A 57,671-nucleotide genomic window follows, 5' to 3' on the forward strand; every position below is an offset into this window, starting at 1 on the left:
GGCTGCGTGGACCAGGTGAACTCTTTGGGATTGCCCAAAGTGGAGAGTTTGTATTTGGGATTGCAGACATATACAGTGACGCAGCAGAACTTGCAATGGCACAGCAGGCCTGTGCCATGATTTTTGAAGGGTGTGTTGACTGTACACAAAAAGAGCTGTATAGTCTAAAGGAGCAGATGGAAAAGTATAAAAAAAATTATTACAATCGGTTGAGTTTGTAGGGTGAGGAAAGGAAGAAATGGCAGAAGTAGAGAACAATGTGGCACAAACACAGGATGTCGTACTGACAAGAGTGCCCGTAGCGGATACGAAGGCAAAGAAAAAGACAACAGGAAGCAAGTGGTTAAAAGGGATAGGTTGTGGTATATTGGTGATTGCAGGTGCAATCAGCATTGGTTATGTCATCAAGGCACAGACCTTTAATAAAAAGTTTTTCCCAAACACCTATATCAATGGAATCAATGTCTCTTATATGACACCGGAGCAGGTGCAGGATATTATTAAGGGACAGATTGCAAATTATCAAATTGTCATCAAGTCAAGAGGCAATGGCGAGGAAATTTTTAAGGGCTCAAGTGTTGGTCTACACTATGTGCCAGATGAAACTTTAAAGAAAATGGTGGATGATCAAAAGATTTTACAGTGGCTTCCACATATGAAGAAAAAGGATGATTTGACAGTTGAAACCAATGTTGAACTCGATGAAGGTCTCTTTGATGGTTCTGTGGTCAAGTTAAAGGCACTGGATGAGGCGACATTTGTTGCTCCAGAAGATGCAAAAGTTTCTAGTTATGTCAGTGGAAAAGGATTTAGTATTGTTCCAGAAGTGGATGGAAATCAATTGGATGTGGCAAAGGCCAAGGAGGTCATTAAGCAATCTATGCTTACGATGCAGCCAGAGATTGATTTAGATGCAAATGGCAACAGTCTCTATGCCAATCCAAAGGTTCGTGCAAATGATACCCAATTGATTGAGGCAAAGGATGAGATGAATAAGTACGCTTCGGCAAAGATTACCTATTCTGTGGGTGAGACCTTGTCTGGTGAGACCATTAGCAAGTGGTTGAGCGTGGGTGGGGATGGAAAAGCAGTCATTAGTGATAGTAAGATTGCAGACTATGTCAAGTCTATGGCAAAGAAGTATGATACCTATAATAAGGCAAAGACTCTCCAGATGACAGGTGGCGGAACAGTGACCATCTCTGGCGGAAGTTATGGTTGGAAGATTAATCAAAGTGCAGAGGCAGCACAGATTAAAAAGATTATTACTGAGGGAAAACAAGTTTCAAGGGATTTTGTCTACTCGAGAAAGGCAGCTTCTCACGGAAGCAATGACTATGGCAATTCCTATGTCGAAGTCAATCTCTCCGCACAGAAGGTGTATTTTTACAAAAATGGAGGACTGGTGATTTCTTCAGATTTTGTATCTGGAAATCTTTCCAAGGGAATGGCGACACCAGGGGGAGCTTACAGCGTTGCTTATAAGCAAAAAGATGCGATCTTAAAGGGTCAAGGCTATGCCTCACCGGTAAGTTTTTGGATGCCATTTAATAATGGCATTGGCTTCCATGATGCCCCTTGGAGATCTTCATTTGGTGGATCCATTTATAAGACCAGTGGTTCCCATGGTTGTATTAATTTGCCACCATCTGTAGCCAAGGTATTTTATGAAAATATTAGCGAGGGATATCCAGTTCTTTGTTTCTATACCAATAGTGCGACAACGGCACCAGCTGCTGCACCAGTAGCACAGCCTTCACAGGCTCCAGAGGAAACAAAGGCTCCGACATCAGAGACAGTGGCCAATTCGGCACCAACAAAGTCTTCTGAGGCCGCTGCAGTGGAGGCACCAAAGGCCAATTAAGTAAGATAGTGGGGAAATGTGATGAGAGTAATTGCAGGAAAGGCAAGAAGACTCCAATTAAAGACAATCCCTGGCGATGCGACAAGACCAACGACAGATAAAATCAAGGAAACGATTTTTAATATGTTGATGCCGATTTTGCCTGAGTCAAGATTTTTAGATATCTTTTCAGGCAGTGGAGGCATAGCGATAGAAGCGCTCAGTAGGGGCGCTTCTTATGCTGTTTTGATTGAAAAAAATCCAAGAGCAGTGGAAATGATTCGGGAGAATTTAAAGACCACCCATCTAGCAGAGGATGCACGCATTATGCCGGGGGATTTTCGATATGGACTAAAAAAGTTAGAGCAGACAGAAAAGGAGCCATTTGACATTATATTCATGGATCCACCGTATAATCATCAAATGGAAAATGAGGTACTTGATATTTTAGAGAATTCTTCATTCATTGATGAGCATACCTTGATTATTGTGGAAATGTCTAAGGAGACGGATATTTCTACCATCTCTGACCAGATATGGGAGCTTACAAAAGTCAAAGAATATAAAACAAATAAGCATATATTTTTGCGAAGGAGATAAATATGAAGATTGCAGTATATCCAGGCAGTTTTGATCCTGTCACCCATGGACATATGGACATTATTCGCAGATCAGCTTCTGTATTTGACAAATTGATTGTTGGTGTCTTGCGCAATAAGTCAAAAAATCCATTGTTTACAGTGCAAGAGCGTGTTAAAATGATACAAGAAGTAACTTCAGATATAGAAAATGTTGAGGTTGTCGATTTTGACGGGTTATTAATTGACTTTGTTCACAAAGTAGGTGCAAAAGCCATTGTTCGAGGTCTACGTGCTGTGACAGACTTTGAATACGAGTTGCAGATGTCCTTGACGAATAAGGTCATTGCACCAGATGTAGAGACTGTATTTTTGACAACAAATTTACAATATTCATATCTAAGTTCTAGCATTGTCAAGGAGATTGCTTCCTACAATGGAGATATCAGCCACTTTGTGGACAAAAGAGTGGAAAAGGCTATACAGGATAAGATGAAATAACAAGGAGTGTCCATATGAGTAGAATTGAACAGATTATTGACGATATAGAGACATTTATCAATGGCTGCAAGATGGTTCCGCTTTCTTCGTCAAAAATCGCAGTAAACAAAGAAGAGATGAAGGAATATTTAGCTGATTTGCGGGAAGAAATTCCAGTGGAGATTAAACAATATCAGAGAGTATTGAGCAATCAGGAGGCGATTATTGCTGATGCGAAGTTACAAGCCAGCAGTATTGTGGCCAATGCCAATCGAATGACAGAGGAACTGACCAATGAACATGAGATTATGCAAAAGGCCTATGCTAGGGCAGAAGAGATGATACAAGAAGCACAATTACGAGCAGAGGATATTGTCAACAATGCAACAGCAGAGGCAAACGATGTCAAGACAGCAGCGATTCAGTATACAGATGAACTCTTGAGCAATGTACAGAGTATGTTACAAAGTTCACTTGGGGGAGCACAATCCAAGTTTGATCAATTTACTTCGGATTTGAGATTGACCATTCGCACGATTGACCAAAATCGCAATGATTTGGCAAGAAGTTATAACGAGGTTGTGCCACCAGAGCAAAACGAGCAAAATGACGAGCTGGAAAGCTATGATGATGGGCAGCAGATGGGCTACTACAGCAATCAAGAATAAAAGAGTTTGTAAGGGCGTGCCGAGGATTTTGGGCACGCTTTTTGATTACTTTGGAGGAAGAAGATGATACAAGAAAAGGATTTGCCAAAAAGTTATGTTGAGGCAATGAAAGAACTTTTGGGTGAGGAATATCCCGAGTATATTGCAACTTTACATCAAAGGGCGTTTGGTGGTGTGCGAGCCAATACATTAAAGGTCAGCCCAGAAAAGATGTGTGAGCTTTTAAAGAGTGATTTAAGAAAGGTACCTTGGGTGGAGACGGGATTTTATACAGATGAAAACCGGGGACTTTCAAGAAGCCCTTATTACTATGCAGGGCTTTATTATATTCAAGAACCTTCGGCGATGACACCAGCTTCGGTTAGCCAAGTTCGCCCAGGCGATCGAGTGCTCGATTTATGTGCAGCCCCTGGGGGAAAAAGCACGCAAATTGCAGCAAAGCTACAGGGAGAAGGTGTGCTAGTCACCAATGACTTGAGTAATTCAAGAGCGAAGGCCTTGCTAAAAAATATTGAGGTTTCTGGCGTTGGCAATGCGTTGATTACTTGTGAGGAGCCAGCAAAACTTGCGAAGGTCTATCCAGAATTTTTTGATGTCATTTTAGTGGATGCTCCGTGTTCGGGAGAGGGAATGTTTCGAAGAGACAATGCGGTATTTCAAGCCTATTTGAAGCGAGGACCAGAATTTTTTGCACCGATTCAGAGAGAAATTCTTGAAGAGGCAGCAAAGATGTTAAGACCTGGGGGACATTTGGTGTATTCGACCTGCACCTATGCAAAGATGGAGGACGAAGATACACTATGTGCATTTTTGGAAAAGCATCCAGAATTTTCAATTGATCCACTCCAGATGGAAAAAGGATTTACGGAGTCAAAAATTTTGCCAGGGACGATACGACTTTTCCCACATAAAATTGACGGAGAGGGTCATTTTGTGGCAAGATTAAAAAAAGAAGGAGCTATAGAGCACACGACGCACCATATCAATCAAAAAAAGGTGAAATTACCAAAGGAAGTGGAAGAATTTTTGCATCATATCAAGAGGAATTGGGAGAGTGAACGCTTTTATATCAACAGAGAATATGTTTATTATCTTCCAAGAGAGGCAAAGCTAGATCGCTCTCTTCGCTATTTACGCACAGGACTTTTGCTTGGGCGAATCAACAATAAGCGATTTGAACCATCTCAGGCTTTGGCAATGAATTTAAAGATGCAGGAGTGGGACAATCCTGTGAATCTTTCCATTGATGACCCTCGGGTTCTTCGCTATCTAAAAGGGGAGACATTGGAGGCACAAGATGAGGGAAGTGGCTATCGTTTAGTGTGTGTAGAAGGATATCCCCTCGGTTTTGTCAAGCAAGATCGCATGCGATTAAAGAATAAGTATTACCCAGGTTGGAGGATGATGTAAGTGATACTACGACTGGACAAGTATTTGGCCAATCAAGGTATTGGCACAAGGAGTGAGGTAAAGAAATGGATTGGCACTGGAAAAGTCTGTGTCAATGGGGAAGTCGTCAAAAAGCCAGAAGTGAAGGTAAACAGTGAAAAAGATGAGATTGTGGTTTCTGGCAAAGTACTAGTCTATGAAGAGTTTGAATATTATCTACTCAATAAGCCAGCAGGGGTGATTACAGCGACATCAGATCAAAGGCATAAGACGGTGATGGATTTATTGGATGTTACAAGAAAGGGATTGGTTCCTGTTGGGCGGTTGGATATTGACACGGAGGGGCTGCTGTTGATTACCAATGATGGTCAGCTTGCTCACCAGTTGCTCTCTCCAACTCACCATGTGGAAAAAGTATATTTTGCACATATCGAAGGAAAATTGCCAGATAATGCCAAGGAGCAGTTTTTGGCGGGGCTAGACATTGGGGAAAAGAAAAAGACATTGCCAGCAAAGCTTGAAGTTCTTGGAAAAAAAGAAGAATACACCTTAGTCAATGTGACTTTGTGTGAGGGAAAGTTTCATCAAGTAAAGCGAATGTTTCAAGCTCTTAATTGTGAGGTAGTCTATTTAAAGCGAGTAAAAATGGGAGGGCTAAGTCTGAGTGATGATTTAGCTCCTGGTGAATATAAAAAATTATCAGAGGAAGAAATCAATGTTATCAAATGTGGAAGCAGTACTATTTGACCTCGATGGGACGCTGGTGGATTCGATGTGGATGTGGAAGGCCATTGATGTTGCTTATTTGCAGCAATTTGGCATGGAATGTCCGAAGGATTTGTCCGATACCATTGAGGGAATGGGTTTTACGGAGACGGCACAATACTTTAAGAAAAGATTTGGTTTGCCCAGAGAAGTCGAGGAGATCAAGAGGGATTGGGTGGAAATGACACTGGATAAATATAAGAATGAAGTGCCATTAAAAGCGGGAGCCAAGGAATTTTTGGATGAATTGAAAAAAAGGGAAGTAAAAATGGGCATTGCCACAAGCAATAGCAGAGAAATTGTCCATGCAGTGCTTTCTTCTCTAGGTGTGGAAGATTATTTTCATCAAGTGCTTACATCCTGTGATGTGAAGAGGGGAAAGCCTTCACCAGATATTTATTTGACCTGTGCAGAGAAATTAGAGGTTGAGCCAAAAAATTGTTTAGTCTTTGAAGATGTGGTGGCAGGAATTTTGGCAGGAAAGCGTGCCAATATGCAGGTCTGTGCGATTGAAGATGCCCATTCTGCCGATATGAGAGAGGAAAAAAAGGCATTGGCCGATTATTACATAAAAGATTACAAAAACTGTCAACAGTGGTTTGTGGGAGGAAAGAATGAGAATTGCAATTATTAGTGGTGCTTCTTCTGGGCTTGGAATGGAAATGACCGAGCAAATTGCAAAGAAGTTTAAAAATTTAGATGAGATTTGGGTGATTGCTAGGAGAAGGGAAAAGCTCTATGAACTAAAGAAGAAGGTAGAAAAAGAACAAAAGGTCAATATTCGACCATTTGTTGGTTCAGTGGAGGACGAGCGATTTTTAGAGCACTTTGAAAGGTTCTTAGAGAAAGAAAGACCAAAAGTAAAGATTTTAGTCAATGCGGCGGGATTTGGCTTATTGGAAGAGATTGGAGAGTGCACAAGAAAAGAAGAGACGGACATGATTCGGGTCAATTGTGTGGCATTGACAGAGTTAACCAATATTGTGCTTTCGCATATGCGTGGACGAGCATTGATCCTTAACTTTGCTTCGGCGGCAGCGTTTATGCCACAGCCACAATTTGGCATTTATGCGGCAACCAAGGCCTATGTCTATTCCTATTCTAGGTCATTGCAGATGGAATTAAAAAAGAGAAAAATCAATGTCTGTGCAGTCTGCCCAGGACCTGTGGCCACAGAATTTTTTGACATTGCTCAAAAGTACAAGAGTGTGGCTTTTTACAAGCACCTTGTGATGGCGGACAAAAAGAAGGTAGTAAAAAGAGCACTAAAGGATGTGGTGGCAGGAAAATCCACTTCTGTATATGGACTGAGCATCAATGTATTTCGCATTTTGGCAAAGCTTTGTCCGTGGAGTTTTATTTTAAAAATCATGCAAAGAATGTAGGAGAAGATGATTGAAGGTAGAAAAGGGAAGTTATGGATACCGAAAGGTATATAAAAAAAGGCAGGGGGCAATGATCTTTATCTTTTTGGTGGCGATTTTGGCACAGGTCATTGCATCAAAATTAGTGGTCAGTCAAAATTTTAGTAGAATTTTGATTGTGATGTCCATTTTGACTGTTCTACCTATGGCAAATTTGGCATCACCGTTTTTGGCTACATTTCGCTATCAAACGCCCAGTCAAGAAGAAATGAAAAAGATTCTTGCGTTTTCAGATAGAGGGGAAATCCTTTTTGATTTAGTCGTGACCATGAGAGAACAAATTATGCCTTTGGATTATGTGATGATTGTGCCAGGATATGCCCTTTGTTATATGCCAAATACCAAGGCCAAGGTCGATGTGGGCAGGGAGTTTTTAGAAAAAAATTTTAAGGACAATGGGGCAAGTTGTAAGATTAGTATCTATAAGGACTGGAAAGATTATCTTCGAGTACTGGACAAATTATCAATTTCCAAGGAGCAAGGAAGCGATAGAAAGATCGAAAAGATTAAGGAATTGTTTCTCAGCCTTTCGGTGTAGGAGGAAGAATGCAAGAGATTGTCGTGGGAAAAAATGAGAGCGGACAGAGAATAGACAAATTACTTGGAAAGTATTTGAGTGAGGCGAGCAAGGGATTTTTGTATAAGATGATGAGAAAGAAAAACATTACACTCAACGACAAAAAATGCGTTGGAAATGAAATGCTTTCTCAGGGAGATTGCATTCGGCTGTGGCTGGCAGAGGAGACCATTGAAAAATTTAAATCAAAGCCAAAGAAGGAGTTTGCAAAAACCTTGCTCAAACTAGAAGAGATTGTGTATGAGGATGAAGATATTTTGGTGATGAACAAGCCGGCAGGGCTTCTTTCTCAAAAGGCCGAGCCAAATGACATTTCGGCCAATGAAATTTTTATTCAATATTTATTGGAGAGTGGGCAAATTTCTACCAAGGATTTGTCCACCTTCTGCCCTTCGATTTGCAATCGCCTCGATCGAAATACCAGTGGACTTTTGATCTGTGGAAAGACATTAAAGGGAAGTCAAAGAATGAATGCATTGATTAAACAAAGAGGTGTAAAGAAGGAATATCTGGCTATTGTTGAGGGGAAAATCGCTAGGGGGGAAAGAATTGTCGGATGGCTTGAAAAGGATGAAAAAAAGAACAAAGTTTCACTAGTAGAAGAGGAAAAAGTAGGAGCAAAGCCCATTGAAACAGAATATCTTCCTTTGTACTATGAGAATGGGATGACACTTTTATTGGTGCATTTGATTACAGGGCGAACCCATCAAATTCGTGCTCATCTTTCTTCCATTGCTCATCCGATTGTGGGTGATAGAAAATATGGAAGTGGAAGAGGAACAACACAGCAATTACATGCGTATCGCCTACAGTTTCCACCCATTGCGGATATGGAAGTTGGAGGAAAGACCTTGGTGGCCAAGGTGCCAAAAAGTTTTAAAAAATGGATGAAGGGGTATTCATGGGAACTTGGAAATCGAGAGGTCTAAGGGGATCAAATCTGGAGGAAATGATCAATCATTCCAATCAGGTTTATCAGGAGATGGGACTTGCTCTTATTCAAAAGATTCCAACGCCCATTACACCGATTCAAATTGATCAATCCTCTAGACAGATTACATTGGCCTATTTTAATCAAAAGTCAACGGTGGACTATATTGGCGTGGTGCAGGGGGTCGCTGTGTGCTTTGATGCCAAGGAATGCCACAGTGATACTTTTCGATTGGCCAATGTCCATCCCCATCAGATGGTCTTTATGAAAAATTTTGAGGCACAACAGGGCGTTGCCTTTTTAATTATTCATTACACAAGAAAAAATCAATTATATTATCTTCCCTACAGAGAGCTTGCCTATTATTGGAAGAGGATGGAGGAGGGAGGGCGAAAGAGCATAAGTTTTGAAGAAATGTGCAAGGAATATCCCATTGGTCAACATCGGGATGTCCTTGTTCACTATCTCGTGCCCTTAGGAAAAGATTTGAATGAACGAAATTAGTTTGACATTGTTCCTCTGTTATGGTAGCATACTAAAGTATAAAAGCTGAGGAGAGAAAATGAATGAAAAATCTTTTGCATACGCCAGAGGGCGTCAGAGATATTTATGATAGAGAATGTGCACGAAAAAATATTGTAGAGCAGAGAATTCTTCGCCAAATGCAATTATTTGGTTATAGTGCTATTGAAACCCCGATGTTTGAATTTTTTGATATTTTTGCCAAGGAAAGAGGTTCAGTCAGCGACAGGGAGATGTATAAGTTTTTTGATCGATATAATAATACCGTAGTTCTTCGCCCAGATATGACTCCAGCCATTGCAAGATGTGTGACAAAGTTTTATGGAGAGGAAACGATGCCGCAGCGACTTTGCTATTTGGGACATACCTTTACCAATAGTGCCTCTTATAAGGGAAGACTCTACGAGGTAACCCAATCAGGTGCAGAGTTAATTGGAGATGATTCTGCTCAAGCGGACGCAGAAATGATTGCGATGGTTATTCAATCGCTAAGGAGTGCAGGGCTAAAGGAATTTCAAGTGGAACTTGGAGAGGTTGAGTTTTTTCGAGGTCTCCTAGAAGAAGCTGGCATCAGTGAAGAAGAAGGCGATGAGCTCAGAGAGCTGATTGAAAATAAGAATTATTTTGGAGTAGAGGATTATATTTCAAATGTCTTAAAAAAGGCAGATTTTAAGGATGTATTTTTAAAGCTTCCAGAATTATTTGGCTCTGTCGACAATATTCGACAAGCCAAGGAAATGACGAAAAATCAGAGAGCACAAAGTGCAATTGATCGCCTAGAAAAGGTGCATCAGATTTTAAAGGAATATGGACTTACGGAATATATTTCCTATGATCTGGGAATGCTGAGCAAATTTAGCTACTACACAGGGATTATTTTTAAGGCATATTCCTATGGTATTGGTGATTATATGGTCAGCGGAGGTCGCTATGATAAGCTCCTTGTGCAGTTTGGCAGAGATATTTCGGCGATTGGATTTGCCATTACCATTGACCGTTTGATGTCGGCTCTGTCTTCTCAAAAGGTGGAATTTGATACAAGTGCGGCAGATGTTTTGGTAGTCTATGAGGAGCAAAGGACTGGTGAGGCAGTGCAAGTGCTCACAAGGTATCGACGAATTGGAAAGAGAGCGATGGGTATGCCAATGGAGGGAGAAAAAGAAAGAAAAGAGTATATCGCCTATGCCAAAGAAAAGGGGATGACACAGCTTATCTTTATGAAAGAAACCTCCATACTAAAGACAGACATCAATACAGGAAAGGATCTGGAGAAAAATCTCGAGGAAATTTTGGGTGAAATATTATGAGGTATATAACAGTTGCACTGGCCAAGGGGCGATTGGCCGAAAAGGCCATGGAGATGTTTGAAAAGATTGGCATTTCCTGTGAGGAGATGAAGGACAAAACATCGAGAAAACTTATTTTTTCCAATGAGGAATTAGGTATTCGCTTCTTTCTATCAAAGACTTCCGATGTTCCAACTTATGTAGAATATGGGGCAGCCGACATTGGCATTGTGGGAAGAGATACCATCTTGGAGGAGGGAAGACAACTCTATGAGGTGCTGGACTTAAAGATGGGAAAATGTAAGATGTGTGTCTGTGGACCAGCTGCCGCAGCAGAACTATTAAAGCATCATGAGCAAATCCGTGTGGCCACAAAGTATCCCAATATTGCCAAGGACTATTTTTACAATAAAAAGCATCAGACGGTGGAGATTATTAAGTTAAATGGAAGTATTGAGCTTGCACCAATTGTTGGATTGTCAGAGGTCATTGTCGACATTGTGGAGACAGGAACAACATTGCGAGAAAATGGTCTTGAGGTACTTGAAGAAATTTGTGATTTGTCCGCTAAAATGGTGGTCAATCGTGTGTCCATGAAGCGTGAAAATAAGAGAATTTCACAAATCATTAAAGACATCAGTGAAAAAGTGTTATATAATAAGATTGTAGACTGAAGGAGAAGAGAATGAGAATAGTTCAACTAGATAAGGAAACCAAAAAGAATATACTTTCAGATCTATTGAAGAGGGATCCAAATCAATACGGGGAGTATGAGGCAACAGTCAAGGAGATTGTTGAAAATGTTCGACACAATGGGGATGAAGCATTAAAGGAGTACACACTTCAGTTTGATCATACTGAGCTAGATACCCGTAAGATGTTGGTTAGTGATGATGAAATTGCGGAGGCCGAAAGCCTTGTCGATCCTGAGCTTAAGCAGGTGATGCAAAAGTCGCTTGAGAACATTCGCAATTATCATAAAAAGCAGTTGCGGACAAGTTGGTTTGATGCCCAGCCGAATGGTACCATTCTTGGCCAGAAAGTGACACCGCTTACACGTGTAGGTGTCTATGTCCCTGGTGGAAAGGCTGCCTATCCTTCGACGGTATTGATGAACATTGTGCCTGCCTCTGTTGCAGGTGTTCCGGAGATAGTTATGGTCACTCCTCCGGGAAAAGATGGTAAGGTCAATCCAGTGACGCTGACTGCAGCAAAGATGGCAGGAGCAACAAAAATTTATAAAGTGGGGGGCGCACAAGCAATTGCCGCACTTGCATTTGGAACTGCGACGGTGCCTAAAGTCGACAAAATCGTAGGACCAGGAAATATTTTTGTTGCGCTTGCCAAAAAATGTGTCTATGGATATGTGAGCATCGATAGCATCGCAGGACCAAGCGAGATATTGGTGATTGCCGATGAGACAGCAAACCCACGCCACATTGCAGCGGATTTGTTGTCCCAGGCAGAACATGACGAATTAGCATCGGCAATTTTGATTACTACAAGTAAAAAACTTGCCGATGAGGTGAATCAATATATTGAAAAGATGGTTCCTAATCTTTCAAGAAGGGCCATCTTAGAAAAGTCACTTGAAAATTATGGATATATTTTATTGGCAGAATCATTAGATGAGGCGATTGATGTGGCAAATGAAATCGCCAGTGAGCATTTGGAGATTGTCACAGCAAATCCATTTGAGGTGATGACAAAGATTAAGAATGCAGGGGCCATTTTCTTGGGCTCTTATAGTTCAGAGCCACTGGGCGATTATTTTGCGGGACCAAATCATGTCCTTCCGACCAATGGAACGGCAAAGTTTTTCTCTCCTCTTAGTGTTGATGACTATGTTAAAAAATCAAGTATTATCTATTACTCTAAGGAAGCACTTGAGGCGGTACACGAGGATATTGAAAAATTTGCCAAGGCCGAGGGACTTACTGCACATGCAAACTCCATTCATGTGCGCTTTGATGGGGAAGAGTAAGATGAGAATAGCCAGTGTAGAGAGAAACACAAGGGAAACAAAGATTTCTTTGGAGATAAATTTGGATGGCTGTGGAGAGAATCAGATTTGTACAGGCATTGGTTTTTTTGACCATATGCTCACAGCACTTTCTCGCCACAGCTTTATTGATATGAAATTAAAGGTCGATGGGGATTTGGAAGTGGACACTCATCACACCATAGAGGATACCGGCATTGTGATTGGCGAGGCCATTCGAAAGGCACTGGGAGATAAAATGGGCATTAGACGCTATGGAAGTTGTATTTTGCCAATGGATGAGGCACTCGTCCTTTGTGCCGTCGATTTGTCTGACCGCCCGTATTTGCAATATGACTTGCAGCTTGACCGAGAATTTGTTGGAAATTTAGAGACCGAGATGGTGAGAGAATTTTTCTATGCCCTCTCCTACTCGGCAAGAATGAACTTACATATTAAGGAATTTTCAGGAGTCAATAATCATCACAAGATTGAGGCTGCATTTAAGGCATTGGCCAGAGCACTCAAGGAAGCCGTGTCCATTGATGAAAGCATTCAGGGTGTACTTTCAACGAAAGGAATATTGTAATATGCAGTTATATCCAGCGATAGATTTAAAAGGCGGAGCCTGTGTCCGCTTGACACAGGGAATGTTTGACAATGTAAAGAAGTACTCGGATACACCACAAGAAATGGCAAAACTTTGGGCAGAACAGGGGGCAAGCTTTCTTCATCTTGTCGATTTAGATGGTGCTGTGGCGGGAGAGAGCGTCAATGCCCCTGCACTCAAGGCAATTCGAGATAGCATTCATATTCCTATTCAAGTCGGCGGAGGAATTCGCAGTGTCGAGACAGTGAAGAATATGCTGAATATGGGGATTGATCGGTGTATTATTGGTACAAAGGCAGTAAAAGAGCCAGAGTTTATTAAGGAATTAATCCAAAAATTTGGTGCAGAGGCCATTGTTGTTGGAATTGATGCCAAAAAGGGAATGGTTGCTGTGGAAGGTTGGGGAGAAGTCTCCAATGTCTTAGCCAAGGACCTTGCAATGGAGATGGTCAGGATGGGTGTAAAACATATTGTATATACCGATATTTTGAGAGATGGAATGCTCTCAGGTCCAAATGTAGAGTACACAAAACTTTTGACAGACCAGACAGGGATTGAAATCATTGCCTCTGGTGGAATGAGCAGTATGGATGATTTAGAGAATCTGCACAATGCAGGTGTCAAGGGAGCCATTATTGGAAAGGCACTCTATGAAAAAAAGATTGATTTGGCAGAGGCAATTAAAAAGTATGAATAAGAGTGAACAAAAGAAATATCGGTGGGCGGAGCTAAAAAAGCTCTCGGATGGGTTGCTCCCTGTAGTTGTTCAAGATAATGAGAGCAATCAAGTGTTGATGGTGGCCTATATGAATGAGGAGGCGTGGAATAAAACCTTGGAGACAGGGACGATGACCTATTACTCCCGTTCGAGGAAGGAGCTTTGGATTAAGGGAGCGACTTCGGGGCACTATCAATATGTCAAGTCACTTTACTTAGATTGTGACTATGATACATTGCTTGCAAAAGTTGAGCAAGTGGGGGCGGCCTGCCATACAGGTAGCAGGAGCTGTTTTTTCCATCAAGTTGAGAAGTAGTAAGTACAGGGGGATACCAAAGAGTATCCTCCTTTTGCTTTGCCAAGGCACAAACCTATGCTATAATGAAAACCAGTATGCCCAAAGGAAAGGATTTTATTTATGAAAAAATTAGCATTGTCAGATGATATTTTGCTCAAAGTGGATAAGCCCGCACGCTATATCGGAGGCGAACTCAATTCTAGGGAAAAGGATATAAAGGATATTGATATTCGCTTTGTGATGTGCTTTCCAGATGTATATGAAATTGGGATGAGCCACATTGGAATGCAAATTCTCTATGACTATCTCAATCGCAGAGACGATGTCTATTGCGAGAGGCTCTTCTCACCTTGGATTGACTTAGACAAAATCATGAGAGAGGAAAAAATTCCTCTCTTTTCACTTGAGTCTCAACTGCCGGTAAAAAGTACAGACTTTTTGGGAATTACCCTGCAATATGAAATGTGTTATACCAATATCTTGCAGATTTTAGAGCTCTCTGGTATTCCATTTCATTCAGAGGATCGCACAGAGAACGATCCCATTGTGATTGGTGGTGGACCATGTGCGTTTAATCCAGAGCCATTGGCAGATTTTTTTGATATGTTTTATATTGGAGAGGGCGAAGTGGTTTACTATGATTTGCTTGACTTATATAAGGAGTATAAAAAAGAAAAGAAATCAAGGAAGGAATTTCTTCGTGCAGCGAGTAAGATTCCTGGCATCTATGTGCCATCTCTGTATGAGGTAGAGTACAATGAAGATCATACATTAAAGAGCTTTACACCACTTTTTGATGATGTTCCTGCGGTTGTAGAAAGACAGGTTGTTCGGGAAATGGACACAGTGACATTTTTGAGCAGTCCTGTAGTTCCCTTTATTAAGGTGACACAGGATCGAGTGGTGTTAGAGATTATGCGTGGTTGTATCAGAGGATGCCGATTCTGTCAGGCGGGGGTGATTTATCGTCCGACAAGAGAGCACTCCGTAGAATATTTAAAAAATTATGCCAAGGTGATGCTTGATATTACTGGAGCAGAGGAGATTTCATTGAGTTCTCTCTCGTCAAGTGATTATCGTGGATTAAAGGAGTTGCTTGACTTTTTGATTGAATACACCAGTGAGCGTGGAATTAACATTTCCCTGCCATCGCTTCGAATTGATGCATTTTCACTCGATGTAATGAAAAAGGTACAGGATGTCAAGAAGAGTTCCTTGACCTTTGCAGCTGAGGCGGGCACACAGAGGCTGCGTGATGTCATTAATAAGGGAATAACGGAAGAAAACATTATCAATGGCTCTAGGGAGGCCTTTCAGGGTGGTTGGAATAAGGTAAAACTCTACTTTATGCTTGGGCTTCCAACGGAAACAGATGACGATATTCGAGGAATTGGCGAACTTTGTGAAAAGGTAGCTGAGGAATATTATCGCATTCCAAAGTCAGAAAGAATTGGAAAGGTACAAATTACAGCAAGTTCCTCCTTCTTTGTGCCAAAGCCATTTACACCATTTCAATGGGCGGCGATGCTTCCCGAAGAGGAGTATCTGCGCCGTGCGTATTTGACCAAAGATCATATTCGTGCACAATTAAATCAAAAGAGCATTCGCTATCAGTATCACGATGCTGATGTGACCATTTTAGAGGGAGTATTTGCGAGAGGAGATCGAAGAGTTTGTAAGGTCATTGAAACAGCCTATGCTTCTGGGGCCTTATATGATGCTTGGTCAGATCAATTTAAAAAAGATGTGTGGATGAATGCTTTTGAAAGCTGTGGTATTGACTATACTTTCTATATCTTGAGAGAGAGAAAAATGGATGAATTATTCCCTTGGGATTTTATTGATTGCGGTGTGACCAAGGAGTTTTTAAAGAGAGAGTGGAAGATTGCCCATCAAGATAAGATTTCTCCAAATTGCAGGGAGGCCTGTCTTGGATGTGGTGCGAAAAAATTTGGTGGAGGTGTTTGCTTTGAAAATTAGAGTAAAATTTGAAAAGACCGGAGTAGTTCGCTTTATTGGACATCTCGACATTATGCGCTATTTTCAAAAGGCAATGCGAAGATGTGCAATGCCCATCAAATATAGTGAAGGATTTTCACCTCATCAGATTATGAGTTTTGGAGCACCACTAAGTCTTGGCATGGAGAGCATTGGCGAATACATGGACATTGAGGTGGATGAAGAAAAAATGCAGGGCATTCACTCACAGGAGGCCATCGATAAGTTAAATTCGGTGATGTGCCCGGGCATTTATGTGCGTAGTTTTAGAAGATTAAAAGAGGGAACGAAAAATGCGATGTCGAGTATGACCGAAGCAAAATATCGCATTGAATTTTTGGATGTTGATGGGGACGAGTTAAAAAAAGCGGTAGACACACTGCTCGATCAAAAAGAAATTATATTGGAAAAGGTGAGAAAGGAAAAAGTCAAGATGATTGACATTCGACCACTCATCTATCACCTTGAAGTGATGGAGCAACCGTTGACCTTGGAGATGGATATTTCACATGGAAGCGTGGACAATTTAAAACCAGAGCTCGTTTTACAGGCGTTGGGAGAGAAGTTTAAAAATGCCAAAAGACGCATCATTCGTGTCGATATGTATGCACAGAACCATCAAAGTCTCAATGATTTTGGAGAGGATATTTAAGTGAACCGTTATTTAATTACAGAGTATGAGAAAAAAATGGTCTCAGTGTACTATGAAAAAGATGTGGCAATGGACATTGAAGTGCACGCCCACACGACGCTCAATGCCATTTGTATTGCAAAGGTAAAAAATATTGTGGAGAATATTGCAGCGGCTTTTGTGGAGGTGGAAATTTGTGGTGAGCGAGAGCTTTGCTACTATAATCTCAAAGAAAACAAGGTTCATCTCTACACAGATGAGAGAGAGCATCAAAAGTTGAAAGAGGGCGATGAAATTATTGTCCAGATATCAAAGGAGGCCGTAAAGACAAAGGCTCCCATGGCCAGTGCCCATATCTGCATGACGGGGTGGTATTGCGTGGTCAGTTTAGGACATGGAGAGATTCGTTTTTCTTCAAAGATTCGGGATCAGGAATGGAAAAATCAGATTCGAGAGGAAATTTCTCATTTTCCACTGGAAGAAATTCAAATTCTTTGTAGAACGAATGCCTATCAAATTTCGGCTGAAAAGATTTATGCAGAGGCAAAAAAATTGGGAGACAAGTTACTGAACCTTCTTCGTGATGCAAAGTATAAGAGTGCACCAACTCTTTTACAGGCTCCAACACCTGGGTATATGACTTCGATGCAAAAGTTAAAGGAAGAGGACATTGAGATTGTGACAGATCTTCCCAAGGTCTACCAAGAAATAAAAGAATATCTTCTTGAGCAAAAAAGTCCAATGGTAGAGGGATTAAAATTATATGAAGATGAGATGATTTCGCTCTGTGCACTCTATGGCCTAAAGAGTTTATTTGCTGAGGCATTGTCAAAAAAAGTTTGGTTAAAGTCGGGAGGATATCTGGTGATTGAGCCGACAGAGGCCTTGACGGTGATTGATGTCAATACAGGAAAGACTGATGTCAAGATGTCAAAGGAAGAGACAATTCAAAGAACCAATAGGGAAGCAGCCTTGATGGCAGCTAGACAGCTGAGATTAAGAAATATTTCAGGCATTATTTTGATTGATTTTATTGATATGACCGACAGTCAGCATCGAAGGGAAATCTTTGAACTTTTGTCTAGAGAGCTAAAAAAGGATAGGGTAAAAGCGGTGGCTGTTGATTTTACCTCTCTTCATCTTGCAGAAATGACCAGACAGAAGCTTCGTCCTACTCTTTTTGAGCAGTGGAGAGATGCATAGAAAACTGCTTGACATTTACGGGGAAAGATGCTATCATTTCAAAGTATGCCGCTCAATGAGGTTATAAGTTTCTTAGGAACACCGTATTTGGCGAGTAATGATTATAAGGAGGTACCAAAATGTACGCTATTATTGCAACAGGCGGAAAGCAGTATAAGGTATCAGAGGGCGATATCATTAGAGTTGAAAAGCTCGGCGCTGCAGATGGATCAGAGTACACATTTGATCAAGTTCTTGCAGTTGGTGGTAACGATTTTAAGGTTGGCGCACCTACAGTAGCTGGAGCATCTGTAACTGCTAAGGTTTTAGGTGATGGTAAGGCAAAGAAGGTTATTGTATATAAGTACAAGGCAAAGACCGGTTATCACAAGAAGAATGGTCACAGACAGCAGTACACATTAGTTAAGATTGAGAAAATCAACGCTTAATTTATGATTCAGGTCACTGTTTGGACAGAAAATGACAAATATGTGGGATTAGACATTCATGGACATGCGGGCTATGACGAGTATGGCTATGACATTGTTTGTTCTGCAGTATCTGTACTGAGCATCAATTTGGCAAATTCCATTGAAGCTTTTACAGAGAATTTATTTACCTGCGAGATGGAGGAGGGCGATTATCATTTTCGTCTCATAGAAGAAGTAGGTGAAGATGCTAGATTGCTGTTAAAGAGCTGTGTACTTGGTTTACAGAGCATTGAACAGGAATATGGCAGTGAATATATTAAAATTAGTATGCAGGAGGTGAAATAACATGTTAAAGATGAACCTTCAATTATTTGCTCATAAAAAGGGAGTTGGTTCTACAAAGAACGGCCGTGATTCTGAGTCCAAGAGACTTGGTGCAAAGAGAGCAGATGGACAGTTTGTATTGGCAGGAAATATTCTTTATAGACAGCGTGGTACAAAGATTCATCCAGGTCTCAATGTAGGTCGTGGTGGTGATGATACATTATTTGCAACAGCAGATGGTATCGTTCGTTTCGAGAGAAAGGACAGATTCAGAAAGCAGGTTTCTGTCATCCCTAGAGAAAATTAATAAGTGTTTTGAGGGCTTCATACGAATGTATGGAGCCCTTGTTGTATCTCAATTCAATTGTAAATTTTTAGAAAGGCTGGTGCTTCAATGTTTGCCGATAGCGCAAAAATATTTATAAAATCGGGAAAGGGTGGCGATGGTCATGTCAGTTTCCGAAGAGAATTGTTCGTCGCTGCGGGCGGTCCCGATGGCGGAGATGGAGGAAGAGGTGGAAATGTCATCTTTGAAGTGGATGATGGCTTAAACACATTGACTGATTTTCGACAGGTAAGAAAGTATGTAGCTGGCGACGGAGAGCCAGGGGGCAAACGCCGTTGTCATGGGGCAGATGCAAAAGACTTAATTGTCAAAGTTCCAGAGGGAACAGTAATTAAGGACTTTGAGACAGGAAAAGTCATTGCCGATATGTCAGGGGAAAATAGAAGAGAAGTCATTCTTCGCGGTGGAAAAGGTGGACTTGGCAATATGAATTTTGCAACGGCAACAATGCAAGTGCCAAAATTTGCAAAGCCAGGTCAGCCGGGGAAGGAATTGTTTGTGCAATTGGAGTTAAAAGTCCTGGCTGATGTTGGACTGGTGGGCTATCCAAATGTAGGAAAATCGACTCTCCTCTCTCGTGTGAGCAATGCAAAGCCAAAGATTGCAAATTATCACTTTACCACTCTTGACCCTCATCTTGGTGTTGTTGACCTTCCCGGCGGTGGATTTGTGATGGCGGATATTCCAGGACTCATTGAGGGAGCGGCCGATGGTGTGGGATTGGGTCATCATTTCCTTCGTCATATTGAAAGAACAAAGGTCTTAGTTCATGTTGTGGATGCAGCTTCTACAGAAGGAAGAGATCCTGTGGAGGACATTAAGACCATTATGAAGGAGTTAGATTCCTATGGCCAGGGATTGATGGAAAGACCACAGCTCATTGCCGCCAATAAGGTCGATTGCATCACTCCTGATATGGATGATCCATTGAAAAGAATTGAAGAGGCGTTCCCCGACTTAAAAGTCTATCCAATTTCTGGAGTTACAGGAAAGGGAATTAAGGAACTACTCTTTGCCATCAATGAAGTTTTAAAGACCGTGGATCGATCACCAAAGATCTTTGAAAAGGAAATGGAAATTGAATACACCCAAGATCAAAATTTGCCATTTACTGTGGAAATAGATGAAGATGGCGTGTATATTGTTGAGGGACCAAGGATTGAAAAAATGCTCGGCTATACAAATTTGGATTCTGAAAAGGGATTTGATTTCTTCCAGAAGTTTTTAAAGACATCGGGAGTGTTGGAGCGACTGGAAGAGGCAGGAATTTCTGAGGGAGATACTGTGCGTATGTATGGACATGAGTTTGATTATTATAAATAGGAGTAGTATGACAAGTAAGCAAAGATCATATTTAAAAGGAATTGCAATGACAATAGAGCCAATTATGCAGATTGGTAAGTCATCTTTGACAGATGAAATTGTTGTTGCAGTGGAAGAAGCCTTGGAGGCAAGGGAGCTAATAAAAATTAGCGTGTTAAAAAACTGTACAGATGATCCAAAGGAGATTGCTAGGGCATTGGCAGAGCACACAAGAAGTGAAGTGGTTCAGGTCATTGGAAAAAAGATCGTCTTGTACAAGCAGGCAGATGAACCGGAAAAGAGAAAATTGGTATTGCCAAAATAAGTGAGGAAAATCATGATGGAGATTGGAATATTGGGGGGGACTTTTGACCCCATTCACAATGGGCATTTGCAACTTGCACAACATGCGATGGAGCAATTTCAGTTGGATAAGATTTGGCTAATGCCCTCTCCAAATCCACCACACAAGGTGGAAAAAAAGGTGACGGATTATGCGATGCGGGCAGAGATGGTTGAGTTGGCCATTTCTGGTTTTTTACACTTTGAACGCTCTGATTTTGAAAATCAAAGAGGGGGAAAAAGTTATACAAGTGACACCTTGCAGGCACTAAGAGAGCAATACCCTGAGATTCAGTTTTCTTTTATTATGGGAGCAGATTCGCTCTATGAAATTGAAACTTGGCATAGACCAGAGGTGATTTTCTCTTTGGCAAGAATTTTAGTTGCAATGCGAGATTACCAAAAAGAACACAGGGAATTGAGCGTGCAATCAAAGTATTTGCGTGAGAAGTATTTGGCAGATATTGAATTCATTTCCTATCCACGGGTAGATATTTCATCAGAGCAAATTCGTCAGTTGTGTAGAGAAAAAGGCTCAATTGCCTCCTATGTGCCGGCAAAGGTTTTGGAGTTTATCAAACAGCATCATTTATATCAGTGAGGTAAAAAATGAATATAGAAGAGTTGCTAGCTATTCGAGCGAAGTTAAAAGAGAATTTAAAGCCAGAGCGATATGAGCATACACTTGGTGTGGCATTTACATCGGCTGCATTGGCCATGCGTTATGGTGCGGATATTAGAAAGGCAGAGCTTGCAGGACTTTTACACGACTGTGCAAAAAACTATAAAACAGAGGAGTTGATTTCTATGTGTAAAGCAGCAGGAATTGAACTCACAGAAAATGAATTACAGGCACCACAAGTACTCCATGCCGTTTATGCACCTGTACTGGCCAGAGCGGCCTATGGAATTGAAGATGAGGAAGTTTTGTCGGCACTGCGCTGGCATACCACAGGTCATGCCAATATGACCTTACTGGAAAAGATTGTCTATATTGCTGATTACATTGAACCTAGGAGAGAAAAAGCAGACAATTTGGCACAGGTGCGGGGAATGGCATTTTTGGATATTGATGCGACATTGTATCGAATTACAGTGGATACGATTGAGTTTTTAAAAAAGAGAGGCGTTTGGATTGATCGCTTTACAGTGGAATGTTTTGAATGGTTAGAGAAGGAGGGAATCAATGACAAGAGAGATTTTAAGTCAAATCTATAAGGCTTTGGATGACAAAAAAGGCATTGACATTCGCATGATTGACATTGGAAAAATTTCTTCCATGGCCGATTACTTTGTCATTGCAAGTGCAAACAATGACAATCAAATTCAGGCGATGGTCGATGCTGTCGAAGAAAATTTGCAAAAAATTGATGTTGTTCCAAAGAGCATTGAGGGACAAAAGCGTGCAAATTGGATTTTGATGGATTATCAAGATATTGTTGTTCACATCTTTGATGTGGAGAGCAGAGCATTTTATGATTTGGATCGCATTTGGAGCGATGGAATAGAAGTTACAGCAGGCGAGTTGGCGTAGCGTTGATAAGAGAATCGAAAAAGGTGATGTGACTCATATTGAGTCATGTCACCATAACTTTTTATGTAAAAAAGTTCTTCCAGTAGATGAATTAAAATTTAGGGAGAAATATATGAGAATAGGATTATTTAATTATAATAAAGATGAAAAATTAGAATTTAATTATAAGAGATCATGCGGTCTATGGTTAATTGTAGTGGCAGCAGTAATTGCACTCGCTACATTGATAGGAGGAAAACAAATAATCAATATGCAAATATTTAGTATTGGATATTTTGTTGCCTTTTTCTCAATAAATATGAATAAAAAATTATTGAATAAATTATCCAATGGCACCTCAAGTAAATTTCAAAACAAAGTTTCTTTATATGCCATTATTTTATTATTTATTTTAATGTTTTTGCTAGGTGGACCATTTTTTGAAACCAAAAATTGGAGATTAATTTGGTTGGGGGCGTTAATGGCCACGGCATTGCATTTTTTTCCGTACTATTTTGTACATGGAAAATCAATGATTTATTTAGGTATTGCTTGTACTATGAATATTGCTACAGGATACATCTTTTCTAGTATTTCATTAGATATAGTAGCGTATATAGATGCATTTATTAAGCTAGTATTTGGCATATATCTATTATTTTTTTCCAAGCCATCAAGACAAAGATAAATTTTGGTTTATAAAGAGCGGGTTGAAAATCAACCCACCCCAACATTTGATAAAGAATCTATTTTGTAATCATTTTTTACATCATGCGCAGCAATCCAATCACTTTCCCAAGAATCACTACAGAATCTACAATAATTGGCTCCATTGTGCGGTTTTCGGGCTGCAAGCGGTAGTGCCCATCCTCTTTGTAAAAGCGCTTTACTGTTGCACTGTCCTCAAGTAGAGCCACGACAATATCGCCATTATTGGCATAATTTTGCTTAGAAACAATAATATCATCATTGTTGTAGATACCAACATCCATCATGGAATCGCCCTTGACTTTGAGCATAAAAGTATCGCTATGAGGAAGGTATCCACTTGGCAATGGAAAGTAAGATTGAATATTTTGTTCGGCAAAAATAGGTTCACCAGCGGCAACATTGCCAAGAATAGGAACATTGACAATCTCTCTTCGAGAAAAGGAGAAGGCATCGTCAATGATCTCAATGGTTCTAGGTTTTGCAGGATCTTTTCGAATCAATCCTTTTTTTTCTAAACTTTCAAGATGAGCATGAACAGACGAAGTAGAGCGAAGAGAAACCGCCTTACAGATCTCTCTCACAGATGGCGGATAGCCACGCTTTACAATGGAGTCCTTAATATAGAGCAGAATCTCTTCCTGCTTTGGTGTTAAACCAGTCATAAAGAATCCCTCCAACTTAAATAATTTTAAAGTTATACTAACATATGTTCGAGAAAAAATCAAACAATTGTTCGTATAGTTCCACATGATTTTGCATTGCTTTTTCTTGCTACGATGGTTTGGGGTTGTTATAATAGAGAAAAATTACCAAGGGAGAGAAAATATGGAAGGTTTTTCTTATGAAATTGTTAAAAATCCTAGGATTTTTAAGATGAACACATTGCCAGCACATTCGGATCATATCACTTATCGTTCAGACGAAGAATTGGACAAAAAAGAGACCAGTTTGAGAAAAAGTTTAAATGGACTTTGGAAATTTTTCTATGCAAAATCGTATAAGTATGCAATTACAGGATTTGAAAAGAAAGAGTATTCATGCGATGATTGGGATGATATTTCGGTGCCAGCTCATATTCAAATGGAAGGCTATGATCGTCCACAATATGTCAATGTGGAGTATCCATGGGATGGAAGGGAAGAGATTGCTCCACCAGAGTTACCTGAGCGATTTAATCCTGTGGCTAGCTATGCCAAGGAATTTGTACTGCCCAAACAATGGGAGGGAGAGAGAATATTTATCTCTTTTCAGGGCGTGGAAAGTGCCTTTGCTCTCTGGCTCAATGGGGAGTTTATCGGATACAGTGAAGACAGCTTTACACCGTCAGAATTTGAACTCACACCGTCAATACAAAAGGAAAACAAATTGGCAGTTCAGGTGTTTAAGTGGAGTTCTTCGAGTTGGTTAGAAGATCAAGATTTTTTCCGATTTTCTGGAATTTTTCGTGATGTCTATCTCTATACGATTCCAAGAGCTCATATCTATGATATCAAGATTGAGCCAACACTTGATGATAAGTTAAAAAAAGCAACCCTTGATGTGGAGATGAAGTTTGAGGGACTTCCATGGCAGGCCAATTATGTCCTAAGTTATAAGGGAAAACCTGTTCTGATGGGCTCAGTGGATACGCAAAAGGTAAAGAGATTTCGAGTGAATTTTGATAATCCATTTCTTTGGAGTGCAGAAAAGCCCAATTTATATGATTTAAAGATTCAGCTATTTGATGACAAAAATAAAGTGATGGAAGTGATTCAGGAAAAAGTTGGTTTTCGCAAATTTGTGCTTGATGGGGGAATAATGAAACTCAATGGAAAGCGCATTGTGTTTAAAGGTGTCAATCGCCATGAATTTTCCTGTGATACAGGGCGAGTTGTTGCTAAGGAAGATGTAGAAAAAGATGTGTTGATGATGAAGCAAAATAACATCAATGGCATTCGAACTTCACATTATCCAAATGGTGAGCATCTCTATCGGCTCTGTGATGAGCAGGGATTGTATATGATTGCTGAAAATAATATGGAAAGTCATGGTCTTTGGGAGAGAACGGTGCAAAGAAATTTTGATCGAGCACAGATCTTGCCAGGAGATAATGAAGAGTATTTGCCGATGATGCTTGACCGTGTCAATTCGGCCTATCAAAAGGATAAAAATCACCCGTCCATCTTAATTTGGTCGTGTGGAAATGAATCTTTTGGGGGAAGCGTCATTCAAAGAATGGCGGATCGCTTTAGAGAACTTGACCCTCATCGCTTGGTGCACTACGAGGGAATATTTTGGGATCGGCGATATCCAAATTCATCGGATATGGAAAGCCAAATGTATACCAGTGTCGCCAATATTGAGAAATTTTTGAGAGAACACAAGGAAAAGCCGTTGATTTGTTGTGAGTATGCCCATGCAATGGGAAATTCTAATGGTGCATTGTTTAAATATACAGACCTTTCGGATCGGGAACCAAGATATCAGGGCGGATTTATTTGGGATTTTGTGGATCAAACCATTCGAAAGAAAAATCGCTATGGCGAGGAATTTATGGCCTATGGCGGAGACTTTTTGGACCGACCAAGTGACTACAATTTTTCAGCCAATGGCATTGTCGATGGACAAAGAAGAGCCTATGCCAAGATGCAGGAAGTAAAATTTAATTATCAAAATATTACGGCCACATTTCGAAATGACCAAGGCAGTCTCTTTATGAAGGTGAAAAACAAGCATTTATTTACATGGACATCGGAATATGATTGCACAGTGACCATAGAATGTGAAGGGGAGCTATTGAGAAAAATTGTTTGTCCTGTGGATGTTGCCCCTCTTGGAGAAGTGGAGATTTTGTTGCCATTGACGCTTCCAAAGGAGGCAGGAGAGTACACACTGAATGCCTATTTTACATTAAAAGAGGATAGAGCTTGGGCAAGGAGAGGATATGAAGTGGCCTTTGGACAGGGTGTATTTGTCGTCGATGGTCAGAAAAAGAAGGAGGAGAAAAAGAAGAAGTTAACCCTAATTCGTGGAACATACAATGTGGGAATTCGTGGAGAAAACTTTGAAGTGCTCTTTTCCTATTTGCAGGGCGGATTAGTGTCCTATCGCTATGGCGGAAGAGAAATGTTGGAGAAAAAACCAAGACCTAATTTTTGGAGGGCACCAGTTGACAATGACAGGGGAAATCAAATGCCATTTCGCTATGCAAGTTGGAAGAGTGCAAGTCTTTATCAAATCTTTGTGCCAAAAAATGAGAGGGCAAGAGACTTAGTAGAAATTGAGGAAAAAGAAGAGGGCATTCGCTTGACCTTTACCTATAAGTTGGCCACAGAACCAGTAAGTATGATTGACATTGCCTATACCGTGAGCGGGGATGGAAGTGTAAAAGTAGAGATGACATATGATCCTATTCTAGGTGTTACGCCAATGCCTGAATTTGGTATGCTCTTTACTTTAAATGCAGATTATGATCAGATCACCTATTATGGAAGAGGACCGCTAGAAAATTATTGCGACCGAAATCAAGGGGCAAGACTTGGCGTGTTTGAGACGACAGCAAGAGAAAATGTGGAAAATTATATTGTACCACAGGAGACAGGAAATCGCACAGGTGTGCGCTGGGCCAAGGTGACAGATAAAAAGGGCAGGGGAATGAGATTTAGTTCCGACGAAATGGAATTTTGTGCCACACCATATACTCCAGAGCAACTAGAGGAAGCGAGTCATCCGTATGAATTGCCTAAAATTCATCATACCATTGTTCGGTGTAATTGGAAACAGATGGGAATTGGCGGAGATGATAGCTGGGGGGCCAATACCCATGATGAATATGTCCTGCCAAATGCAATGAGAATCCAATTTACCTTTACTTTTAAGGGAATATAAAAAAATTTTAAAAAAGTGCTTGACAAAGTTAGGGAGGTGGTATATAGTTAGGGAGTACTAACCAAGTAAGGAAACACTAATCGAAAGGAGCGGACAGAAAGATGCCCCCAGAAGTGATTGTTCGAAGCTTAAAAGCAGGAAGAAAGAGCGGAAACGCAGAGCTTCGCTTTATTATGCAGAGTGCACCCGTCTTAAAGGGATTGAAAACATCCAATATGCTCTTTTTGACCGATGCAGAATTGGGACTTCTCATTGGGGAATTGCGTGAGTCGGGATTACATATTTTTATGTTGTATTCGACAAACGAGAGGCATCTGGTGCTCATTTATCGAGAGGCACAGCTAAAGCAATATATTCAAACAGATGAAGTTCGATCTTTTTTGAATGGCTATGGCTATCAAGGTGCAGACTTACATCGATGTCTTTTGATATTAAAAGAAAGAATTCAATTCTTTTATGGTGTGAGAAATATTTTTCCACATGAAATCGGTGTATTTTTGGGTTACCCGCTGTGTGATGTGTTGGGATTTATCAAGCATCATGGTGAGCGATGTCTGTGCAGTGGTTACTGGAAGGTGTATGACCATATGTCAAGTACAAAGGAACTCTTCTTTGCCTTTGATCAAGCAAGAGAAGAGGCCATGCAAGAATGGTTTGCAGGTAAGAAAATGAGAGAGATTATCTGCAGAAATGAAAATATCTAGGAGGTTTTACGAACGATGGAAAAAGTTTATGTTGTATATTGGAGCCAGACAGGAAATACAGAAGCAATGGCAAATATGCTAAAGAGTGGAGTTGAGGCAGCAGGTGCAACAGCTGAGCTTTTAGAGGCCTCAAATGCAGATGCGGACACATTGGCACAAGCAAGTGGCTTTGCTATTGGTTGTCCAGCAATGGGTGCAGAAGAGCTTGAGGATTCCGTGGTAGAACCTTTAGTAGAAGCCTTAGAGAGCAAGGTGGCTGGAAAGAATTTAGTTCTTTTTGGATCCTATGACTGGGGCGATGGAGAATGGATGCGCACTTGGGTTGACCGCATGAAGGCAGCAGGTGCAAATATTGTCGGCGGTGAAGGCATTATCGCAAACAATGAGCCAGATGCAGAGGCAGAGAAAGCGTTAAAGGCTGCTGGTGAGGCATTGGCAAAGTTATAGTTTTGGTTTTAATCACTCCTTGTTATTCAACGCAAAGATGACTTGAGTGTTTAAAATATAGTGTTACACATATTGAAATTTCCTCTTACTTTTGGAAAAACGGATGAGCCTTGAGCAAGCTTATCCGTTTTTTCTTTGTAAAAATGCCACAAATATAGTATAATAAACCAACTATAGAATGAGATTTTTAAAGGTGGGAAGAGGAATGTTATTTGTAGAATATCCAAAGTGTTCGACATGCAAAAAGGCAAAGCAGTGGCTTTTGGAAAATGGATTTTCATTTGAAGATCGGGATATTAAATTAGATAATCCAAGGGCAGAGGAAATTGAAAAATGGCATAAAAGGAGTCAGATGCCACTAAAGAAGTTTTTTAATACCAGTGGTTTAGTCTACAAAAGTCTGGGATTAAAGGACAAGTTGCCCAATATGAGTGAGAAAGAGATGTATGCGATATTGGCAACAGATGGAATGCTTTTGAAGTGTCCCATCGTTGTGACAGAGGACAAGGTTTTCGTAGGATTTAAGGTTGATGAATGGGAGAAGGGGTTAAAAAGTTAGATGGAAGACCAAAAGAGAGCGCCAATTTATGAGGCATTGCAGGCATTGAGAAGAAAGAGAGTGGTTCCCTTTGATGTGCCAGGGCATAAGAGAGGAAGAGGAAACCCGGAGTTAGTAAAATTACTTGGGGAGCAATGTGTTGGATTAGATGTCAACTCGATGAAGCCCCTAGATAATTTATGCCATCCAGTTTCCATTATTAGAGATGCAGAAAATTTGACAGCAGAAGCTTTTGGGGCAGCACATGCCTTTTTGATGGTGGGAGGAACAACATCAGCAGTGCAAAGTATGATTTTAAGTGTCTGCAAAGCAGGTGATGAAATTATTTTGCCAAGAAATGTGCATAAATCAGCCATCAATGCTCTTGTTTTATGTGGTGCAAGACCTGTGTATGTGGAAATGAGTGTTCAAGACAGAATTGGCATTGCCTTAGGTATGGAAAATGAAAAGTTAAAGGCGGCCATCAAAAAGCATCCACATGCGGTGGCTGTGCTGGTCAATAATCCAACCTATTATGGTATTTGTTCGGACTTGAAAGAAATCGTGCAAATTGCACATCAGCATCAGATGAAGGTGTTGGTGGATGAGGCTCATGGCACGCATTTAAGTTTTCATGAGGAACTACCAATTTCTGCGATGCAGGCGGGAGCGGATATGGCGGCAATTTCTATGCACAAGTCGGGGGGAAGTCTGACGCAGAGCTCGATCCTATTGACGGGAAAAGAGATGAATCCAGAACATATCCGACAGATTATTAATTTGACGCAGACAACGAGTGCATCCTATCTTCTTTTGTCTAGTTTAGATATTTCTAGGAGAAATTTAGCATTGCGTGGTCGGGAATCCTTTGATAAGGTGATGATGATGGCCGAGTATGCAAGAAATGAAATCAATCAAATCGGTGGATATTATGCCTATGGCAGAGAACTTGTCGATGGAAAGAGTGTATATGATTTTGATGTCACGAAGTTATCTGTGCACACACAGGGGATTGGCTTGACAGGAATTGAAGTCTATGATCTGTTGCGCGATGAGTATGACATTCAAATTGAATTTGGCGATATTGGAAATATTTTGGCTTATATTTCGATTGGAGATCGGATTCAGGATATTGAGCGATTAGTTGGTGCACTGGCAGATATTCGAAGATTGTATCAAAGAGATGGAAAGGATTTGATTGGGGGAGAGTATATTCAGCCAGAGGTTATCCTCTCACCACAGGAGGCATTTTATCGTCCGAGAAAGATGTTACCAATCAAAGAAAGTGCAGGAAATGTCTGTGGTGAATTTGCCATGTGCTATCCACCAGGAATTCCAATTCTAGCACCAGGAGAGTTGATCACACAAGAAATTGTAGAATATATTTTGTTTGCGAAGGACAGGGGATGTTCTTTGCAGGGAACAGAAGATCCAAATGTAGAATATTTGAATGTCATTGAGAGGTAAAATATGGAGATGTGGTTTTCAGAGTTGCACACCGAAAATGTGAAACTTTCTATTCGAACAGATAAACAGCTGTTTTCAGGACAGAGTGACTTTCAAAGGATTGATGTATTTACATCCCTAGAATTTGGCAAGGTGTTGACGTTAAATGGCAATATTTTATTTTCTGAGGCAGATGAATTTGTGTACAATGAAATGGTTGTACATGTGCCAATGAGCGTCCATCCCAATGCAAAAAAGGTATTAATTATTGGTGGAGTGGATGGGGGGGTGGCCAGAGAGTTTGCCCACTATCCAGAAATTGAAGAGATTGATATTGTCGATCCTGACCATATGCTCTTTGATGTTTGCAAGCAATTTTTTCCAGAGACGGCTACAGGCTTAGAAGATCCAAGGGTAAAGATTTTTTATGAAGATGGTTTGCGATTTCTAAGAAAATACAATAATGAGTATGATATCATTATCAATGATGCCACAGACCCATTTGGCTATACAGAGGGGCTTTTTACTAAGGAATTTTATGGTGCAGGATATCGAGCTCTCAAGGAAGATGGCATTATGGTCTATCAGCATGGCAGTCCGTTTTATGATGAAGATGAGGCGGCGTGCCGAAGTATGCACAGAAAGGCCTATCGAAGTTTTCCAATTAGCCGTGTCTATCAAGCCCATATTCCAACCTGCCCATCAGGATATTGGCTCTTTGGATTTGCATCCAAAAAATATCATCCACTGAAAGATTTTGATGGCAAGAAATGGAAGGAAAAAAATATTAAAACTTGGTATTATTCTGCAAATTTGCATCAAGGGGCATTTATGCTTCCTAGATATGTAGAGGAATTATTAGAAGAGGAGGAAAGTAGATGAGTAGAGTATTGATTATTGGTTGTGGTGGTGTTGCGAGAGTGGCTATTGCAAAATGCACACAGGTATCCGATGTTTTTTCTGAAATTATGATTGCAAGTCGAACAAAGAAAAAATGTGACGAGTTAAAGAAAGAGTTAGAGGCAAAGACAACGACAAAAATTCAAACTGCACAGGTGGACGCAGATAATGTGGAGGAACTTGTTCAACTGATTGAGAGCTATCAGCCAGATGCCGTACTCAATGTTGCCTTGCCATATCAGGATTTGACAATTATGCAGGCTTGTTTGAAGACAAAGGTCGATTACATCGACACAGCAAATTATGAGGCAGAGGATACACAGGATCCTGAGTGGAGAAAGGTGTATGAAAAAAGATGTAGAGAGCTTGGCTTTACGGCTTATTTTGACTATTCTTGGCAGTGGAAGTACAAGGAAGAGTTTGAAAAGGCAGGAATCACAGCACTACTGGGAAGTGGCTTTGATCCAGGGGTAACCAGCGTATTTTCTGCCTATGCACTTAAGCACTATTTTGATGAGATTCATACCATTGATATTTTGGATTGCAATGGTGGAGACCACGGATATCCATTTGCAACTAATTTTAATCCGGAGATTAATTTGAGAGAGGTTTCTGCACCAGGATCCTATTGGGAAGATGGAAAATGGATTGAGGTAGATGCAATGAGCATCAAGAGAGAGTATGATTTTCCACAAGTGGGAATGAAGGATATGTATTTATTGCACCATGAAGAAATTGAATCCTTGGCAAAAAATATTCCAGGAATTCGCCGTATTCGCTTCTTTATGACCTTTGGACAGAGCTATCTCACCCATATGAAATGTCTGGAAAATGTCGGAATGCTTTCTACAGAGCCGATTGAATTTCAGGGGCAAAAGATTGTGCCAATTCAATTTTTAAAAGCACTCCTTCCTGACCCAGCATCTCTAGGGCCAAGAACGGTGGGAAAGACCAACATTGGTTGTATCTTTACTGGGGTAAAGGATGGAAAGGAGAGAACCATCTATATCTACAATGTGTGTGACCATCAAGAGTGCTACAAGGAAGTTGGCTCTCAGGCAATTTCTTACACCACAGGTGTCCCAGCGATGATTGGAACAATGATGGTTGTCACAAACAAATGGAAGAAAGCGGGTGTCTTTAATGTGGAAGAATTTGATCCAGATCCATTTATGGAGGCATTAAATACCTATGGTTTGCCTTGGGTTGTCGATGAAAACCCAAAGATTGTGGAGTAGTGAATGAGAATAGAAGAATTGCAGACCCCTTGCTATGTCATTGACAAGAGGCAATTGGAAGAAAATCTAAAAATTTTAAGAGAGGTCGCCGACGAAGCAGGTTGTAAGATTTTGTTGGCACAAAAGGCATATTCTTGCTATGATACCTATCCTCTAATTGCCAAGTACCTAGATGGGACGACGGCAAGTGGACTTTTTGAGGCAAGGCTTGGCTATGAAAAAATGGGCAAGGAAAATCATATTTTTTCACCAGCTTATAAGGAGAAGGAATTTGATGAAATTGTTCAAATTTGTGATCACATCCTCTTTAATTCGATTGCACAGGTCAATAAGTTTAAGGATCGATTGCGGGGAAGAAGTGCAGGGCTAAGAATTAATCCAGAGTGCTCAACCCAAGAGGGGCATGCCATTTATGATCCCTGTGCACCAGGTTCGAGACTAGGTGTGACGATCAAAAACTTTGATGAGAGTGTATTGGATGTCATTGATGGATTGCATTTTCATACATTGTGTGAGCAAAATAGCGATGATCTGGTGAAGACACTATTGGCGGTCGAAGAAAAGTTTGGAAGGTACTTACATAGAGTGAAATGGCTCAATTTTGGTGGAGGTCATCACATTACAAGAAAAGACTATGACCGACAGACATTGATTGAGCAAATCCAGAGAGTGAAGAAAAAATATGGTGTAGAGGTCTATGTAGAGCCAGGGGAGGCCATTGCCCTCAATGCAGGATATTTGGTGACGGAAGTTCTTGAAAAGGTGAACAATGGCATTACCACGCTTATTTTAGATGCTTCTGCTGCCTGTCATATGCCGGATGTATTGGAAATGCCCTATCGCCCACCACTTCGAGATGGATTTTTGCCAGAAGAAAAACCGTTTTGCTATCGACTTTCTTCCGTAACTTGTCTTGCGGGAGATGTGATTGGAGATTATTCATTTGAAAAAGAAGTCCATATCGGAGATAAATTATATTTTGAAGATATGGCAATCTACTCGATGGTCAAGAATAATACCTTTAATGGAATGCCTCTGCCCTCCATTGCCCTAATGGATGAAGAGGGAGAATGTGAAGTGATTAAGGAATTCGGATATATGGATTTTGCACAGAGACTGGGGGGAAAGTATGGCAACACCTAGACAATTAGGGTATTTTATGCCAGCAGAATTTGAAAAACATCACGGCTGCATCATGATTTGGCCAGTGCGAGAGGGCTCGTGGCGGAATCAGGCAAAATTAGCGAAGGAAAAATTCGTAGAAATTGCAAGACATATTGCAAAATCGGAAAAAGTGTATATGCTCGCCGATGCCCTTCACTTTGATGAGGCAAGGAGAATGTTGCCAAGTGAAATTGAAGTGTGGAAGGTAGAAAACAATGATGCTTGGGCAAGAGATACCGCTCCGACATTTGTTGTCAATCAAAAAAAAGATTTGGGCGGAGTGGATTGGAAATTTAATGCTTGGGGTGGAGCAGTCGATGGCTTGTATGCCCACTATCAAGAAGATGATGCTTTAGCTAAGCAATGTATCGATCGCTTGGGGGCAAGGTATTTTGATGCTCATCCCTTTGTGTTAGAAGGTGGATCCATTCATGTCGACGGAGAAGGCACGGCCATAGTAACCGAGACTTGTCTGTTGAGTGCAGGGAGAAATCCTAATTTGAGCAAAGAAGAGATTGAAAAGCAGTTGAGGGAATACCTGGGCGTTGAGAAGGTGATTTGGCTTCCTTTTGGCATTTTTCATGATGAGACCAATGAGCATGTGGACAATGTGTGTGCTTTTGTTTGTCCTGGGGAGGTCGTTCTTGCCTGGTGTGAGGACAAAGATGATCCGCAATATGCAATGAGCCAGGCGGATGCATTGGTTTTAGAGAGCGAGAGGGATGCCAGAGGAAGAAAAATTAAGGTACATCGTCTTCCGGTGCCAAAGAAAAAGGTCTGCATTCGAAGGGATGAACTGGAGGGCTTTTCTTATGAAGAAGGCGAGCAGACAAGAGAAGAAGGCGAGAGACTTGCGGCAAGTTATGTCAATTTTTATATCTCTAATGGAGCTGTTTTATTGCCACAATTTCAGGATGAAAATGACCAAGTGGCCGTAAAGTTACTTTCTGAATTATTTCCAACAAGAGAAGTGATTCCTATTCAAGCGAGGGAAATCTTACTTGGTGGAGGGAATATTCATTGTATCACACAGCAAATTCCTCAATTTCAGAAAGGATAGGAAATGGAAAAGGTAAAAGTTGCAGCAGTGCAGATGAAGTGCACAAGGGATGTTGCCCAAAATATTCAAAGGGCAGATGAGATGGTCAAAGAGGCAGCCAAAAATGGAGCAAAGATCATTCTTCTTCCAGAGCTATTTGAGCGACAATATTTTTGTCAGGAAAGACGATATGACTACTATGATTTTGCAAAGACTTTGGAAGAAAATGATGCCGTCCGTCATTTTGCAAAGTTAGCTAGGGAAGAAGATATTGTCCTTCCAATTAGTTTTTATGAGAGAGATAAAAATGTATTGTATAATTCAGTGGCCATCATTGATGCCGATGGAAAGATTCTTGGCATTTACCGAAAGACCCATATTCCTGATGATCACTATTATCAGGAAAAATTCTATTTTACACCGGGGAATACAGGGTTTAAGGTGTGGGAGACAAAGTATGGAAAAATTGGTGTGGGCATCTGCTGGGATCAATGGTTTCCGGAGTGTGCAAGAAGTATGGCTTTGTTGGGAGCGGATATTTTGTTTTATCCTACAGCGATTGGAAGTGAGCCTATTTTGACTGTGGACAGCATGCCACATTGGAAAAGGACGATACAAGGACACGCTGCGGCCAACATTGTCCCTGTAGTTGCGGCCAATCGCATTGGTCTTGAAAGTGTCACACCATGTGAAGAAAATGGTAATCAAAGTTCAGAGCTTCAATTTTATGGTTCCTCCTTTATCACGGATGCCCAAGGAGAAATGGTTGCTCTGGCCTCACGAGACCATGAAGAGATTTTGTATGCCGATATTGACCTTGTGAACAATTTAAAAGAGCGACTTTCGTGGGGGCTGTTTAGAGACAGAAGACCAAAAGAGTACCATATTATTACAGATTAGTTACAGAATTGTTGTGGAATCGCTTGCTTGAAAATGTAAAGAATGGTAGAATGTACAGATGTACACAATAGAAAGGTTTAATAAACTTATGAATAAAAAGACATTGCTGTTTGCTGCATTTGCGGCAATGCAGTTGCCAAATATGAATCCATTAAAACAGGTTCAAGCAAGTGAAATTCAACAGTCCAATGTAGTGGATACAAACTTTGAAGATGCATTGACAAGAGAGGGATTTCCAGAAACCTACAAGGTTGCCCTGAGAAAATTGCACAGTCAACATCCCAATTGGATTTTTCGTGCAACGACAACCACGGAAGATTGGAACTTAGCACTAGAACAGGAAAAAGTTCCAGGAAGAAATTTAGTAGAAAGTTCTTCCTCTCGCCTGTGGAAGTCGACTTCAGCAAAAGTTTATGATATTGCCACAGGAAAATGGAAGGGATTTGATTCAAGTCGCTGGGTTCAGGCCTCAGATGAGGTGATTGCCTATCACTTAGATCCAAGAAATTTTTTAAATGAAGAGGACATTTTCCAATTTATTGATCAAGAGTATGTGGATGGAGAACAGAGCATAGAGGGTGTGGAAAAGATTTTAAAGGGCACCTTTATGGAAAATCAAAATGCGGAGACGATGTCCTATGCACAGGCCATTTTTTTGGCAGGTAGAAACAATGGTGTGAATCCCTATTTGCTCGCATCCATGATAGTCAATGAACAGGGAGCAAAGGGAAGTAGCAGTATCATCAGCGGAACAGATGCCGATTACAGGGGAATTTATAATTATTACAATATTGAAGCGTATCAAAAAAATGGAAAAACAGCAGCAAAAAATGGTCTAGCTTGGGCTTCAAAAGAAGATAGCTATGGCAGACCTTGGAATACAAGGGAAAAGGCCATTGCTGGTGGTGCAATGTACTATGCCAATAATTATCTATCCAATGCACAGACAACTTCTTATCTAAAGAAGTTTGATGTTGCGAGTAGCAATCCCTATGTACATCAATATATGACAGCGATTAATGGTGCACTAAAAGAGGGAAGACGCTTAAAGAAGGCATACGAAGATATCTTGGATACAGAGATTACATTTACGATTCCGGTATATGGCAATATGCCAGATCATATAGCAAAATTACCAACAGAGTAAATGATCATTAAAGGAGACAAATAATGAAGAAATTACGCAAAAAAGTAGTCAATGGCTTAGCGATGGGCATTTGTTGTTTGGGTTTATCTGTGACACCAATGTTTACAACAACAGCACATGCTTTGACTGCACGCATCGCATTTTCAGATCCTACGACAAGTGCTGGAGAAGAATTTAAAGTGACAATGAAGGTTATTTCTGTAGATGGTGGTAGCATTGGCGACAATAGTATTGTGATTAAGTATGATACTTCTTATTTGAAGTTTGTAGATGGAACGAATGCCACATCCTATGGAGATGGCACTGTGCGTGTGGCAGGAAAGGTGGGAGATAATCCCTATGAATTTGCCTACACATTGACCTTTAAGGCATTAAAACAGGGTGAAACAAATATTGATGTTAAATCTTGGGGAATTTTAGATAAAGACAATAATGCGGCTTCACTCGATAAGAGAGGTAGCTCAAAGATTACCATCAGTGAAGCTGCTGCGGCAACAACGACAGCAGAAAGCAGTTCGCAAGAAACAACTACGGCACAGGAGACAACTACGGCACAGACAACAGCAGAAACTTCTTCTACAGCAGAAAGTAGTAGTGCTTCACAAAGTAGTGAAACATCAAGTCAAAAGTCCAGTGACGCATCTTCTAGTGCTCAAACCAGTGCAGCAGGTGAAACAAAGGCCTATAGTGATGCCGATGGCATTGTCATTGAAGGAAAAAAATACACCTTGGCAAAAACATTTGATAAGTCTCTGCTTCCAGAAAACTTTGATGAGGCCAAGTATGATTATCATGGAACAACGGTTGCAGCGGGAAAGGAACTCGATGGCAATCTTGTGGTGATGTATTTAAATGCAGAAGATGGCAGTGGAAGTCTTTTCTTCTACAATGAGGCAACGGACACTTGGATGGAAGATTCACCAGTGACTGTTGCGGCAAAGACGGTGACACCCATTCCTCTCGACGAGGGCCTAGCTGTGCCAAAAGGATTTGAAGAGGCAACCCTAGATGTCAATGGCAAGAAGATTAAGGGCTGGGTTTGGGCTACCGATAAGGAGCACAATTATGTGGTTGTCTACGGAATGAATAAGGATGGCAATAAGGACTTTTATCGCTTGGACTTAAAAGAGATGACCATACAGCGTTACTTTGAAGATCCAGCCATTGATGGAAATACCGCAGATTATGTAGATACCTTCCAACAATACAAACAATTGAAGCTAGATTACAAAAAGCGTGGCAATAAATTGCATATTGTAGCAGGTGTAGCTGGCATTGCAATTTTGGGATTTCTCTATCTTGCCTTTAGAGATTTAAAGAGTGGAAAAAAGAAGGTGGCAGATAGAAAGGATACACCAACCGTAAGTGGTGGACCTTCACCAAAGCCAAAGCAAGATACAAAACCTGAGGTTCAGCCTGAAATTAAGCCAGAGGCAAAGGCAGAATTTCACCCAGAGCCAGAAGTAAAAGAGCAGGCACCACAGGTACCAACCTTTGAATTTAATGAGGATGAGTTAAAGGACCTCTATCCAGATACCGATGATGAGGAAAATGCAGATGACTATGCAGAGGAGTATGCAGGAATGGCAGAAAAGCCAGAAGAGATGGAAAAAATTCGTGAATTTGATCCATCTACTGCCAATATCACCGTTGTCTATGATGAGGACGATGACAAGGATATCCCAGAATTGCCAAGTTTGGCCAATGAGATCAACTTGCAGTTGAACAATTCAATGATGTTTAAGGGAAATGGAAAGCGCCGTTCAAAGAAAGTAAAGATTGATAAGAAGTAAGAAATAGAAATATCCTGACGAGTATAAGGCAACTTTGTGACTTGTCAGGATATTTTGTCTTTGTTGTTATGTAAGAATAATTTATGAAATGGTAAGAAAATAGTTATAGACAGAATTGTTTTTTTGTTAAAATTATATCAAAAAAAGGAGGAGTATCATGAGGAAAAAATGTATATTTATTGGTTCACTTGCCGCATTGATGTTGGGAACGACGATGGTATCGAATGCAGCAAGCAGTGCAAATGCAGGACAGTGGAAGAAAGCATTGATTGGATGGCTATATACCCATGCAGATGGCAAAGAAGCCAAGAATGAGTGGGTAAAAGTAGGACAAAAGTGGTATCATTTTGACAAAGATGGTGTGATGAACACAGGGTGGTATCAGGATTTGGGCGATCAATGGTATTATCTGGATCCAGACAATGGAGATATGAAGACACAGCCAGTGACGATCAATGGTGTTCGATATGAATTTAATGCTGATGGTTCATGGAAGCACAAGAGAGCGGCTTGGGTAAAATCGGGAAGTCGCTGGTGGTATCGCCACAGTGATGGTTCCTACACAAGAAATAACTGGGAAAAGATCGATCAAAAGTGGTACTATTTTGATGGGGACGGCTGGATGAAGGAAGGTTGGATTCAGCAACCAAATGGAAGATGGTATTACTTAAATCCGGGCAGTGGAGATATGAGAATAGAACCACTGACACAAAATGGAAAGACCTATTACTTTGATCGAGACCTTGGATTTTGGATCGTAGGTGATATCCAAAGTGGAAAGAAGTCCAATCAGCGTCCAACAAAACAAGAATTTATTCAGGCGATGAATAGAACAAAGGCATTTTCTTCTCCACATGTCGACCCAGACATTGACCCGTCAAAGGCATTGTTTGTCTATAGTGGAAAGACACTGGCTCAGATCAATTCGGAAGCAGAGCTTTCGGCCATTATTGACAAAGTGAATGCAGGTCAAATGGATGTAACGGAAGGAAGATGGAAAGTTGAGAGAATGACGGGGAATGACAAGTCAGAGATTCGATCATTTTCTTATGAAAAATCAGAGCCTCATTACCTCTATGAAGATCAACATCTAGATATTGAAAATATGTCAGAGGCAAAGACAAGCTTTCGCATGGTTTCTGACTTTTTGGGCGTAAATTATACGCCGGATCTTAAGGATGTGGTCTTGATTGACTCCAATTATGATACCCATCTTGGACAGGAACTCTTTGTTGTCAAGAGATTTTCAAATGGTCAAATTAAGATTGGTTGTATTTACACTGTAAATATGTATGGAACTCAAGTCAACAGAGGATGGTACACACTGGCTCAGATCAAGGATCTTTTGAGCAAGGTGAAGGGAAATTAATCAAAAGGGAGAGCCTTCAAGTAGTTTCACTTGGAGGCTCTCCTTTTTGTAGGTAATTTATTTTTGAATGCCCTTTGTCTTTAGCCATTCTGCCCATGTTTTATAATATTTTCCATGGATATGCGTATCATCAGAGGTCATTTTTGGATTGAGTGCACCGTGCTCGTCATCAAAGAGAACATTGGCATCAAGATAGAAGATATTGGTGTTGTTGGCAAACTTTTTTAATATCTCATTGAGTTCGTTGATCCTCTTGTTATTGACATCCTTGTCACTGGCACTGCGAGATTTGGTGACATGGAGATTCGCTTGGACAAAGATAATTGCCCCTGGTTGGTATTTTTGAACAGTTTGGATGACTTGGGTGGCATGGGATTCAATGACATTCATTGGAAATCCCAATTCATTGATGCCTAGCATAATATAAATTTTTCCAAACTTTTTCGTTGCCAATAAATTTTCCAATGTCGATTTTGTAGTTTTGTCAATGGAAAGTGTCTTTTTAAAGGCATCCTTAAAATCAAGCCCAGCACTGCAAAAATAAGTTGTATTGTTGAGTCCAGAAAACATACGGATACCATCTGTTCGAGAATCTCCGATAAAGAGAGCATCGGAGAAATAGTCATCTGTGACAGTGACAAAATTGGCCTTGGCAGGTGCAGCTGCAGTGGTGGCTGCAGTGGTTGCTAGGCTTTCTGCAGCAGAACTGGACTCAGCGGCCACAGTCGTAGTGCTCGCATTTTTTGCAGCTGTAGTGCTTACACTTGTCTGTGCAGGAGAGCTTTCTGATACAGGATTGGAAGAAACTGACGCAGTTTCCTTTGTCACAGAATCCTCTGTTTCTTTGTTATTATCATGGAATGCCTCCACAATGAAGGTGTTACTTTTTAGAATTTGTGGCAGTACAAATGGATAGCAAATCAATGTTGCTATTCCTATAGCAATCAAAAATTGCTTTCTGTGATTATCTTTTTTCATAATGAAATCCCTTAAAACATCCCTTCGTCAAAGTTTTAGAAGCCACCATAGGCAAATGTATCATTAAGTCCCATATAGATAGAGTATACACTAAATAAGAAGATAAAAATCAAGAAAATATGTCCAAAGAGAGTATCCTTAATCTTTTTGTATACAATAAATGGTATTTTAGTTGAAAATAAAACGCATAAAAGCAATAACAATATCCAATATGGAGTCACATAGCTTGCAAAATCTTTACCAGAGGCAGATCCGACCTTTCCGAGAAATGGAAATAGTTTTTTAAAGAAGATTCCCATAGAAGGAAGATCTGTGATAGAGAAAAATACCCAGTTGATGGGAATTAAAATAATCATATAGATATGTCCCAGGACTGGAAAAGCTCGGAGAATATCGCCGAGAAAGGCTCGTTCAATTGCCATACAGGCAAATAAAAATAGTCCCCAGAGAATAAAATTGAAGTTTGCTCCATGCCAAATGGCGGTAAACATCCAGACAATGAACATATTGCGGTAGGTTAAAAATGTTCCATTTTTACTTCCACCAAGGGGAATATAAATATAATTTTTAAACCAATTTCCAAGTGTAATATGCCAGCGTCTCCAAAACTCTTGCATAGTCAAAGAGATATAGGGATGATTAAAGTTTTCTGGGATGCTGATGCCAAGGATAATACCAAGCCCCACAGCCATAAGAGAGTAGCCAAGCCAGTCAAAATAAAGATAAAAGCTTTGTCCTGCAATAGCTAACCAAGCCAGTGGTGTGCTGATGGCATCATAGCCAAAATTACCTGCATTGGTCCACAGATGATGTACACGATTGGCAAGTAAGACCTTGATCCCCAGACCAAAGATAAACATCTTCAATCCTTCAGAGAGCATAGGCATTGAAAAACCACGCCTGCGAATTTGTTCGCGAACATTTTCGTAGTTCATGATCGGACCTTGTGTCAATTGAGGGAACATACTCATATAGGAGCCAAATTTAATTAAACTGTTGGCTGGACGAGTTTCTTTTCTATAAATGTCAACAAGGTAGGCGATGGACTGAAAAATATAAAAGCTCATTCCCATCGGTACGGCAATGTGAAAGGCTGGAAGATCCATAGTCTCTGCAGAAAAATGGAAGATCAAACCGATGCATCGCAAAATAAAGGAAGTATACTTAAAAAAGATTAAGATGACCGCATTGACAACGACGCCAATGTGCAGTAGTTTCTTTTGGTTTTTCCCTTCATTGTGAAAAATAAGCATTCCGAAAATAAAATTAAATAAAATAATTGCCAAAAAGAGCAATACATAGACTGGAATGAGTCTTAAAAAGTTGGCTTGTTTCTCTACAGGTAAACTGCGAGCTGTTTGAGCGAGTCCCACTCCATAAAAAAGGATGCTGGAGACAAAGATCAAAAGATTTCGCCTTGTAGAGGGGAGCAAGCGATAAATGCCAAGGAAAATTGGCAAAAAGATAAAGATAAATTCCAAGCTGCTAAAAATCATAACTTTCCCCCTGTGTTTAGTCTAATCGCAGCTTTATTATAACAAAAACAAGTAATTTTATCTACATTAGATTGATTGTATTTGTGTAATGTGTTACACTATGAATATAACAAATGTAATTATGTGGTGAGGGGGTGATTTTATGGAACTATTTATTGATTTTAAAAGTGACGAGGCCATCTATGTGCAGCTTTGCAATCAGATTATTATGAGCATTGCGACAGAAAGGATTAAGGAGGGGGATTCCCTCCCTTCAGTTCGTCAACTTGCTGATACAGTGGGAATTAATATGCACACAGTCAATAAGGCATATAGCATTTTAAAGCAGGAAGGTTTTATTAAATTGGATAGAAGAAAAGGTGCAGTCATCAATGTCGATGTCGATAAGATGCGTGTACTTCGCCATATGGAAAAGGAGTTTTCTGTTGTGATTGCGAGAGGAATTTGTAATGGTGTCAGCCGAGAAGATGCACATGAAATTGTAGATAAACTCTATAACCAATATTTTTCACATGAAATTTAGCAATATTGCAGTATAATAATAGGTGGGAATACAAGAAGAAAGGGACGACAGATTATGTTGTGTGAAAGATGTAAGGTACGAGAAGCAAATATCCAATACACAGAAATTATTGATGGAGTCAAAAAGGAACATCATTTTTGCTCGCAGTGTGCAAAGGATATGGATCAATATTCCTCCCTGTTTGAAGGAGATTTTTCATTAAAAAAATTGTTGACAGGACTATTTAGTCAGGCAGCCGATGAGGTGGGCAAGGAGTATGGACTCGTTGTTTGCCCAACTTGTCATACAAGTTATGATGAGTTTTTGGAGCAATCAACCTTTGGTTGCAAGGATTGCTATAATACTTTTGGCATTTTAATGGAAGAAAGCGTAAAGCAATTGCAGGGAGCGAAGGAGCACAAGGGAAAAGTGCCAAAAATAAAGAAAAAAGCAATGGTGGAAAAGACGGAAGTGGAAAGCTTAAAGGAGCAGTTGCAGGCCGCACTGGAAATTGAAGATTATGAGACAGCAGCAGCTTGTCGAGATGAGATTCGCCGATTGACAGGAGGAATGAGCTGATGTGGTTTGATCAAATTGCGTTGAGTGCAGAAAATAATATTGTCAGCAGTAGAGTGCGCATTGTGCGAAATTTTGACAACTATCTTTTTCCAGCAAAATTAGGGCGAGAAGATGCCAAAGAGATTGTGAAAATGTCAATGGATGAGCTTGGTGACCTTGGAAAAGATGGTGTTCTTTTAAAGAAATATTTGCATCAAATGTCGGATGTTCAAAGAATTGCGTTGCGAGAAAGAAGGGTGATTAATTCCACAGCAGCAAAAAAAAGGGATGCTATTGGGTTATTGTTGAGTGAAAACGAAGCCCTCAGTGTGGTGATCAATGGCGATGACCACATTCGTCTGCAGATGGTCGGCTGTGGAATTTGTTTAAATCAACTTTGGGAAAGAGTCAATGAGATTGATGATCAAATCAATGAGCGCTTTCCCTATGCATTTGACGAAAAGTATGGCTATATGACCTCATATTTGACCAATATGGGGACGGGATTAAAGGCAAATATTATTTTGCATTTGCCAGTGTTGGCAAGAAATAGAGGGATTGATAAACTGGTCAATAGCTTGAGTCGATTTGGCGTGACGGTGCGAAGTGTCTATACAGCCAATGGTGAGAGTATAGGAAGCTTTTTTGATGTGAGCAATACAAAGACACTTGGGCAAAGCGAAAAAGAAATTATTGATCAGATTAAGCGTGTGGCTTTGAGGCTCAATACGCATGAGATGGAGGCAAGAAAAAAAGAGCTAGAGGAGCATTCGATTGATGTGTCTGATCGGGTATATCGCTCTTATGGAATACTAAAGTACGCAAGGAAATTAAGTCTAAAGGATGCCTTGACCCATTTGAGTGTGGTGATGCGAGGAGCGAGTGACCATATTTTGATTGGAAGTCATTTGGAGTCACTCTATGCCTTGACCATTAAAATTCAGCCAGCCAATATTTTAGAGAGAGCAGATGGGAACTTGGGCAAGGAAGAAGTGGACATTGCGAGGGCAGACTATGTCCGTGAGTACCTAGATCGTATAATGTGTGAGTAGTGGAGGAAATAGATGGCAGATAGATATACAAGTCAAGCGAGAAGAGCAATCGAGTTGGCTGTGGAGGCAACAAGGGAATTGAGGCATGGCTATGTGGGAACAGAGCATCTTCTCCTTGGTTTGCTTCGAGAGGGAAATGGAGTTGCAGCAAGAGTGCTAGAAAGTCATGATGTGACAGAAGAAAAGATCGTAGAGCTCATTGATAAGTTGCTCAGCACTTCAGCTTTTGTGGCAGTGGATGATGATATGGAATATTCTCCAGTAGCTGCTCGTGTACTTGAGGCGGCAGATCAGGAGTCTAGGCGCTATAAGTCAAAATTAGTGGGAACAGAGCATATTTTAATTGCAATTTTAAAGAGCGAAAATTGTATCGCAAGTCGATTGCTCAGAACGCTCAGTGTAAATGTCCAAAAGATCTATATTGATATTTTAAATACAATGGGACAGGAGACAAATGCTGTAAAGGGAGAGCTCTATTCTGAGGAAAAAAGTGAGGGCAATACGCCGACACTAGATCGCTATTCCCGAGACTTGACACAATTGGCAAGAGAGGGAAAACTGGATCCAGTCATTGGAAGAGACAATGAAATGAAAAGAGTGATGCAGATTTTGAGCAGGCGAACAAAGAATAACCCTGTCTTAATCGGAGAACCAGGTGTGGGAAAGACCGCCGTGGTCGAAGGCCTTGCTCAACTGATTGTTCAAAAAAATGTTCCAGAGACATTGTTAGATAAGCGATTGGTGACTTTGGATTTGTCAGGAATGATTGCTGGATCAAAGTACAGGGGAGAATTTGAAGAGAGAATTAAAAATGTCATCAATGAGGTAATCCAGGCAGAAGATGTCTTATTATTTATTGATGAAATTCATACGATTATTGGTGCAGGAAGTGCAGAAGGCTCAATGGATGCGTCAAACATCTTAAAGCCGTCTTTAGCTAGGGGGGAGTTGCAGCTCATTGGTGCAACCACTATTGAGGAATATAGAAAACATATTGAAAAAGATGCGGCCCTAGAGCGAAGGTTTCAGCCAATCACGGTAGAAGAGCCGAGTGAGGAGGAGTCCTATGAAATTTTGAGGGGATTGCGCTCAAAGTATGAGGAGCATCATCATTTGACCATCACGGATGATGCCCTAAAGGCCGCAGTATCCCTTTCGACAAGGTACATTTCGGATCGTTTTTTGCCAGATAAAGCCATTGATTTGATTGATGAGGCGGCTTCTCGTGTTCGTTTAAAGGACTTTGCTGAGCCAGAGGAGATTCAGAGTTTAGAAAAGGAAATTTCTCGATTGGAAATCCAAAAGGAAACTGCGATTCGGGCAGAGGCCTACGAAAGGGCAGCACAAATTAAGAAGAAGCAGGAGAAAAAGAAGGGTAAGATTGAAGCCATTAGGCAAAAGTGGCAAAAGGAGAGGGAAAGCAAGAAATTAGTCGTTGAGGAAGGAAATATTGCCGATGTTGTTGCAATTTGGACAAAGATTCCTGTAAAGAAATTGACTGAGGGAGAGAGCGAAAGGTTAAGAAAGCTTGAAGAGGTGCTTCACCAGAGAGTCATTGGTCAGGATGAGGCAGTGACTGCGGTTGCTAAGGCCATTCGAAGAGGGCGAGTGGGGCTAAAAGATCCAAAAAGACCGATTGGCTCATTTCTGTTCTTGGGACCTACAGGTGTGGGAAAGACAGAGCTATCAAAGGCATTGGCTGAGGCAATATTTGGAACAGAGAATGCCTTAATTCGTGTCGATATGAGCGAATATATGGAGAAGCATTCGGTTTCAAAGATGGTTGGTTCTCCTCCAGGCTATGTCGGATATGAAGAAGGGGGACAACTTTCTGAGAAGGTTCGAAGAAATCCGTATTCTGTGATTTTATTTGATGAAATTGAAAAGGCACATCCTGATGTCTTTAATATCCTATTGCAGGTTCTTGACGATGGTCATATCACAGATGCACAGGGAAGAAAAATTAGCTTTAAAAACACCATTATCATTATGACCAGCAATGCGGGGGCAGAGCGCATTATTGCTCCAAAACTTTTGGGATTTGCTTCAACAAGTGATGTCAAAGTAGACCATCAACATATGCAAGAAAATGTGATGCAAGAAGTGAGACAATTATTTAAGCCAGAGTTTTTGAATCGAATTGATGAAACAATTGTATTTCATCAGTTGACAAAAGCAAATTTGACCTCGATAATAGACATAGTTTTGGAAGAAATCAACAAGCGAACCAAAGAACATATGGGCTTAGTCTTGGAGGTGACTGATGAGGCCAAAGCCTATCTTGTCGATGTTGGTTATGATAAGAAATATGGAGCAAGACCACTAAAGAGAGCACTGCAAAATCAGCTTGAAGATAAGATTGCAGAAGCCATTTTGGATGGAGAGGTCAAGGAAAATAGTACTGTTTTAGTCGATGTTGACAGTGAGGGGCAGCGAAAGATTTTACTCAAGACACTCAAAAGAGCAAAGAAAAATACCAAGGAGGTAAAGTGATGGCAGTAGTAAAAGAACTCATTCGCAAGGAAGCAGATGGAAAGTTGAGCTTTGGAGACTTTACATTGAGCGAAAAGAAGAAAGTATCTGATTTTGAGGCATTTGGAGACCGCTATAAGGTAAAGACATTTAAGGAAATTACAAAATTGGAGAAGAATGAGCTGTTTTCATATGAGTCAATACCGGGGACAGCCGTACATTCGTATGCGGTGACAGAAGATGGTGCGACATTTTCCGTGGAAGGAAAAGAGGACGCACAGATCACACTTGGATTGCAAGAGGATACTGTCTATGAGGTATTTGTCAATGGTGAGGCCATTGGTGGAATGAAGACCAATATGAGTGGGAAATTGGTTGTCAGTGTTGAGCTTGATGGCGATAAACCAGCAGAAGTTAAAGTTGTAAAGAGATAATAAAACAAAGAGTCGGGGCTATCCCGGCTCTTGTTGTTCAAGAGGAAGTTATGGCAAAGTCAAAGACAAGTATATTTTTTTGCAAGGAATGTGGCAATGAGACATCCAAGTGGAGTGGACAGTGTCCAGCATGTAAGGCATGGAATACCTTAGTGGAAGAGCCTGTGACGAAAATGGCGAAAACATCAAGTGCAATGGGAATGTTTCGCGAGCCAGTAAAATTAGAAGAAATTGTGCTTGAGAATGAGAGCCGAATGGAGACAGGATTTGGTGAGCTTGACCGAGTTCTCGGCGGTGGCATTGTGCCAGGTTCACTAGTACTTGTAGGTGGTGATCCAGGCATTGGAAAGTCAACATTATTATTGCAAGTGTGTAGAAATTTAGCAATTGGTCAAAAAAAAGTGCTCTATATCTCGGGTGAGGAGAGTCTTGGACAGATTAAGATGCGTGCTGAGCGAATTGGAAAGGTAGAAGGCGAGTTAAAGTTTTTGTGTGAGACGAATTTGGGTCTGATTGATCGTGTCATTGAAAGTGAAAAGCCCGATGTAGTGGTTATTGATTCTATACAGACGATGGTCAATGAGGATGTGACATCGGCCGCAGGCAGCGTGTCCCAGGTCAGAGAATCGACAAATGTATTGATGCATATTGCCAAGGGGAGAGGAATTGCCATTTTTATTGTCGGACATGTGACAAAGGAAGGACAGGTAGCAGGACCAAGAGTATTAGAGCATATGGTGGATACCGTCCTTTACTTTGAGGGTGAACGCTCAGCTAGTTATCGAATTTTGCGTGGGGTAAAGAATCGTTTTGGATCGACGAATGAGATTGGTGTGTTTGAGATGTTACCTCAAGGTCTTGGAGAGGTGATTAACCCCTCAGAATATTTGCTTTCTGGGAGACCAGAAGGGGCATCGGGAGCCGCAGTGGCGTGTCTGATGGAAGGAACAAGGCCGATTTTATTGGAAGTACAGGCTCTGGTTACGGAAACAGCCTTTGGACTGCCAAGAAGAACAGCCGTGGGCACAGATGTCAATCGAGTGAATCTTTTGATGGCCGTGATTGAAAAGCGCTGTCGCATAATGATGAATCGCTATGATGCCTATATCAATATTGCAGGTGGACTTAGAGTGGCTGAGCCAGCACTGGATTTAGCTATTGTGCTTGCTTTGATTTCAAGTGTAAAGGATAGAGCACTTGATGATTCAATGGTTGTCTTTGGTGAAGTAGGACTTGCAGGGGAGGTTCGAAGTGTTGCAATGGCAGAGTATCGAGTCAGAGAAGCTGAAAAATTAGGATTTTCTCGCTGCATTTTGCCAAAGGTCTGCTTGGATAAACTAAATTATCGAGGAAAAATGGAAATCGTTGGCGTTCGAAGTATTCAAGATGCGATTAACTTATTATAGAGGGTAGGGAGGTAAAAATGGAAGAAAAAACCAATGTAATGCGTATTTTGGAGCAAAAAAAGATAAAATACACACCACATTCTTATGTGAATACCGATGCAGTGAGTGGGGTGGAAGTAGCGACTGTCCTGGGGCAGAATCAAAATCAAGTATTTAAGACTTTAGTGACCGTGGGAAAGAGTAAAACAAACTATGTCTTTGTCATTCCAGTGGCTGAGGAATTGGATTTAAAAAAAGCAGCAAAAGTTGTGGGAGAAAAATCCATTGAAATGATTAAGTCAAAGGAGCTGTTGCCACTGACGGGATATATTCATGGTGGCTGTTCTCCTATTGGAATGAAGAAGAATTTTCGCACGGTGATTGATGAAAGTGCGAGAGCATTTGATAGTATTATTTTTAGTGCAGGAAAGATTGGCTATCAAGTGCAGGTCAATCCAGAAGATTTAAAAAAAATAATTCGCTATGAATTTGCAGATATCACAATAAGCAACAATGTGTAACAGAGATGAAAATGTGCCTATTTTGGTAGTTTTTATCCATAAGAGACGATATGTAACTTTCATAAAAACCAGTTTTTAAATTCTTTATAGTAAAAAAAGAATCTAAAAAAGGGCTGGACTTTGAAAAAAAGTTGTGCTACCATTTGGGCAACGAAACGAATAGTGAATAGTCATAAGAGTTGCCTAAATATTCAGAGGAAGATATTATCATCCATCTTAAATTTTAAGTTGTTCTGACCTTTGTGAGAATATGGCCATTGAGACTGTGGAACATTCCATAGTATTCGATAGGAGTATATTATTTCACACAGAGGTCAGTTTTTTTTGTGTCTCTGTGTGAGTATGAAAGTGTATAAAAATTTTATTTTCAAGAGAACAGGGAAAGGAGACACAAATGGGCGGAAAATATTGTGGTTACGGGTATCCCCCGTAACTTTGAGCCGAAGTTTACAAAAAATCAAATGGTGTGATGCGACGAACCAAGCGTAAGTTGCCAAAGATACTTGGTCTGCTGGGAGCTATTTGGAGAATATACTGTGTTAAATCAAAATTTCACATACAGGGATATCAATTTATGCCTATTTCTAGATCATAAGACTTTTGTAGTGGCACATAGAGGGTGCAGGGTGATAGAAGTGGTTCTTCGTTATGTGATCTTGTTTAACTTTATAGTGGCAAAAGATGGGTCACTAAGGAAATAGGAAACCACAGAATCGATCAAACTGTGTGAGTGCCTCGGAGTAGAGATGCGTCTCTATGTTGAAAGGGGCAAGAAGTGGAGATTCAAACTGAACATATGGAGGAGACAATAGCAGACTTGTGTGGGAGATGAGGAGCTACTCTGTTGAAAGTATGGGAAGAATGAATTGAGGGTTTATGTACACAGTGTCATTGTTTATTAACTGCGGAGCAAAGAAAAATTAAACCAAACAGGGAATTTTCTCGATGCTGGGAGAGAGAAAAACTGCCTTGTATAGCGGAAAAAACAGATAGAGGTCACTGCATTGTATAGAAAATGTAGTGACCTTTTTATTTATTTTTATCTATGTAGTACTTCACATCTCCTTAAGAATAGTGTATGATAACGGTATCGACAAGAGCTTGATTGTCGGAGTGAATATAGGAGGAGATGAGAGAATGCGTGGAAGATAGGAGTGAGTTTGAAGGGCTGTTGAGCCCTTATTTGTGGTACGAAAATGTTAGAGAGACTGTGAAGTTGTGAGAAAGGGAGAGTATAAGGAAGATGGTTTTGATCTTGGATAGTGACACCCTAGAAGGATTAGGGCTGGAGTTTACCATCCATAAATATCAACCAGAGGAAGAAGTCACACAAGTGAGGACCGTGGCACAGGCAAATGAGAGAGTAGCGAGTGTTGGAATTGAAGCAATTAGTTTAATTGTTGTAGACATTCATCTGGATGATGAAGATGTATTGGATTTTGTTGAGGACATAAGGAAAGCAAAGTACAAAGGAAAAGTGCTTGCAGTGACTAGCTTAAGAAGCTCTGCACAATTTAAGAGGGCAATGAATTTAAATATTGATGCCTATATTCTAAAGGATGATTTTCTGGAAGAAATGAAGCTTGCTTGGCAAAAGATAGAAAATGGGCAGAAGTATTATTCAAGTGATCTTGTCGGAGAAATTAGTGGGATGGAAGAAGAAGAGGTGATTCTCAGTCGGTTTACAAGGCGTGAGCTGGAGGTACTATATCGAATTGGAGCTGGTGATGAAAATGAAGCTGTAGCTAAAAATTGTCATATTAGTGATGGGACAGTAAAAAAGCATATGAGTAATATCAGCAACAAAGTTGATTGTGGAAGACGTCAACTTGTGATTTTTGCTTATCGAAATCAACAAAGAATTGCAGATAAACTCAAAATAGGACCCCAAAAAAGGGTCAGAATACAATAATTGAGGGGTGTATAGAAGTGAGAAGAAGAAAAAGAGGTTATAAAAAATTAGTGATTGCAGGACTGATGGTGGCTGCACTTGGATTTTCAGGTGCAACTTATGCTGGCTGGTTGAGCGAGCAGCATATCGCCATGGGAATGGGAACCGATGTTTTTGATGCTATCTTTAAGGGAAGTGAAGAGGACTATAAGGTTGAACTTTCCGATGGCACGGATGTAGAGGGATTGGAGACTTCAATTAAGGCAAACTTTACAGATGATAAGACATTGTCTTTGACATTTGAAAAGGGATTGCCAAAGGAGATTTTGACTTCTGGAAAGTACTTAAAGATTTCTTATCCAATCGATTCAAAGGACACAGACAAGAAGTTGATTGCAAAGGAAAAGGCTGCAGATTTTACAAAGCCAACAGCAGTGGCAAAGGCTGAGTCCTATCGCTCATTGTTGAGCTACAATGGATCGGTGTATGAGCTTGCAGATAAGGCAGAGGAGTTTGTTGTTCCTGTTGAGTTTAATACCTACTCCGCAGTGGAAAGAAATGATAAGGACCAGTTGATTGGTGTGATCTATGTGGCACCTACACAGGAGACATTGGATGCAATGAATGCGGTTCCAACAACATTTGAGATTAGTCAGGCGGATTTAGATGGTCTTCAGACTGTTGACAATGTGACAGCAGATGGAGATGGCATTATGGTCCAGTATCAGACAACATTTGACTTGATGGTTGATCAAAATAAGGCAGACAATAAATAGGAGTAGGGGGCATATTATGCGCAAGAAAGTATTAGGATTAGTTGCAGGTTTGGGATTGAGTGTTTTGGCAAGTGGAGTGAGTTTCGCTTATTGGACGGATCACTTAAAAGTAAATGTCGATGTACCAATCTTTTATCAGGCTGATATTAGTATTAAGGCAACAGAAGAAACAACAGCTGAGGAAAGTACAGAGGCAACAGAAAATACAGCTACAGTGGAGAGTTCAGAAACTACAGAAGGTGCACAAACTGGTGATTCAAGTGGTGAGAGTGCTGTCACAGCAGAGGCTTCCATTGAAAGTGGATCTGAGGATGGTGCTACAGAAAAATCAGAAGTAAAGACAGAGGCCAAGGCAGAAGTAGACAGTGGAGCCGAGAGTGCTCAAGAGGTCAATGAGTAAGGCGAAATATCCACGATATCGTCTATATACAGTGCTTCTTTTAATTGCCTATCTTCTTCCAGCTATTCCGCCAGTTAAGGCATATTTTGTTGGATTGGAGTTGTTTTTGTCACTCTATTGGGTGGCATTGACAGTGATTGTTTGGCGAGTGTTGCCAGGGATTTTATCTCCTGGCAATGTCCGCACACGAACGGAGATGTGTGAGGCAGGATTTGCGGGAGCATTTATTATCGTTGCACTTTACTATCTGGTTGGTGTAATATTCAAACAATTAAAAGGTTCTCCCTATGACAATTCGCCCGTGGGATTTTTGAGGAATGTGTTGACTCTATTTCCCCCAATTGTTGCCAGGGAGAGTATCCGTGCCTATGGAATGGCGACCATATGGAAGTATGCGAAGAAGAAACGCCAATTTTTCACCATTATTTTTTTGCTTATCCTTGCGATTGGAATGGCAAATTTTCCAAAGCTCAAGCAATTGACAAGTAACAAGGATATTTTTATCTATGTGGCCAAGGATGTTTTGCCCATTATTGCGGACAATGCACTTTGTTGTGTGCTTGTACTTTGGGGTGGAAAATGGGCTGGAATTTTTTATGCTGCCCTTGTGGCAGCATTTTGGCGATTTTTTCCATTTTTGCCAGATATCTCTTGGTTTGCCTATGCCGTCATTGGTGTGGCCTTCCCATGTATATGTGCGACATTTATGTATGGGCGTGGGGAGAACAGTGGAAAAAAGAAACTCCAAGAAGTTGTGGACATTTCGTGGAAAGATTTTGTGGGACTGGGACTTATTGTCTTGATGGCGTGGTTTTGGGTTGGTGTCTTTCCTGTTCGACCGCTGGTTATTTTGACAGGAAGTATGGAGCCAAAGATTATGCCAGGTGATGTTGTTCTCATTGAGAAGATGCAAAAAGAAGAAGATATTCAGAAACTGTCTGAGGGAGATATTATCAATTTTGACCGAGATGATAAGATTAACATTACACATCGAATTAAGAAGGTAAAAATTGATGAAAATGGCAATCGCACATTTATAACCAAGGGAGATAATAATAAATCAGAGGATTCTCAGGAAGTGGATCCAAATGATATTAGGGGAATTGTCCACCATTGGATACCCAAAATTGGATTGCCAATGCTTATGTTAAAAGCAAAAAATGATGTACCAGAGGGAGTTGTTGATGAACAAAAGTGATACTGAAAAGGGGAATAAAGTAGTAAAGAAAGAGCCAGCACAAAAGAAAACAACGCAAAAAAGGCCAATGGGCAATCGGTCACGCGTTGCCCTGTTACTTGTCAGTCTAGTGGCAGTGATTGGCGGACTGATCGTGGCTGGTGTCGGAACGAAGACAAAGAAAGTAAAACAAGAATCGAATGTATTTACTTATCAAGTGAACACGACATCATCCTATCAGGTTGTGCTAAAGAATAATAGCATCTATGATACACCAACGCTTGAAGAGGGAAGAGTGTACTCAGATGCACTGACAGATCACATTGCAGTTCAATTAAAGTCAGAACTTGTGGGCGATCAGGCGGCCACATTGCATGTGGATTATGATATCAATGCAGAATTGGATGGATTTTTTAACAATGATCCAACAAAGAAAGTCTATTCAAAGGTACAAAATTTAAAGCATGTTTCTACAGAGCCAACACAGGATGGCAGGGCAACGGTAGAAGAAAGCGTGGATGTCAGTCCTGATTTATTTGCTAGTTTTGTCACAGAGGCAGAAAAGGAGTTGGGCTCTACGACAAGCAAGAGCATGAGCCTTGTGCTTAGTGGCAAGTATTATATTGATGTCAATGGGCAACAGCAGACAAAGGATTTTACCTATACTCTGCCAATGCCAATTCGTGGTGCCAACAAATTGTATACTGTCGATAAGCCAGATGCAGCAGCAGATAGTGGAAGTATTACGAATTCTACATTGGTCAAGGAGAGACCAAACCAGAAGCTGACTCCAGTGGGTGTCGTTCTTTTGGTTATTGGACTTGGCATGGGAGTGAGTGTCCTTGTCTTGACCAAGGCACCAGATGAGAGAGAGGCCATTGGCCTAGCACAAAAAGAAGTTGTACGCAAGCAGAGAAGTCATTTAGTGAATGTTAGAGAGCTACCTGATTTTTCTGGTCGCATGTTGGTTCAAATCAATGACATTGAAGATATGATTTCATTGTCTGAGGAGATGGGCTCACCAATTCTTTGTGCTCTAGATGAGAATGATGTTCCCAAAGATGGTAAATTCTTAATTTTATCTGATACTACAGCATACTTTCTTAAGAATTAGTAAACGAAAAAGGTAGTAAAGATACACCAAGTAGTACTAGAAATTAAGAAATTATTATGATAGAGTATAGGTGTTTGCGAAAACAAAGTTTGTAAAGTTTATAAGTTTATAGGAGGCAATGCAAAATGAGAAAAACAAACAGAAAGATGATTCTTGGTGGTATTCTTGCCGCAACAATGATTCTTGGTGGAACAGGTTACGCTTACTGGACAGACACATTAAAGGTAACTGCAACAGCAACAACAGGTGATCTTGATATGACTTTCGCTGATATGGGTCTTTATGCTCAGTACAGAGATGAGGGTCCTTCAGGAACATGGTCAATCGTTGATGGCGTTAGTGGTGCAGGCAACAGAGGTTGGGCATCAAGTGAGTTCTTTAGAAGAGCAAACATCAGCTACAATACAATCGCTATTGACGGTTCAGTTGACAGATACTACAGAGATGCACAGAAGTACAACAATGTAAAGTTTGATGCAAAGTATGCTGATCCTTCAGGTATCAAGAAGACTGTTGGACCATATATTAAGGGAACAACTCAGGGTAGTGATGAGATTCAGCTTGATATCCAGAATATGTACCCAGGATATGCTCAGACATTCCGTACAGATGTTCTTAATGTAGGTACACTTGCTGCAAAGCTTAGCAATGTTACATTTGATGTTTCAGCTGACAATGATACAGCAGAGAACATGATCGGTATTGCTGTATACTCATGGCAGGAGGATTCACCAAAGGTTGCTGATGGATCAGATGTATTTAAGCTTGTAAAGAGCCTTAACCTTGACCCTAGCCAGTACTTCACAGTTGGTGGTGTTGACTTCGTAAGATTGTCAGCATTGAAGAACATTGACCAGAATGTGATCAAGAACGCAATCACAAATGGCGAAGTTTTGACAAGCCCAGCAACATCAAACAGATTGGACATCTTTGTTGGCGTAGCTATGGATCCAGATGCTGAGGGTGTTTACACAACAGGTAGCGTTAACAACATGAAGGAGAACGACGATTCATTGTCACAGGACAAGAATGCTAAGGTTACAATCAACTTCCTCTGGGATCAGTTCAATGCTGGTAAAGAAGTAAATACTACAAACATTCTTCAGAGACAGAATGCAGACAAGAATGCAGCTCCAGCTACAACAGCAGCTCCAGCTACAGCAGCTGTAAAGGGCGCATAATCACCTAATGGTTATTCCTTGCATTAAGTGTGAAAAAGCAGTTTTATAATATAACAGCCATTCATCCCATGGTCTTTAGACCATGGGATGAATGGCGTTTACAACATATATATTTTACTTAAATGATAGTATTTAAGTAAAATATATACTATAATATACATATAGGAAATCCTATTTCCGAATCTATGAAAGGAGAAAACCGTATGTATCTTACTGTAAAACAACAAGTTAAACATCTGTCCAAGGAAGACTACATCACAATCAGAGAACTTTGTCATACTGCTAAGAATCTTGCTAATGAGGCAATCTATAATGTGCGTCAGTATTATTTTACAGAAGGTGAATTTCTCAAATATGAGAAGAATTACACTCTTTTAAAGAATAGTCCTAATTATAAGGCATTAAATTCCAATATGGCACAGCAGATACTTAAAGAGGTTGATGGTTCGTTTAAATCATTTTTTGGTCTGCTTAAACTGGTCAAGCAAGGAAAATATGCCTTTACGGATTGTAAACTGCCATATTATCTTCCAAAAGATGGATACACAACACTGATCATTGGTTTTGTAAGACTTAATGGTAATAAGCTGATCCTTCCGTTTTCCAATAGTTTTAAAAAAACGCATAAGTCTGTTGAAATTACGATACCGCCAATACTTCTTGATAAGACGATAAAAGAGATACGCATTATACCTAAGGCGAATGCAAGGTTCTTTGAAATCCAGTATATATATGAAGCTGAATGTATTCAAAGAAATCTAAACATGAATAACGCACTTGCTCTTGACCTAGGTATCAATAATCTCGTAACAGCCGTATCAAATATTGGTAAATCGTTCATTATTGATGGAAAAAGACTTAAATCTATCAATCAGTGGTTTAATAAAGAAAATACCCGTTTACAATCGATAAAAGATAAACAGCATTTTGGTAGGAAACCTACAAACAGACAAAAAGCAGCAGCTCGTAACCGCAACAATAAGGTGAACGACTATATGAACAAAACTGCACGCAAGGTAATAGATTATTGTATTCACAATGATATAGGTACGCTTGTTGTTGGTTACAATGAAACTTTTCAACGCAATAGTCATATGGGAAAGCAAAACAATCAAAATTTTGTAAATATTCCTTATGGACAGTTACGTAACAAATTGGAATATCTTTGCAAACTAAATGAAATTGTTTTTGTAAAACAGGAAGAATCCTATACATCTAAGTCATCTTTTTGGGATAGAGACAATATACCTGTTTACAATGCCGATAATCCAAAAGAGTATCAGTTTAGCGGCAGAAGATTACAGCGTGGTCTATACAAAACGGCAAGTGGTAAAACAATCAATGCAGATGTTAACGGAGCATTGAATATCATGCGTAAAAGTAGAGTTGTGGATATGAATATCCTATACAGTAGAGGCGAAGTGGACACGCCTATAAGAATAAGGATTGCCTAATTACTTAGGTGAAGACTTAAATATCAAACTTCTTAAATAGAGCTGTCAAGCTCTTAAAAGCCCATTACCTAAAGGTAATGGGTAGTTCACAGATTGAAGCTGTCGGATCGAAATAGGTAGCTTCAAAAGAGGGCAGGACTCAAATGAGTCCTGCCCTCTTAATCTTTCTGATCATTTTTGAGATGATAAAAGAAGGGTAAAAAAAGAGAAAGTTTATAAGCAAAAAACTTATAAACTTTCTCTTTAAAACAGGGGAAGAGGGGCTCGAACCCCCATTTACGGTTTTGGAGACCGTTGCTCTACCATTGAACTATTCCCCTTCATTGGCACTCGTATATGATAGCATAATTTAAAAATGTTGTCAATTAAAAAATTAAATATTTTATGAATTTTGTGGCAAGATATCAATGGAATGTGCTATAGTAGAGAAAGGATAAGGAGAGGAGGAGGATATGGTCGCACTAATTGATTATGACGCAGGAAATTTAAAGAGTGTAGAAAAAGCACTGGTCAGTAGTGGGGAAAGCCCTGTGATCACAAGAGATCCAAAGATCATTTTGAGTGCAGATAAGGTGATTTTGCCAGGAGTGGGAGCCTATGCAGATTGTATGAAAAAGCTAAAAAAGTATCAATTGGTTGATGTTTTGCATGAGGTGGTCAAGAAAAAAATCCCATTACTTGGTATTTGCTTGGGAATGCAACTTTTGTTTGATTCGAGTGAAGAAGGGATGGAAGGAAATGAGCCTGTGGAAGGGCTACATATACTAGAGGGAAGAGTTTTGAAAATTCCACACAAACTAGGCTACAAGATTCCACATATGGGATGGAATAATTTGACCATCGCACCAAATACTCGTCTGTTTAAGGGGATCGAGAAA

At 40.4% G+C, this 57,671-nt stretch carries 61 protein-coding genes and 1 tRNA gene (2 of these 62 cut by a window edge); 58 read left to right on the forward strand and 4 right to left on the reverse strand.

Going from position 1 to position 57,671, the window contains the following annotated elements:
• The 30 genes from recG to J5A74_08140 all read left to right on the forward strand — a co-directional run.
• A protein-coding gene (recG, locus tag J5A74_07995) for an ATP-dependent DNA helicase RecG (GenBank protein ID QUI95321.1) crosses the window boundary here: on the forward strand, nucleotides 1–221 show its final stretch. 1,834 nt of this gene lie to the left of the window's left edge; the window shows 221 of its 2,055 coding nt (coding positions 1,835–2,055); its start codon lies off the left edge, out of view; it ends in the stop codon at nucleotides 219–221.
• Between the two features lie 17 nt (nucleotides 222–238).
• A complete protein-coding gene (locus tag J5A74_08000; GenBank protein ID QUI95322.1) occupies nucleotides 239–1,864 on the forward strand; it encodes a peptidoglycan binding domain-containing protein in 1,626 nt (541 codons plus the stop codon).
• A gap of 21 nt (nucleotides 1,865–1,885) precedes the next feature.
• Nucleotides 1,886–2,443 carry a 16S rRNA (guanine(966)-N(2))-methyltransferase RsmD gene (gene rsmD, locus J5A74_08005; GenBank protein QUI95323.1) on the forward strand — a complete coding sequence of 186 codons (558 nt, stop codon included), beginning with the start codon at nucleotides 1,886–1,888 and terminating at the stop codon, nucleotides 2,441–2,443.
• A 2-nt stretch (nucleotides 2,444–2,445) separates the two neighbouring features.
• A complete protein-coding gene (coaD, locus tag J5A74_08010; protein ID QUI95324.1) occupies nucleotides 2,446–2,922 on the forward strand; it encodes a pantetheine-phosphate adenylyltransferase in 477 nt (158 codons plus the stop codon).
• A 14-nt stretch (nucleotides 2,923–2,936) separates the two neighbouring features.
• Nucleotides 2,937–3,569, forward strand: coding sequence for a vacuolar family H+-ATPase subunit H (locus tag J5A74_08015; protein ID QUI95325.1), 633 nt, complete (start codon nucleotides 2,937–2,939; stop codon nucleotides 3,567–3,569).
• A 63-nt stretch (nucleotides 3,570–3,632) separates the two neighbouring features.
• The gene (locus J5A74_08020) at nucleotides 3,633–4,979 is read left to right on the forward strand and encodes an RsmB/NOP family class I SAM-dependent RNA methyltransferase (protein ID QUI95326.1); all 1,347 of its coding nucleotides are present in this window, start codon (nucleotides 3,633–3,635) and stop codon (nucleotides 4,977–4,979) included.
• Nucleotides 4,980–5,705, forward strand: coding sequence for an rRNA pseudouridine synthase (locus tag J5A74_08025; GenBank protein QUI95327.1), 726 nt, complete (start codon nucleotides 4,980–4,982; stop codon nucleotides 5,703–5,705).
• Nucleotides 5,674–6,357, forward strand: coding sequence for an HAD family phosphatase (locus J5A74_08030; GenBank protein ID QUI95328.1), 684 nt, complete (start codon nucleotides 5,674–5,676; stop codon nucleotides 6,355–6,357). The genes J5A74_08025 and J5A74_08030 overlap by 32 nt, the downstream gene beginning before the upstream one ends.
• Nucleotides 6,338–7,108 (forward strand): SDR family NAD(P)-dependent oxidoreductase, encoded by a 771-nt coding sequence (locus J5A74_08035; GenBank protein QUI95329.1) that lies wholly within the window; start codon nucleotides 6,338–6,340, stop codon nucleotides 7,106–7,108. The genes J5A74_08030 and J5A74_08035 overlap by 20 nt, the downstream gene beginning before the upstream one ends.
• A gap of 10 nt (nucleotides 7,109–7,118) precedes the next feature.
• Entirely contained in the window at nucleotides 7,119–7,685 is a 567-nt protein-coding gene (locus J5A74_08040; protein ID QUI95330.1) for a hypothetical protein, read from the forward strand.
• An 8-nt stretch (nucleotides 7,686–7,693) separates the two neighbouring features.
• On the forward strand, nucleotides 7,694–8,653 hold the full coding sequence (locus J5A74_08045) for an RluA family pseudouridine synthase (GenBank protein ID QUI95331.1): 960 nt from the start codon (nucleotides 7,694–7,696) through the stop codon (nucleotides 8,651–8,653).
• Complete coding sequence (locus J5A74_08050; GenBank protein ID QUI95332.1) at nucleotides 8,626–9,159, forward strand: Holliday junction resolvase RecU; 534 nt, start codon at nucleotides 8,626–8,628, stop codon at nucleotides 9,157–9,159. Before J5A74_08045 ends, J5A74_08050 begins: the two co-directional genes overlap by 28 nt.
• Nucleotides 9,160–9,221: 62 nt before the next feature.
• Nucleotides 9,222–10,484 (forward strand): ATP phosphoribosyltransferase regulatory subunit, encoded by a 1,263-nt coding sequence (gene hisZ, locus J5A74_08055; protein QUI95333.1) that lies wholly within the window; start codon nucleotides 9,222–9,224, stop codon nucleotides 10,482–10,484.
• Nucleotides 10,481–11,137: an ATP phosphoribosyltransferase gene (locus J5A74_08060; protein ID QUI95334.1), complete on the forward strand. Its 657-nt coding sequence runs from the start codon at nucleotides 10,481–10,483 to the stop codon at nucleotides 11,135–11,137. The genes hisZ and J5A74_08060 overlap by 4 nt, the downstream gene beginning before the upstream one ends.
• 11 nt (nucleotides 11,138–11,148) lie before the next feature.
• Nucleotides 11,149–12,447 (forward strand): histidinol dehydrogenase, encoded by a 1,299-nt coding sequence (gene hisD / locus J5A74_08065; GenBank protein ID QUI95335.1) that lies wholly within the window; start codon nucleotides 11,149–11,151, stop codon nucleotides 12,445–12,447.
• Nucleotides 12,434–13,033, forward strand: a complete 600-nt coding sequence (gene hisB, locus J5A74_08070; GenBank protein ID QUI95336.1) for an imidazoleglycerol-phosphate dehydratase HisB — start codon at nucleotides 12,434–12,436, stop codon at nucleotides 13,031–13,033. Before hisD ends, hisB begins: the two co-directional genes overlap by 14 nt.
• 1 nt (nucleotide 13,034) lies before the next feature.
• A complete protein-coding gene (gene hisA, locus J5A74_08075) occupies nucleotides 13,035–13,751 on the forward strand; it encodes a 1-(5-phosphoribosyl)-5-[(5-phosphoribosylamino)methylideneamino]imidazole-4-carboxamide isomerase (GenBank protein QUI95337.1) in 717 nt (238 codons plus the stop codon).
• The gene (gene hisI / locus J5A74_08080; protein QUI95338.1) at nucleotides 13,705–14,088 is read left to right on the forward strand and encodes a phosphoribosyl-AMP cyclohydrolase; all 384 of its coding nucleotides are present in this window, start codon (nucleotides 13,705–13,707) and stop codon (nucleotides 14,086–14,088) included. Before hisA ends, hisI begins: the two co-directional genes overlap by 47 nt.
• A gap of 102 nt (nucleotides 14,089–14,190) precedes the next feature.
• Nucleotides 14,191–16,050, forward strand: coding sequence for a TIGR03960 family B12-binding radical SAM protein (locus J5A74_08085; protein ID QUI95339.1), 1,860 nt, complete (start codon nucleotides 14,191–14,193; stop codon nucleotides 16,048–16,050).
• The gene (locus J5A74_08090; GenBank protein QUI96863.1) at nucleotides 16,031–16,720 is read left to right on the forward strand and encodes a TIGR03936 family radical SAM-associated protein; all 690 of its coding nucleotides are present in this window, start codon (nucleotides 16,031–16,033) and stop codon (nucleotides 16,718–16,720) included. The genes J5A74_08085 and J5A74_08090 overlap by 20 nt, the downstream gene beginning before the upstream one ends.
• Complete coding sequence (locus tag J5A74_08095; GenBank protein QUI95340.1) at nucleotides 16,721–17,902, forward strand: ribonuclease E/G; 1,182 nt, start codon at nucleotides 16,721–16,723, stop codon at nucleotides 17,900–17,902. It abuts the gene before it with no gap.
• 119 nt (nucleotides 17,903–18,021) lie between these two features.
• Complete coding sequence (rplU, locus tag J5A74_08100; GenBank protein QUI95341.1) at nucleotides 18,022–18,330, forward strand: 50S ribosomal protein L21; 309 nt, start codon at nucleotides 18,022–18,024, stop codon at nucleotides 18,328–18,330.
• Nucleotides 18,331–18,333: 3 nt separating this feature from the next.
• Entirely contained in the window at nucleotides 18,334–18,657 is a 324-nt protein-coding gene (locus J5A74_08105; protein ID QUI95342.1) for a ribosomal-processing cysteine protease Prp, read from the forward strand.
• Nucleotide 18,658: 1 nt separating this feature from the next.
• Nucleotides 18,659–18,943: a 50S ribosomal protein L27 gene (gene rpmA / locus J5A74_08110; protein QUI95343.1), complete on the forward strand. Its 285-nt coding sequence runs from the start codon at nucleotides 18,659–18,661 to the stop codon at nucleotides 18,941–18,943.
• A gap of 87 nt (nucleotides 18,944–19,030) precedes the next feature.
• A complete protein-coding gene (gene obgE / locus J5A74_08115; protein QUI95344.1) occupies nucleotides 19,031–20,305 on the forward strand; it encodes a GTPase ObgE in 1,275 nt (424 codons plus the stop codon).
• A gap of 7 nt (nucleotides 20,306–20,312) precedes the next feature.
• On the forward strand, nucleotides 20,313–20,609 hold the full coding sequence (yhbY, locus tag J5A74_08120) for a ribosome assembly RNA-binding protein YhbY (protein ID QUI95345.1): 297 nt from the start codon (nucleotides 20,313–20,315) through the stop codon (nucleotides 20,607–20,609).
• Nucleotides 20,610–20,621: 12 nt separating this feature from the next.
• Nucleotides 20,622–21,227, forward strand: coding sequence for a nicotinate-nucleotide adenylyltransferase (nadD, locus tag J5A74_08125; GenBank protein QUI95346.1), 606 nt, complete (start codon nucleotides 20,622–20,624; stop codon nucleotides 21,225–21,227).
• A gap of 8 nt (nucleotides 21,228–21,235) precedes the next feature.
• Complete coding sequence (gene yqeK / locus J5A74_08130) at nucleotides 21,236–21,844, forward strand: bis(5'-nucleosyl)-tetraphosphatase (symmetrical) YqeK (GenBank protein ID QUI95347.1); 609 nt, start codon at nucleotides 21,236–21,238, stop codon at nucleotides 21,842–21,844.
• The gene (rsfS, locus tag J5A74_08135) at nucleotides 21,813–22,160 is read left to right on the forward strand and encodes a ribosome silencing factor (GenBank protein ID QUI95348.1); all 348 of its coding nucleotides are present in this window, start codon (nucleotides 21,813–21,815) and stop codon (nucleotides 22,158–22,160) included. Before yqeK ends, rsfS begins: the two co-directional genes overlap by 32 nt.
• A gap of 112 nt (nucleotides 22,161–22,272) precedes the next feature.
• Nucleotides 22,273–22,827, forward strand: coding sequence for a hypothetical protein (locus J5A74_08140; protein ID QUI95349.1), 555 nt, complete (start codon nucleotides 22,273–22,275; stop codon nucleotides 22,825–22,827).
• Between the two features lie 76 nt (nucleotides 22,828–22,903).
• On the opposite strand, the gene lexA is transcribed toward J5A74_08140, so the two are convergent.
• Complete coding sequence (gene lexA / locus J5A74_08145) at nucleotides 22,904–23,512, reverse strand: transcriptional repressor LexA (protein QUI95350.1); 609 nt, start codon at nucleotides 23,510–23,512, stop codon at nucleotides 22,904–22,906.
• 163 nt (nucleotides 23,513–23,675) lie between these two features.
• Here lexA and J5A74_08150 point away from each other — a divergent pair, with 163 nt between their 5' ends.
• The 13 genes from J5A74_08150 (at nucleotide 23,676) to J5A74_08210 (ending at nucleotide 39,402) form a co-directional block, all read left to right on the forward strand.
• Entirely contained in the window at nucleotides 23,676–26,717 is a 3,042-nt protein-coding gene (locus J5A74_08150) for a DUF4981 domain-containing protein (GenBank protein QUI95351.1), read from the forward strand.
• A gap of 101 nt (nucleotides 26,718–26,818) precedes the next feature.
• Nucleotides 26,819–27,421 (forward strand): DUF3793 family protein, encoded by a 603-nt coding sequence (locus J5A74_08155; GenBank protein ID QUI95352.1) that lies wholly within the window; start codon nucleotides 26,819–26,821, stop codon nucleotides 27,419–27,421.
• A 15-nt stretch (nucleotides 27,422–27,436) separates the two neighbouring features.
• Complete coding sequence (locus tag J5A74_08160) at nucleotides 27,437–27,868, forward strand: flavodoxin (GenBank protein ID QUI95353.1); 432 nt, start codon at nucleotides 27,437–27,439, stop codon at nucleotides 27,866–27,868.
• 205 nt (nucleotides 27,869–28,073) lie between these two features.
• Nucleotides 28,074–28,427 carry an arsenate reductase family protein gene (locus J5A74_08165; protein QUI96864.1) on the forward strand — a complete coding sequence of 118 codons (354 nt, stop codon included), beginning with the start codon at nucleotides 28,074–28,076 and terminating at the stop codon, nucleotides 28,425–28,427.
• Nucleotides 28,428–29,873 (forward strand): aminotransferase class V-fold PLP-dependent enzyme, encoded by a 1,446-nt coding sequence (locus J5A74_08170; protein QUI95354.1) that lies wholly within the window; start codon nucleotides 28,428–28,430, stop codon nucleotides 29,871–29,873.
• Nucleotides 29,874–29,876: 3 nt separating this feature from the next.
• Nucleotides 29,877–30,734, forward strand: a complete 858-nt coding sequence (gene speE / locus J5A74_08175) for a polyamine aminopropyltransferase (protein ID QUI95355.1) — start codon at nucleotides 29,877–29,879, stop codon at nucleotides 30,732–30,734.
• A complete protein-coding gene (locus J5A74_08180; protein ID QUI95356.1) occupies nucleotides 30,731–31,990 on the forward strand; it encodes a saccharopine dehydrogenase family protein in 1,260 nt (419 codons plus the stop codon). Before speE ends, J5A74_08180 begins: the two co-directional genes overlap by 4 nt.
• A 3-nt stretch (nucleotides 31,991–31,993) precedes the next feature.
• A complete protein-coding gene (gene nspC / locus J5A74_08185; GenBank protein QUI95357.1) occupies nucleotides 31,994–33,133 on the forward strand; it encodes a carboxynorspermidine decarboxylase in 1,140 nt (379 codons plus the stop codon).
• Nucleotides 33,120–34,214 carry an agmatine deiminase gene (gene aguA, locus J5A74_08190; protein QUI95358.1) on the forward strand — a complete coding sequence of 365 codons (1,095 nt, stop codon included), beginning with the start codon at nucleotides 33,120–33,122 and terminating at the stop codon, nucleotides 34,212–34,214. Before nspC ends, aguA begins: the two co-directional genes overlap by 14 nt.
• 3 nt (nucleotides 34,215–34,217) lie before the next feature.
• Entirely contained in the window at nucleotides 34,218–35,093 is an 876-nt protein-coding gene (gene aguB / locus J5A74_08195) for an N-carbamoylputrescine amidase (GenBank protein ID QUI95359.1), read from the forward strand.
• Nucleotides 35,094–35,181: 88 nt separating this feature from the next.
• Entirely contained in the window at nucleotides 35,182–36,240 is a 1,059-nt protein-coding gene (locus J5A74_08200) for a hypothetical protein (protein QUI95360.1), read from the forward strand.
• 23 nt (nucleotides 36,241–36,263) lie between these two features.
• Nucleotides 36,264–38,033, forward strand: a complete 1,770-nt coding sequence (locus J5A74_08205) for a hypothetical protein (protein ID QUI95361.1) — start codon at nucleotides 36,264–36,266, stop codon at nucleotides 38,031–38,033.
• A 157-nt stretch (nucleotides 38,034–38,190) separates the two neighbouring features.
• A complete protein-coding gene (locus tag J5A74_08210; GenBank protein ID QUI95362.1) occupies nucleotides 38,191–39,402 on the forward strand; it encodes an N-acetylmuramoyl-L-alanine amidase family protein in 1,212 nt (403 codons plus the stop codon).
• 57 nt (nucleotides 39,403–39,459) lie between these two features.
• Here J5A74_08210 and J5A74_08215 read toward each other — a convergent pair whose 3' ends face one another.
• Together J5A74_08215 and J5A74_08220 are read right to left on the reverse strand one after the other, a co-directional pair.
• Nucleotides 39,460–40,380, reverse strand: coding sequence for an acylhydrolase (locus J5A74_08215; protein QUI95363.1), 921 nt, complete (start codon nucleotides 40,378–40,380; stop codon nucleotides 39,460–39,462).
• A gap of 35 nt (nucleotides 40,381–40,415) precedes the next feature.
• Nucleotides 40,416–41,876 carry an MBOAT family protein gene (locus J5A74_08220; protein ID QUI95364.1) on the reverse strand — a complete coding sequence of 487 codons (1,461 nt, stop codon included), beginning with the start codon at nucleotides 41,874–41,876 and terminating at the stop codon, nucleotides 40,416–40,418.
• A gap of 142 nt (nucleotides 41,877–42,018) precedes the next feature.
• On the opposite strand from J5A74_08220, the gene J5A74_08225 reads away from it, so the two are divergent.
• From J5A74_08225 to J5A74_08290, 14 genes are all read left to right on the forward strand, one after another.
• A complete protein-coding gene (locus tag J5A74_08225) occupies nucleotides 42,019–42,399 on the forward strand; it encodes a GntR family transcriptional regulator (GenBank protein ID QUI95365.1) in 381 nt (126 codons plus the stop codon).
• 54 nt (nucleotides 42,400–42,453) lie between these two features.
• Nucleotides 42,454–42,957: a UvrB/UvrC motif-containing protein gene (locus J5A74_08230; GenBank protein ID QUI95366.1), complete on the forward strand. Its 504-nt coding sequence runs from the start codon at nucleotides 42,454–42,456 to the stop codon at nucleotides 42,955–42,957.
• The gene (locus J5A74_08235) at nucleotides 42,957–43,988 is read left to right on the forward strand and encodes an ATP--guanido phosphotransferase (protein ID QUI95367.1); all 1,032 of its coding nucleotides are present in this window, start codon (nucleotides 42,957–42,959) and stop codon (nucleotides 43,986–43,988) included. Before J5A74_08230 ends, J5A74_08235 begins: the two co-directional genes overlap by 1 nt.
• Nucleotides 43,989–44,000: 12 nt before the next feature.
• Nucleotides 44,001–46,481: an ATP-dependent Clp protease ATP-binding subunit gene (locus J5A74_08240; GenBank protein QUI95368.1), complete on the forward strand. Its 2,481-nt coding sequence runs from the start codon at nucleotides 44,001–44,003 to the stop codon at nucleotides 46,479–46,481.
• Nucleotides 46,481–46,894 (forward strand): endosialidase, encoded by a 414-nt coding sequence (locus tag J5A74_08245; GenBank protein QUI95369.1) that lies wholly within the window; start codon nucleotides 46,481–46,483, stop codon nucleotides 46,892–46,894. The genes J5A74_08240 and J5A74_08245 overlap by 1 nt, the downstream gene beginning before the upstream one ends.
• 50 nt (nucleotides 46,895–46,944) lie before the next feature.
• Nucleotides 46,945–48,300 (forward strand): DNA repair protein RadA, encoded by a 1,356-nt coding sequence (gene radA, locus J5A74_08250; GenBank protein ID QUI95370.1) that lies wholly within the window; start codon nucleotides 46,945–46,947, stop codon nucleotides 48,298–48,300.
• Nucleotides 48,301–48,317: 17 nt separating this feature from the next.
• Complete coding sequence (ybaK, locus tag J5A74_08255; protein ID QUI95371.1) at nucleotides 48,318–48,800, forward strand: Cys-tRNA(Pro) deacylase; 483 nt, start codon at nucleotides 48,318–48,320, stop codon at nucleotides 48,798–48,800.
• Nucleotides 48,801–50,043: 1,243 nt separating this feature from the next.
• Nucleotides 50,044–50,712 carry a response regulator transcription factor gene (locus J5A74_08260; GenBank protein QUI95372.1) on the forward strand — a complete coding sequence of 223 codons (669 nt, stop codon included), beginning with the start codon at nucleotides 50,044–50,046 and terminating at the stop codon, nucleotides 50,710–50,712.
• Nucleotides 50,713–50,729: 17 nt separating this feature from the next.
• Nucleotides 50,730–51,467: a hypothetical protein gene (locus J5A74_08265; GenBank protein QUI95373.1), complete on the forward strand. Its 738-nt coding sequence runs from the start codon at nucleotides 50,730–50,732 to the stop codon at nucleotides 51,465–51,467.
• A gap of 16 nt (nucleotides 51,468–51,483) precedes the next feature.
• On the forward strand, nucleotides 51,484–51,867 hold the full coding sequence (locus J5A74_08270; GenBank protein ID QUI95374.1) for a hypothetical protein: 384 nt from the start codon (nucleotides 51,484–51,486) through the stop codon (nucleotides 51,865–51,867).
• Nucleotides 51,860–53,065 carry a signal peptidase I gene (locus tag J5A74_08275; protein QUI95375.1) on the forward strand — a complete coding sequence of 402 codons (1,206 nt, stop codon included), beginning with the start codon at nucleotides 51,860–51,862 and terminating at the stop codon, nucleotides 53,063–53,065. The genes J5A74_08270 and J5A74_08275 overlap by 8 nt, the downstream gene beginning before the upstream one ends.
• A complete protein-coding gene (locus J5A74_08280; protein ID QUI95376.1) occupies nucleotides 53,052–54,158 on the forward strand; it encodes a hypothetical protein in 1,107 nt (368 codons plus the stop codon). Before J5A74_08275 ends, J5A74_08280 begins: the two co-directional genes overlap by 14 nt.
• Nucleotides 54,159–54,283: 125 nt before the next feature.
• Complete coding sequence (locus J5A74_08285; GenBank protein QUI95377.1) at nucleotides 54,284–55,339, forward strand: signal peptide protein; 1,056 nt, start codon at nucleotides 54,284–54,286, stop codon at nucleotides 55,337–55,339.
• A gap of 203 nt (nucleotides 55,340–55,542) precedes the next feature.
• The gene (locus J5A74_08290) at nucleotides 55,543–56,793 is read left to right on the forward strand and encodes a transposase (protein QUI96865.1); all 1,251 of its coding nucleotides are present in this window, start codon (nucleotides 55,543–55,545) and stop codon (nucleotides 56,791–56,793) included.
• A gap of 249 nt (nucleotides 56,794–57,042) precedes the next feature.
• Here the strand turns inward: J5A74_08290 and J5A74_08295 are convergent.
• Nucleotides 57,043–57,113 (reverse strand) — tRNA-Trp (locus tag J5A74_08295).
• Between the two features lie 132 nt (nucleotides 57,114–57,245).
• Between J5A74_08295 and hisH the strand changes: the two genes are divergently transcribed.
• Nucleotides 57,246–57,671, forward strand: partial view of an imidazole glycerol phosphate synthase subunit HisH gene (gene hisH / locus J5A74_08300; protein ID QUI95378.1) — the 5' portion only. The gene runs 192 nt beyond the window's last position; 426 of the gene's 618 nt are visible here — the first part of the coding sequence; its start codon is at nucleotides 57,246–57,248; its stop codon lies off the right edge, out of view.

Source organism: Lachnospiraceae bacterium oral taxon 096 (genome assembly GCA_018141845.1).
Classification (GTDB): domain Bacteria; phylum Bacillota; class Clostridia; order Lachnospirales; family Lachnospiraceae; genus F0428.

Coding starts and splice junctions, on each gene's coding strand:
- J5A74_08260 (QUI95372.1), top strand. CDS start 50,044: ATGGTTTTGATCTTGGATAGTGACACCCTAGAAGGATTAGGGCTGGAG.
- J5A74_08215 (QUI95363.1), bottom strand. CDS start 40,380: ATGAAAAAAGATAATCACAGAAAGCAATTTTTGATTGCTATAGGAATA.
- radA (QUI95370.1), top strand. CDS start 46,945: ATGGCAAAGTCAAAGACAAGTATATTTTTTTGCAAGGAATGTGGCAAT.
- J5A74_08060 (QUI95334.1), top strand. CDS start 10,481: ATGAGGTATATAACAGTTGCACTGGCCAAGGGGCGATTGGCCGAAAAG.
- J5A74_08105 (QUI95342.1), top strand. CDS start 18,334: ATGATTCAGGTCACTGTTTGGACAGAAAATGACAAATATGTGGGATTA.
- aguA (QUI95358.1), top strand. CDS start 33,120: ATGGCAACACCTAGACAATTAGGGTATTTTATGCCAGCAGAATTTGAA.
- J5A74_08200 (QUI95360.1), top strand. CDS start 35,182: ATGAATAAAAAGACATTGCTGTTTGCTGCATTTGCGGCAATGCAGTTG.
- J5A74_08230 (QUI95366.1), top strand. CDS start 42,454: ATGTTGTGTGAAAGATGTAAGGTACGAGAAGCAAATATCCAATACACA.
- J5A74_08170 (QUI95354.1), top strand. CDS start 28,428: ATGGAAGACCAAAAGAGAGCGCCAATTTATGAGGCATTGCAGGCATTG.
- J5A74_08035 (QUI95329.1), top strand. CDS start 6,338: ATGAGAATTGCAATTATTAGTGGTGCTTCTTCTGGGCTTGGAATGGAA.
- J5A74_08015 (QUI95325.1), top strand. CDS start 2,937: ATGAGTAGAATTGAACAGATTATTGACGATATAGAGACATTTATCAAT.
- obgE (QUI95344.1), top strand. CDS start 19,031: ATGTTTGCCGATAGCGCAAAAATATTTATAAAATCGGGAAAGGGTGGC.
- J5A74_08160 (QUI95353.1), top strand. CDS start 27,437: ATGGAAAAAGTTTATGTTGTATATTGGAGCCAGACAGGAAATACAGAA.
- J5A74_08150 (QUI95351.1), top strand. CDS start 23,676: ATGGAAGGTTTTTCTTATGAAATTGTTAAAAATCCTAGGATTTTTAAG.
- yqeK (QUI95347.1), top strand. CDS start 21,236: ATGAATATAGAAGAGTTGCTAGCTATTCGAGCGAAGTTAAAAGAGAAT.
- J5A74_08235 (QUI95367.1), top strand. CDS start 42,957: ATGTGGTTTGATCAAATTGCGTTGAGTGCAGAAAATAATATTGTCAGC.
- rplU (QUI95341.1), top strand. CDS start 18,022: ATGTACGCTATTATTGCAACAGGCGGAAAGCAGTATAAGGTATCAGAG.
- J5A74_08285 (QUI95377.1), top strand. CDS start 54,284: ATGAGAAAAACAAACAGAAAGATGATTCTTGGTGGTATTCTTGCCGCA.
- J5A74_08290 (QUI96865.1), top strand. CDS start 55,543: ATGTATCTTACTGTAAAACAACAAGTTAAACATCTGTCCAAGGAAGAC.
- yhbY (QUI95345.1), top strand. CDS start 20,313: ATGACAAGTAAGCAAAGATCATATTTAAAAGGAATTGCAATGACAATA.
- ybaK (QUI95371.1), top strand. CDS start 48,318: ATGGAAGAAAAAACCAATGTAATGCGTATTTTGGAGCAAAAAAAGATA.
- hisZ (QUI95333.1), top strand. CDS start 9,222: ATGAAAAATCTTTTGCATACGCCAGAGGGCGTCAGAGATATTTATGAT.
- speE (QUI95355.1), top strand. CDS start 29,877: ATGGAGATGTGGTTTTCAGAGTTGCACACCGAAAATGTGAAACTTTCT.
- J5A74_08275 (QUI95375.1), top strand. CDS start 51,860: ATGAGTAAGGCGAAATATCCACGATATCGTCTATATACAGTGCTTCTT.
- J5A74_08045 (QUI95331.1), top strand. CDS start 7,694: ATGCAAGAGATTGTCGTGGGAAAAAATGAGAGCGGACAGAGAATAGAC.
- J5A74_08180 (QUI95356.1), top strand. CDS start 30,731: ATGAGTAGAGTATTGATTATTGGTTGTGGTGGTGTTGCGAGAGTGGCT.
- rpmA (QUI95343.1), top strand. CDS start 18,659: ATGTTAAAGATGAACCTTCAATTATTTGCTCATAAAAAGGGAGTTGGT.
- coaD (QUI95324.1), top strand. CDS start 2,446: ATGAAGATTGCAGTATATCCAGGCAGTTTTGATCCTGTCACCCATGGA.
- aguB (QUI95359.1), top strand. CDS start 34,218: ATGGAAAAGGTAAAAGTTGCAGCAGTGCAGATGAAGTGCACAAGGGAT.
- J5A74_08225 (QUI95365.1), top strand. CDS start 42,019: ATGGAACTATTTATTGATTTTAAAAGTGACGAGGCCATCTATGTGCAG.
- J5A74_08050 (QUI95332.1), top strand. CDS start 8,626: ATGGGAACTTGGAAATCGAGAGGTCTAAGGGGATCAAATCTGGAGGAA.
- J5A74_08140 (QUI95349.1), top strand. CDS start 22,273: ATGAGAATAGGATTATTTAATTATAATAAAGATGAAAAATTAGAATTT.
- J5A74_08210 (QUI95362.1), top strand. CDS start 38,191: ATGAGGAAAAAATGTATATTTATTGGTTCACTTGCCGCATTGATGTTG.
- J5A74_08085 (QUI95339.1), top strand. CDS start 14,191: ATGAAAAAATTAGCATTGTCAGATGATATTTTGCTCAAAGTGGATAAG.
- J5A74_08020 (QUI95326.1), top strand. CDS start 3,633: ATGATACAAGAAAAGGATTTGCCAAAAAGTTATGTTGAGGCAATGAAA.
- J5A74_08000 (QUI95322.1), top strand. CDS start 239: ATGGCAGAAGTAGAGAACAATGTGGCACAAACACAGGATGTCGTACTG.
- hisA (QUI95337.1), top strand. CDS start 13,035: ATGCAGTTATATCCAGCGATAGATTTAAAAGGCGGAGCCTGTGTCCGC.
- rsfS (QUI95348.1), top strand. CDS start 21,813: ATGACAAGAGAGATTTTAAGTCAAATCTATAAGGCTTTGGATGACAAA.
- nadD (QUI95346.1), top strand. CDS start 20,622: ATGATGGAGATTGGAATATTGGGGGGGACTTTTGACCCCATTCACAAT.
- J5A74_08165 (QUI96864.1), top strand. CDS start 28,074: ATGTTATTTGTAGAATATCCAAAGTGTTCGACATGCAAAAAGGCAAAG.
- hisI (QUI95338.1), top strand. CDS start 13,705: ATGAAAAAAAGATTGATTTGGCAGAGGCAATTAAAAAGTATGAATAAG.
- J5A74_08030 (QUI95328.1), top strand. CDS start 5,674: ATGTTATCAAATGTGGAAGCAGTACTATTTGACCTCGATGGGACGCTG.
- hisD (QUI95335.1), top strand. CDS start 11,149: ATGAGAATAGTTCAACTAGATAAGGAAACCAAAAAGAATATACTTTCA.
- J5A74_08155 (QUI95352.1), top strand. CDS start 26,819: ATGCCCCCAGAAGTGATTGTTCGAAGCTTAAAAGCAGGAAGAAAGAGC.
- J5A74_08270 (QUI95374.1), top strand. CDS start 51,484: ATGCGCAAGAAAGTATTAGGATTAGTTGCAGGTTTGGGATTGAGTGTT.
- rsmD (QUI95323.1), top strand. CDS start 1,886: ATGAGAGTAATTGCAGGAAAGGCAAGAAGACTCCAATTAAAGACAATC.
- J5A74_08245 (QUI95369.1), top strand. CDS start 46,481: ATGGCAGTAGTAAAAGAACTCATTCGCAAGGAAGCAGATGGAAAGTTG.
- hisB (QUI95336.1), top strand. CDS start 12,434: ATGGGGAAGAGTAAGATGAGAATAGCCAGTGTAGAGAGAAACACAAGG.
- J5A74_08280 (QUI95376.1), top strand. CDS start 53,052: ATGAACAAAAGTGATACTGAAAAGGGGAATAAAGTAGTAAAGAAAGAG.
- J5A74_08205 (QUI95361.1), top strand. CDS start 36,264: ATGAAGAAATTACGCAAAAAAGTAGTCAATGGCTTAGCGATGGGCATT.
- nspC (QUI95357.1), top strand. CDS start 31,994: ATGAGAATAGAAGAATTGCAGACCCCTTGCTATGTCATTGACAAGAGG.
- J5A74_08220 (QUI95364.1), bottom strand. CDS start 41,876: ATGATTTTTAGCAGCTTGGAATTTATCTTTATCTTTTTGCCAATTTTC.
- J5A74_08240 (QUI95368.1), top strand. CDS start 44,001: ATGGCAGATAGATATACAAGTCAAGCGAGAAGAGCAATCGAGTTGGCT.
- lexA (QUI95350.1), bottom strand. CDS start 23,512: ATGACTGGTTTAACACCAAAGCAGGAAGAGATTCTGCTCTATATTAAG.